At 54.1% G+C, this 56517-nt stretch carries 63 protein-coding genes (2 of these 63 only partly in view); 24 read left to right on the plus strand and 39 right to left on the minus strand.

Annotated features, from left to right (window positions below):
• The 5 genes from qoxB to FLT43_RS16190 form a co-directional block, all read left to right on the plus strand.
• Positions 1–1777, plus strand: the 3' portion of a protein-coding gene (gene qoxB / locus FLT43_RS16170; RefSeq protein ID WP_087440387.1) for a cytochrome aa3 quinol oxidase subunit I. The gene continues 167 nt to the left of window position 1, outside the view; only the last 1777 of its 1944 coding nucleotides appear in the window; its start codon lies beyond the left edge, outside the window; it ends in the stop codon at positions 1775–1777.
• Positions 1774–2370 (plus strand): cytochrome aa3 quinol oxidase subunit III, encoded by a 597-nt coding sequence (gene qoxC, locus FLT43_RS16175; protein ID WP_087440386.1) that lies wholly within the window; start codon positions 1774–1776, stop codon positions 2368–2370. Before qoxB ends, qoxC begins: the two co-directional genes overlap by 4 nt.
• A 1-nt stretch (position 2371) precedes the next feature.
• Positions 2372–2659, plus strand: coding sequence for a cytochrome aa3 quinol oxidase subunit IV (qoxD, locus tag FLT43_RS16180; protein WP_087440385.1), 288 nt, complete (start codon positions 2372–2374; stop codon positions 2657–2659).
• Positions 2660–3633: 974 nt separating this feature from the next.
• A complete protein-coding gene (locus FLT43_RS16185) occupies positions 3634–3972 on the plus strand; it encodes a hypothetical protein (RefSeq protein ID WP_127510964.1) in 339 nt (112 codons plus the stop codon).
• Between the two features lie 510 nt (positions 3973–4482).
• Positions 4483–5388 carry an SDR family oxidoreductase gene (locus tag FLT43_RS16190; protein WP_087440384.1) on the plus strand — a complete coding sequence of 302 codons (906 nt, stop codon included), beginning with the start codon at positions 4483–4485 and terminating at the stop codon, positions 5386–5388.
• 80 nt (positions 5389–5468) lie between these two features.
• Here FLT43_RS16190 and FLT43_RS16195 read toward each other — a convergent pair whose 3' ends face one another.
• The 8 genes from FLT43_RS16195 to FLT43_RS16230 all read right to left on the minus strand — a co-directional run bounded on the left by FLT43_RS16195 (position 5469) and on the right by FLT43_RS16230 (position 11025).
• Positions 5469–5900 (minus strand): threonine/serine exporter family protein, encoded by a 432-nt coding sequence (locus tag FLT43_RS16195; protein ID WP_087440383.1) that lies wholly within the window; start codon positions 5898–5900, stop codon positions 5469–5471.
• 16 nt (positions 5901–5916) lie between these two features.
• The gene (locus tag FLT43_RS16200; protein WP_087440469.1) at positions 5917–6675 is read right to left on the minus strand and encodes a threonine/serine exporter family protein; all 759 of its coding nucleotides are present in this window, start codon (positions 6673–6675) and stop codon (positions 5917–5919) included.
• 182 nt (positions 6676–6857) lie between these two features.
• A complete protein-coding gene (locus FLT43_RS16205) occupies positions 6858–7613 on the minus strand; it encodes an MBL fold metallo-hydrolase (protein WP_087440382.1) in 756 nt (251 codons plus the stop codon).
• 75 nt (positions 7614–7688) lie between these two features.
• Entirely contained in the window at positions 7689–8606 is a 918-nt protein-coding gene (locus FLT43_RS16210) for a helix-turn-helix transcriptional regulator (protein WP_087440381.1), read from the minus strand.
• Entirely contained in the window at positions 8603–9256 is a 654-nt protein-coding gene (locus FLT43_RS16215) for a TVP38/TMEM64 family protein (RefSeq protein WP_087440380.1), read from the minus strand. The genes FLT43_RS16210 and FLT43_RS16215 overlap by 4 nt, the downstream gene beginning before the upstream one ends.
• Before the next feature lie 132 nt (positions 9257–9388).
• On the minus strand, positions 9389–9598 hold the full coding sequence (locus FLT43_RS30875) for a DUF4309 domain-containing protein (RefSeq protein ID WP_115057794.1): 210 nt from the start codon (positions 9596–9598) through the stop codon (positions 9389–9391).
• Between the two features lie 126 nt (positions 9599–9724).
• The gene (locus FLT43_RS16225; RefSeq protein ID WP_087440378.1) at positions 9725–10582 is read right to left on the minus strand and encodes a VOC family protein; all 858 of its coding nucleotides are present in this window, start codon (positions 10580–10582) and stop codon (positions 9725–9727) included.
• A 32-nt stretch (positions 10583–10614) separates the two neighbouring features.
• On the minus strand, positions 10615–11025 hold the full coding sequence (locus FLT43_RS16230; RefSeq protein ID WP_087440377.1) for a DoxX family protein: 411 nt from the start codon (positions 11023–11025) through the stop codon (positions 10615–10617).
• Between the two features lie 180 nt (positions 11026–11205).
• Between FLT43_RS16230 and FLT43_RS16235 the strand changes: the two genes are divergently transcribed.
• On the plus strand, positions 11206–11523 hold the full coding sequence (locus tag FLT43_RS16235; protein ID WP_006678333.1) for a winged helix-turn-helix transcriptional regulator: 318 nt from the start codon (positions 11206–11208) through the stop codon (positions 11521–11523).
• A 93-nt stretch (positions 11524–11616) separates the two neighbouring features.
• Here FLT43_RS16235 and FLT43_RS16240 read toward each other — a convergent pair whose 3' ends face one another.
• Positions 11617–11904 carry an alpha/beta-type small acid-soluble spore protein gene (locus FLT43_RS16240; RefSeq protein WP_087440376.1) on the minus strand — a complete coding sequence of 96 codons (288 nt, stop codon included), beginning with the start codon at positions 11902–11904 and terminating at the stop codon, positions 11617–11619.
• Between the two features lie 136 nt (positions 11905–12040).
• Positions 12041–12583, minus strand: coding sequence for a hypothetical protein (locus FLT43_RS16245; RefSeq protein WP_115057795.1), 543 nt, complete (start codon positions 12581–12583; stop codon positions 12041–12043).
• Positions 12584–13017: 434 nt separating this feature from the next.
• On the opposite strand from FLT43_RS16245, the gene pepT reads away from it, so the two are divergent.
• Entirely contained in the window at positions 13018–14256 is a 1239-nt protein-coding gene (gene pepT, locus FLT43_RS16250) for a peptidase T (RefSeq protein WP_087440374.1), read from the plus strand.
• Positions 14257–14375: 119 nt separating this feature from the next.
• Here the strand turns inward: pepT and FLT43_RS16255 are convergent, their stop codons facing one another.
• The 3 genes from FLT43_RS16255 to FLT43_RS16265 form a co-directional block, all read right to left on the minus strand.
• Positions 14376–16325, minus strand: coding sequence for a GTP-binding protein (locus FLT43_RS16255; RefSeq protein ID WP_087440373.1), 1950 nt, complete (start codon positions 16323–16325; stop codon positions 14376–14378).
• Positions 16326–16547: 222 nt separating this feature from the next.
• A complete protein-coding gene (locus FLT43_RS16260; protein ID WP_087440372.1) occupies positions 16548–17102 on the minus strand; it encodes a DinB family protein in 555 nt (184 codons plus the stop codon).
• A gap of 63 nt (positions 17103–17165) precedes the next feature.
• Positions 17166–18113 carry a helix-turn-helix transcriptional regulator gene (locus FLT43_RS16265; protein ID WP_087440371.1) on the minus strand — a complete coding sequence of 316 codons (948 nt, stop codon included), beginning with the start codon at positions 18111–18113 and terminating at the stop codon, positions 17166–17168.
• 222 nt (positions 18114–18335) lie between these two features.
• Between FLT43_RS16265 and FLT43_RS16270 the strand changes: the two genes are divergently transcribed.
• On the plus strand, positions 18336–19475 hold the full coding sequence (locus tag FLT43_RS16270; RefSeq protein WP_087440370.1) for an ATP-binding protein: 1140 nt from the start codon (positions 18336–18338) through the stop codon (positions 19473–19475).
• Between the two features lie 146 nt (positions 19476–19621).
• Here FLT43_RS16270 and FLT43_RS16275 read toward each other — a convergent pair whose 3' ends face one another.
• The 7 genes from FLT43_RS16275 to FLT43_RS16295 form a co-directional block, all read right to left on the minus strand.
• Positions 19622–19885, minus strand: coding sequence for a hypothetical protein (locus FLT43_RS16275; protein ID WP_244194008.1), 264 nt, complete (start codon positions 19883–19885; stop codon positions 19622–19624).
• 17 nt (positions 19886–19902) lie between these two features.
• Positions 19903–20025, minus strand: coding sequence for a hypothetical protein (locus tag FLT43_RS30530; RefSeq protein WP_255321625.1), 123 nt, complete (start codon positions 20023–20025; stop codon positions 19903–19905).
• Between the two features lie 434 nt (positions 20026–20459).
• On the minus strand, positions 20460–21914 hold the full coding sequence (locus FLT43_RS16280) for an FAD-dependent oxidoreductase (RefSeq protein ID WP_087440368.1): 1455 nt from the start codon (positions 21912–21914) through the stop codon (positions 20460–20462).
• Between the two features lie 495 nt (positions 21915–22409).
• On the minus strand, positions 22410–23174 hold the full coding sequence (locus FLT43_RS30195) for a hypothetical protein (RefSeq protein ID WP_244194007.1): 765 nt from the start codon (positions 23172–23174) through the stop codon (positions 22410–22412).
• Positions 23159–23716: a sigma-70 family RNA polymerase sigma factor gene (locus FLT43_RS30200; RefSeq protein ID WP_244194006.1), complete on the minus strand. Its 558-nt coding sequence runs from the start codon at positions 23714–23716 to the stop codon at positions 23159–23161. The genes FLT43_RS30195 and FLT43_RS30200 overlap by 16 nt, the downstream gene beginning before the upstream one ends.
• 106 nt (positions 23717–23822) lie before the next feature.
• A complete protein-coding gene (locus tag FLT43_RS16290) occupies positions 23823–23981 on the minus strand; it encodes a hypothetical protein (protein WP_174818223.1) in 159 nt (52 codons plus the stop codon).
• Positions 23982–24917, minus strand: coding sequence for a phosphotransferase family protein (locus FLT43_RS16295; protein WP_087440367.1), 936 nt, complete (start codon positions 24915–24917; stop codon positions 23982–23984).
• 194 nt (positions 24918–25111) lie between these two features.
• On the opposite strand from FLT43_RS16295, the gene yedE reads away from it, so the two are divergent.
• The 3 genes from yedE to FLT43_RS16310 all read left to right on the plus strand — a co-directional run bounded on the left by yedE (position 25112) and on the right by FLT43_RS16310 (position 27209).
• Entirely contained in the window at positions 25112–26311 is a 1200-nt protein-coding gene (gene yedE / locus FLT43_RS16300; RefSeq protein ID WP_087440366.1) for a selenium metabolism membrane protein YedE/FdhT, read from the plus strand.
• 3 nt (positions 26312–26314) lie between these two features.
• Positions 26315–26542 (plus strand): sulfurtransferase-like selenium metabolism protein YedF, encoded by a 228-nt coding sequence (gene yedF / locus FLT43_RS16305; protein WP_087440365.1) that lies wholly within the window; start codon positions 26315–26317, stop codon positions 26540–26542.
• Between the two features lie 253 nt (positions 26543–26795).
• Complete coding sequence (locus FLT43_RS16310) at positions 26796–27209, plus strand: hypothetical protein (protein WP_127510965.1); 414 nt, start codon at positions 26796–26798, stop codon at positions 27207–27209.
• 242 nt (positions 27210–27451) lie between these two features.
• Here FLT43_RS16310 and FLT43_RS16315 read toward each other — a convergent pair whose 3' ends face one another.
• Positions 27452–28660: an MFS transporter gene (locus tag FLT43_RS16315; RefSeq protein WP_373994929.1), complete on the minus strand. Its 1209-nt coding sequence runs from the start codon at positions 28658–28660 to the stop codon at positions 27452–27454.
• A 274-nt stretch (positions 28661–28934) separates the two neighbouring features.
• On the opposite strand from FLT43_RS16315, the gene FLT43_RS16320 reads away from it, so the two are divergent.
• Positions 28935–29363, plus strand: a complete 429-nt coding sequence (locus tag FLT43_RS16320) for a MarR family winged helix-turn-helix transcriptional regulator (RefSeq protein WP_087440361.1) — start codon at positions 28935–28937, stop codon at positions 29361–29363.
• A gap of 887 nt (positions 29364–30250) precedes the next feature.
• Here FLT43_RS16320 and FLT43_RS16325 read toward each other — a convergent pair.
• Entirely contained in the window at positions 30251–31300 is a 1050-nt protein-coding gene (locus tag FLT43_RS16325; protein WP_087440360.1) for an NAD(P)/FAD-dependent oxidoreductase, read from the minus strand.
• 192 nt (positions 31301–31492) lie between these two features.
• Between FLT43_RS16325 and FLT43_RS16330 the strand changes: the two genes are divergently transcribed.
• The 4 genes from FLT43_RS16330 to FLT43_RS16345 all read left to right on the plus strand — a co-directional run bounded on the left by FLT43_RS16330 (position 31493) and on the right by FLT43_RS16345 (position 35318).
• Positions 31493–32281, plus strand: coding sequence for an ABC transporter ATP-binding protein (locus tag FLT43_RS16330; protein ID WP_006676952.1), 789 nt, complete (start codon positions 31493–31495; stop codon positions 32279–32281).
• Between the two features lie 18 nt (positions 32282–32299).
• Positions 32300–33235 (plus strand): iron-hydroxamate ABC transporter substrate-binding protein, encoded by a 936-nt coding sequence (locus FLT43_RS16335; RefSeq protein WP_087440359.1) that lies wholly within the window; start codon positions 32300–32302, stop codon positions 33233–33235.
• 68 nt (positions 33236–33303) lie between these two features.
• Complete coding sequence (locus tag FLT43_RS16340) at positions 33304–34314, plus strand: FecCD family ABC transporter permease (RefSeq protein ID WP_087440358.1); 1011 nt, start codon at positions 33304–33306, stop codon at positions 34312–34314.
• Positions 34311–35318, plus strand: coding sequence for a FecCD family ABC transporter permease (locus tag FLT43_RS16345; RefSeq protein WP_087440357.1), 1008 nt, complete (start codon positions 34311–34313; stop codon positions 35316–35318). Before FLT43_RS16340 ends, FLT43_RS16345 begins: the two co-directional genes overlap by 4 nt.
• 64 nt (positions 35319–35382) lie before the next feature.
• On the opposite strand, the gene FLT43_RS16350 is transcribed toward FLT43_RS16345, so the two are convergent.
• The 11 genes from FLT43_RS16350 to FLT43_RS16400 form a co-directional block, all read right to left on the minus strand.
• On the minus strand, positions 35383–36123 hold the full coding sequence (locus FLT43_RS16350; protein WP_087440356.1) for an SIR2 family NAD-dependent protein deacylase: 741 nt from the start codon (positions 36121–36123) through the stop codon (positions 35383–35385).
• Positions 36124–36166: 43 nt separating this feature from the next.
• Positions 36167–37903 carry an RCC1 domain-containing protein gene (locus FLT43_RS16355; RefSeq protein WP_087440355.1) on the minus strand — a complete coding sequence of 579 codons (1737 nt, stop codon included), beginning with the start codon at positions 37901–37903 and terminating at the stop codon, positions 36167–36169.
• Positions 37904–38174: 271 nt separating this feature from the next.
• A complete protein-coding gene (locus FLT43_RS16360) occupies positions 38175–39596 on the minus strand; it encodes an alanine/glycine:cation symporter family protein (RefSeq protein ID WP_087440354.1) in 1422 nt (473 codons plus the stop codon).
• Positions 39597–39787: 191 nt separating this feature from the next.
• Positions 39788–40306: a peptide deformylase gene (gene def, locus FLT43_RS16365; protein WP_087440353.1), complete on the minus strand. Its 519-nt coding sequence runs from the start codon at positions 40304–40306 to the stop codon at positions 39788–39790.
• On the minus strand, positions 40306–40551 hold the full coding sequence (locus FLT43_RS16370) for a helix-turn-helix domain-containing protein (RefSeq protein ID WP_087440352.1): 246 nt from the start codon (positions 40549–40551) through the stop codon (positions 40306–40308). The genes def and FLT43_RS16370 overlap by 1 nt, the downstream gene beginning before the upstream one ends.
• 522 nt (positions 40552–41073) lie before the next feature.
• Positions 41074–41910, minus strand: coding sequence for a YitT family protein (locus tag FLT43_RS16375; protein ID WP_087440351.1), 837 nt, complete (start codon positions 41908–41910; stop codon positions 41074–41076).
• Positions 41911–42110: 200 nt separating this feature from the next.
• Positions 42111–43286 carry a DUF4272 domain-containing protein gene (locus tag FLT43_RS16380; RefSeq protein WP_087440350.1) on the minus strand — a complete coding sequence of 392 codons (1176 nt, stop codon included), beginning with the start codon at positions 43284–43286 and terminating at the stop codon, positions 42111–42113.
• Positions 43287–43317: 31 nt separating this feature from the next.
• Positions 43318–44151: a TIGR02452 family protein gene (locus FLT43_RS16385; protein WP_087440349.1), complete on the minus strand. Its 834-nt coding sequence runs from the start codon at positions 44149–44151 to the stop codon at positions 43318–43320.
• 1 nt (position 44152) lies between these two features.
• A complete protein-coding gene (locus FLT43_RS16390) occupies positions 44153–44713 on the minus strand; it encodes a riboflavin biosynthesis intermediates N-glycosidase (RefSeq protein WP_087440348.1) in 561 nt (186 codons plus the stop codon).
• Complete coding sequence (locus FLT43_RS16395) at positions 44713–45603, minus strand: NUDIX hydrolase (RefSeq protein WP_087440347.1); 891 nt, start codon at positions 45601–45603, stop codon at positions 44713–44715. The genes FLT43_RS16390 and FLT43_RS16395 overlap by 1 nt, the downstream gene beginning before the upstream one ends.
• Positions 45604–45745: 142 nt before the next feature.
• The gene (locus tag FLT43_RS16400) at positions 45746–46099 is read right to left on the minus strand and encodes a helix-turn-helix domain-containing protein (RefSeq protein ID WP_244194005.1); all 354 of its coding nucleotides are present in this window, start codon (positions 46097–46099) and stop codon (positions 45746–45748) included.
• Between the two features lie 158 nt (positions 46100–46257).
• Between FLT43_RS16400 and FLT43_RS16405 the strand changes: the two genes are divergently transcribed.
• Positions 46258–46602, plus strand: coding sequence for a hypothetical protein (locus tag FLT43_RS16405; protein ID WP_087440346.1), 345 nt, complete (start codon positions 46258–46260; stop codon positions 46600–46602).
• A 110-nt stretch (positions 46603–46712) separates the two neighbouring features.
• Here FLT43_RS16405 and FLT43_RS16410 read toward each other — a convergent pair whose 3' ends face one another.
• Together FLT43_RS16410 and FLT43_RS16415 are read right to left on the minus strand one after the other, a co-directional pair.
• A complete protein-coding gene (locus FLT43_RS16410) occupies positions 46713–47054 on the minus strand; it encodes a zinc ribbon domain-containing protein YjdM (RefSeq protein WP_087440345.1) in 342 nt (113 codons plus the stop codon).
• A 70-nt stretch (positions 47055–47124) separates the two neighbouring features.
• On the minus strand, positions 47125–47316 hold the full coding sequence (locus tag FLT43_RS16415; RefSeq protein ID WP_087440344.1) for a hypothetical protein: 192 nt from the start codon (positions 47314–47316) through the stop codon (positions 47125–47127).
• Between the two features lie 156 nt (positions 47317–47472).
• Here FLT43_RS16415 and FLT43_RS16420 point away from each other — a divergent pair, with 156 nt between their 5' ends.
• On the plus strand, positions 47473–47784 hold the full coding sequence (locus FLT43_RS16420; protein WP_087440467.1) for an ArsR/SmtB family transcription factor: 312 nt from the start codon (positions 47473–47475) through the stop codon (positions 47782–47784).
• A 163-nt stretch (positions 47785–47947) separates the two neighbouring features.
• Complete coding sequence (locus tag FLT43_RS16425) at positions 47948–49117, plus strand: MFS transporter (RefSeq protein WP_087440343.1); 1170 nt, start codon at positions 47948–47950, stop codon at positions 49115–49117.
• Positions 49118–49135: 18 nt separating this feature from the next.
• On the opposite strand, the gene FLT43_RS16430 is transcribed toward FLT43_RS16425, so the two are convergent.
• Positions 49136–49810: a lysoplasmalogenase gene (locus FLT43_RS16430; RefSeq protein ID WP_244194004.1), complete on the minus strand. Its 675-nt coding sequence runs from the start codon at positions 49808–49810 to the stop codon at positions 49136–49138.
• 167 nt (positions 49811–49977) lie between these two features.
• On the minus strand, positions 49978–50718 hold the full coding sequence (locus FLT43_RS16435) for a Bax inhibitor-1/YccA family protein (RefSeq protein WP_087440341.1): 741 nt from the start codon (positions 50716–50718) through the stop codon (positions 49978–49980).
• A 223-nt stretch (positions 50719–50941) separates the two neighbouring features.
• Here FLT43_RS16435 and FLT43_RS16440 point away from each other — a divergent pair, with 223 nt between their 5' ends.
• The 5 genes from FLT43_RS16440 (at position 50942) to FLT43_RS16460 (ending at position 55191) form a co-directional block, all read left to right on the plus strand.
• Positions 50942–52075: a DUF418 domain-containing protein gene (locus FLT43_RS16440; protein WP_087440340.1), complete on the plus strand. Its 1134-nt coding sequence runs from the start codon at positions 50942–50944 to the stop codon at positions 52073–52075.
• A 26-nt stretch (positions 52076–52101) separates the two neighbouring features.
• Positions 52102–53217 (plus strand): sensor histidine kinase, encoded by a 1116-nt coding sequence (locus FLT43_RS16445; RefSeq protein WP_087440339.1) that lies wholly within the window; start codon positions 52102–52104, stop codon positions 53215–53217.
• Positions 53214–53819, plus strand: coding sequence for a response regulator transcription factor (locus FLT43_RS16450; RefSeq protein ID WP_087440338.1), 606 nt, complete (start codon positions 53214–53216; stop codon positions 53817–53819). The genes FLT43_RS16445 and FLT43_RS16450 overlap by 4 nt, the downstream gene beginning before the upstream one ends.
• A 257-nt stretch (positions 53820–54076) precedes the next feature.
• Entirely contained in the window at positions 54077–54340 is a 264-nt protein-coding gene (locus tag FLT43_RS16455; protein ID WP_174818182.1) for a hypothetical protein, read from the plus strand.
• 158 nt (positions 54341–54498) lie between these two features.
• The gene (locus FLT43_RS16460) at positions 54499–55191 is read left to right on the plus strand and encodes a Dph6-related ATP pyrophosphatase (protein WP_087440336.1); all 693 of its coding nucleotides are present in this window, start codon (positions 54499–54501) and stop codon (positions 55189–55191) included.
• A gap of 171 nt (positions 55192–55362) precedes the next feature.
• Here the strand turns inward: FLT43_RS16460 and FLT43_RS16465 are convergent, their stop codons facing one another.
• Entirely contained in the window at positions 55363–56094 is a 732-nt protein-coding gene (locus tag FLT43_RS16465; RefSeq protein WP_087440335.1) for an ABC transporter permease, read from the minus strand.
• Positions 56091–56517: the 3' portion of an ABC transporter ATP-binding protein gene (locus tag FLT43_RS16470; RefSeq protein WP_087440334.1), read on the minus strand. The gene runs 305 nt beyond the window's last position; the window shows 427 of its 732 coding nt (coding positions 306–732); its start codon lies off the right edge, out of view — the gene reads right to left on this strand; its stop codon occupies positions 56091–56093. The genes FLT43_RS16465 and FLT43_RS16470 overlap by 4 nt, the downstream gene beginning before the upstream one ends.

A 56517-nucleotide genomic window follows, 5' to 3' on the forward strand; every position in this document is an offset into this window, starting at 1 on the left:
CATGTACATTATCGCCGCGCTCCTCATGCTATTCCGCGGTGGCGTTGACGCCCTGCTGATGCGTACGCAGCTCGCGGCTCCGGACATGAAGTTCCTGGACGCGCAGCACTATAACGAAATCTTTACGACACACGGGGTCATCATGATCCTGTTCATGGCGATGCCATTCATTATCGGCTTAATGAACGTCGTTATCCCGCTTCAGATCGGGGCCCGCGACGTCGCATTTCCTCGCTTGAATGCGGTCAGCTTCTGGCTGTTCTTCTCCGGGGCAATGCTGTTCAACATTTCGTTCGTTATCGGGGGGTCGCCGGATGCCGGCTGGACCGCTTACTTCCCGCTCGCGAGCCTGGAGTTCAGCCCGACAGTGGGCAATAACTTCTACTCGATCGCGCTGCAGATTGCCGGTATCGGTACATTGATGACCGGGGTCAACTTCATCGTGACGATTCTCAAAATGCGCGCGCCTGGCATGACGCTGATGCGCATGCCGATGTTCACGTGGTCGGTTCTCATCACTTGCGTCATCATCCTGTTCGCGTTCCCGGTTCTGACGGTAGCGCTCGCCTTGATGATGTTCGACCGGATGTTCGGGGCGCAGTTCTTCACGATGGCCAATGGCGGCATGGATATGCTGTGGGCCAACCTATTCTGGGTGTGGGGCCATCCGGAGGTCTATATCGTCGTCCTGCCTGCGTTCGGGATCTACAGTGAAATTATATCGACATTCTCGCGCAAAAACTTGTACGGCTATAAATCGATGGTATTCAGTATGGTTGCCATCTCGCTCCTGTCCTTCGTCGTATGGGCGCACCACTTCTATACGATGGGTCACGGAGCCATGGTCAACGGCTTCTTCTCCGTCACGACGATGGCGATTGCCGTGCCGACCGGCGTCAAAATATTCAACTGGCTCTTCACGATGCAAAAAGGGAAGATACAGTTTACAACACCGATGATGTATGCCCTCGCCTTCATTCCGATCTTCACCATCGGGGGCGTAACGGGCGTCATGCTCGCGATGGCGAGCGCCGACTATCAATACCATAATACGATGTTCCTGGTCGCGCACTTCCACTATGTGCTGATTCCAGGCACGGTGTTCGCGGTTATTGCCGGCATGTACTACTGGTTCCCGAAAATTTTCGGCTTCCGTCTGAACGAGCGTCTGGGCAAAATCAGCTTCTGGTTCATCGCGATCTGCTTCAACATCACGTTCTTGCCGCTGTTCTTCCTCGGATTGAACGGCATGACGCGCCGGATGTACACGTACTCGGCCGAGACCGGCTTCGGTCCGCTGAACCTGATCGCCACGATCGGCTCCTTCGGTCTGGCTATCGGCTTCGCGATTCTCGTGTACAACATTTACTGGAGCGCCCGGTATGCGCCAAGAGACAAGACCGGCGACCCTTGGGATGCGCGCACGCTGGAGTGGAGCACGCACAGTCCGGTGCCGGAGTACAACTTCGCCGTCATCCCGAACGTGAAGAGCATGGACGCATTCTGGTTCTGGAAAAAAGACAAACAGCCGTTGTATGAAGAAAAAATCGAAGAGATTCATATGCCGAACAACAGCGGGCAACCGTTCGTTCTGGGCGTCATCTTCTTCTTCCTGGGCTTCTTCCTCATCTTCAGCTGGTGGATTCCGTCCATCATCGCCGGCCTGGGTGTGCTGATTATGCTTGCGGTCCGCTCCTTCGAGCGCGATCACGGCCACCACATTCCAGTGAAGACGATTCAGGAGACGGAACAACGATTGCGGGGTGAACAAGCATGAAATTAGACAACACGCTGCCGCTTGAATATCGCTCGGAGGAGAACAGCAACCGTATTTTCGGATTCTGGTTGTTCCTGGGGGCAGAGATTGTCCTCTTCTCCACCCTATTTGCTGTCTATCTGACATTGTGGAACCGTACGGGCAGCGGCCCGACGGGTACGGATATTTTTGAACTGAAGGGCGTCCTGATCGAGACGTTCCTGCTTCTGACCAGCAGCTTCACCTGCGGTCTCGCGATTCACAGCATGCGTCTCGGATTGAAGAAGCCGTCGCTCGTCTTCTTCGGCATCACTCTGCTGCTCGGCCTTGGCTTCCTCGGCGTCGAGATTGCCGAGTTCGTGACATATGTCCATGAAGGCGCAACCCTGCAGACGAGCGCCTTCCTGTCCAGCTTGTTCGTGCTGCTGGGCACGCACGGCGCGCACGTTACACTGGGGCTGCTGTGGGGAGCCGGGATTATGATTCAGATTTCACGCGAAGGCTTCACGATGGATACATCGAACAAATCGTTCATCTTCTCGCTGTACTGGCACTTCCTTGACGTGGTCTGGATCTTCATCTTCAGCTTTGTCTACTTGAAAGGATTGATGTGACATGAAACAACTGTTCCCGATTCGTCATGTGATGGGATATGTCTTCTCTCTCATCCTTTCTGTCGTCGCGCTGGCCGTCATCTTCTGGGATATGTCGTTCGCTATGGGAATGACCATCCTGCTCGTCTGTGCAGCGATCCAGGCATCTGTGCAGCTGTTCTTGTTCATGCACGCTACAGAAGACAAGACGACGAAGACATCCAACATGGCGAACCTCGTCTACGCGCTGTTCGTCGGTCTGGTGACCGTCTTCGGTACGCTGTTCACGATGATTTGGGGTTATCAATAAACGGAAATATTCACTTGCGAATAACACCTGTTCCTACCCTGGAACAGGTGTTACTTCAGACTGTCGACAAAGACTTGTCGACAGTCTTTTTCTTAGGCAGGGCGGGGCCGGGGAAGGCAGGACCGTTAGGTCAGGGCAAGCGGGTACGCGCATGAAGGAAGCTCGCCCGCGGTTGTAGCAAGCGGGTACGGCATGAAAATGCTGCACAGGCACAGCATTTTTAGCCTCAAGAGGTTAAATTCCGAGAAAATCCTGTCAAACTGCATCATTCCGCCATTTTGAACGCTATCTGCACCTTGCCGCAGGATTATTACTGTATTTTCGCAGTAATCCTATGTTCGCATACTCGTTCCAATGAAATTGCTGCATTCTTGCAGTATTGGCACAGCAGATTGCTCAGTTCAGAAGCTCAATCCATATCATGGTGTAAAAAGAAAATGGCATAAAAGAAGAGCCATAGCAAGGATCCTCGTATAGGAATAAGGTTGTCGAGACAACATGCCGAAGGAGGATCTAGCTATGACCAGAGATGAGGGGATAGCGCCTTATTAGAATCTATCATGAATCAGGTTTTGCAGGCGCAGGCAACGGAACAGTGGAAGACGAGACACTATGAGGCGCAGGTTTTCATCTTTTTTATTGGCTTTCCTGTCAATTGTCGTCCTGTCGCAACTTACTCCAGTGGTTTCCGCATACGAAGATAACACAGACCGTTAGCACTGCGAGAATCTGCGGATGCGTTAAATAATCAGCAGCTCGGTGTAATGTCCTCAAGTTCCTGGCTGCGCATGGACCTGACTGTTTCTCAACTTTCTACTAAGACCCCAAAAGAATTTCTTTTTAAAAATTCATTTCAATGGTAAACCGAACCTAATTTTACATTAAAAGATGTTGTTGGCATAACCCATCCTGAGCATTTTTCACATGTAAATAACAGCGAAATATTTAAATATACGTATGATACTTATACCAATATGCTTCCTCCTTCCTTTGTCGGTACCAAAGATGTCTACCAATGGGATGCCAACCGAAATAATACGTACGGCATGGCGTTCGTCTACGATTTGCTAGGTTCTGATAGAGATGGGCTTGGAAACAAGTTAATTGTGAGAAATAATAGAGGATATATGGCTTATCGGGTGACTCTAAATAATAACTCCTACTTCCAGGGCAGTGCGCATGCTCATTACGCACATACTCAATATGGCATTAGTGGTTTAAGCATTGATTTAAAGTCGGGAAGTCTGTCCTTATCTGGAGCAATTAGCGTTGATTATGCAGATGATGTGGGGAAAACGTTTGATATTGAATAATTCGATTTTCTTTGGGTTGCCACAATTTCCCCCATAACGGAGGTGTCACTTTGTTTGGCCTATACTTTTTCCTCGTCTTCGTAAGTGCCATCTGCTTTCTTATCAGTTTTGTCAGCACGATCAAAGGGATTGTCGACCGGTCCACCTACAAAGAGCGCCTGTTCTGGGCTTGTGTAAGCATGGTCGTCTTTCTCTACTGTATAATGGCAGTCTTGCTCAGATAATAATGCAAGTATACATTTCTGGACTGCAAGGAGTATTCTCACTTGATTGAATGCTTTGTTTTGTCCATATTAGCGCTGTTGAACACAATCCTGCAAGCTCACTGCCACTCTTTCAGCCCCTGCAAAATCCTATCCTGGTATTTACCGAGATAGGATTTTCTTATGTCTATAGCGACTCGTTGTAACCCCCCCACTTTTATCGATGCGACTCGCCGCATAGTGACCCATCGCCCCCTTCCAGAATAGGATGCTCTAGGCGAATAACTATAGGGAGGATTCGAACGTTATGTATGATTACCCCATGTATCCGTATTACAGCATAATGACGAAGTGCAAGGAGCAGCCGATTACGTTCCCGCCCCAGCATCAAGATCAACAGCCGGGATTGGAATATGTAATGTGTCCGCGGCCGATCGCAGAGAATCCGGCCTATACCGGCAGCGGCAAGCTTCGGGATCGTGTCGTGCTCATTACGGGTGGAGACAGCGGCATTGGCCGGGCCGTGGCCATTGCTTGCGCCAAGGAAGGCGGGGCAGTCGCATTCGCTTACCTGTATGAAGAGGTCGATGCACAGGAGACCAGTGCCCGGATCGAGGAGTTGGGAGGCCCCGTCCTGGCGATGAAAGCCGATCTGCGCAGCCGCGCCGCGTGCTGCGATATCGTGGAGCAGACGCTTCGCCGCTTCGGACGGCTCGATGTGCTGGTCAACAATATTGGTGTGCAGTATCCGCAGGACAGCCTGCTTGATATTACGGAGGAGCAGCTGGAGCAGACGTTCCGCACTAATATTTTCTCCTTCTTCTTCGTCACGCAGGCGGCGCTGCCCCATCTGAAGCCGGGCAGCTCGATTATCAATACCGCCTCAGTTACCGCTTACCGGGGCGAGAAGACGCTGATTGACTATTCATCGACGAAGGGAGCCATCGTATCCTTCACCCGCTCATTGTCTCTCTCGCTGGTCGATCAGGGCATTCGCGTCAACGCCGTCGCCCCGGGCCCGACCTGGACGCCGCTCACTCCGTCCAGCTTCTCCGCCGATCGGGTGGCGGTCTTCGGCTCGAATACGCCGATGAAGCGGGCCGCCCAGCCGTTCGAGCTCGCTCCCGCGTATATCTACCTGGCGAGCGATGACTCCCGCTACGTTACCGGCGAGACGATGCATGTAAACGGCGGCGCGTTCATTACCTCCTGACCCGGACCTCAGGGAGCAGGGCGGTTCACAGTACGGCAGCCGGCCAGTCTGCTGATTGCCGGTTGCCGGTACAAGCCAAGCTAGGCCGCCCTTCTCCGCATGACTTGATAGATAACCTCGGAGAACACCAGCCCCATCGCGATCGCTCCCGAGATCATCGCCGCCTTGACCCCAAGCTGAACCGCGATGTCGTATTGATTCCCGACCGCATGCCGCATCGCGTCATACGCCATGCCGCCGGGCACAAGCGGAATAATGCCGGAGACATTGAAAATAATGATTGGGGTCCGGTACTTCTTGGCGAAGACGTGGCTTATCATCGTCACGACGAAGGAGGCGATCAAGGTCGCCGGAATGGCATCGATCCCTGTCATCGTGAACGAGAGGTAGACGAGCCACCCGATTAACCCGACGAAGCCGCACTGCACTAGATTTTTCCGGGGAACATTGAAAAGTATGCCGAAGGCGGCCGTCGCGAAGAAGCTGACCGCCAGTTGTTCGATGAAGCTCATTCCCATCCTCCTTCCGCTAGCCGATGGACAAGACGCATGCGATGCCGGCTCCGATCGCGAAGGCGGTCAGGAAGGCTTCCGCGCCCTTCGAGATGCCGGAGACAAGATGTCCGGCCATCAGATCCCGTACGGCATTCGTAATCAGCAGTCCAGGCACGAGCGGCATGACCGAGCCAATGATGATTTTATCCAATTCGCGCCCCAGCCCATATGTGACGCATAGATAAGATACCGTCCCGATGGCGATCGATGCCAGGAACTCGGCGAAAAATTTGATGCGTACCAGCCCGTGCACGTACAGCAGCAGCGAGAAGCCGATGCCGCCCGCCAGCATCGCCGGCACGAATTCCGGCCAGCCGCCCCGGAACATAATGGCGAAGCAGCCGCTCGATATCGTCGCCGCGGCGATTTGCAGCCATAGCGGATAGGCCAGCCGGGCCTTATCGATTCGCTGCAGCAAGCGCAGCGCCTCTGCCGCAGGAAGCCCGTCGCCGCTAATCTTCCGCGATATATTGTTGACGAGCGTCACCTTCTTCAGATCGGTCGACCGCTCCTCAATGCGGAACAACCGCGTCGCCGTCGCGGAGCCGTCGATGGCGAAGATGATGCCGGTCGGCGTCACGAAGCTGTGACTATTCTCGTATCCGTAAGCAGCCGCAATCCGCCTCATCGTGTCTTCTACCCGGTACGTCTCACCGCCGCACTGAAGCATAATTTTCCCCGCGAGAAGACATACCTGGGTCACCTCGTAGCTTGCACTCGGCTGTGCGCTCATTCCTTCACTCCCCATACTGGCCATCTGCGCTTTCATTGATGAGTCGCTTGGGACATCCGCGATGTCCATTCGCAAAAAGGAGAGCCATCGCTCTCCTTCTCTGTCATTCTGCCTATAGTGTAACCGACGCCTCCCGGTTTAGTCCAGATGAGGAAAATGCAGCCTGACAGGCAACCCGTCTCCTAGCTGCGGTACACATTGCGATGCCATTCCTGATGGAGGAACGGGCCGTCACAATTCCGCACCGCTTCGTCATAGGACACAGGTTGTTCGCTAGCCAATATCGCCTCGAAGTAAGCGATCCGATTCGCAATATCGCGTTCGATAGCCTCCCGGCCGCTGATGACCGGGCCATGGCTTGGAATAAGCGCATAATCGCCGTATTCCTTCAGCTTATTCAGCGAGTCCCGATGCCTCCCCACATACTGGCCGCTGTCCACCGACGGCAGTATCGCTTCTCCGCCGTTCGTGAACATGAGCTCGTCGCCGATATGAGCGTACTGCCCGTTGATGAGGACAAGCGCACTGCAGTGCGCATGGCCGGGGAAGGACAACAGCGTCAATTCGAAGGAGCCGAACGGCAGTTGCAGATGCTGGTCGAATACAATATCCGGCGTAAAATAGGGATGATCCCCCGGATCGGTCCACATATCGAGCGTCACCTGGTAATGCGCGCTGCCGTAAATCGGGACTTGAGGAAGCGCCTTCAGTCCATATATATGGTCAGCGTGGAAATGCGTCAGTATCACCCCCTTAATCGCGATCCCCTGGGAGCTCAAATCTTCATATACTTGCTGTGCATGCTCCTCAAAGGCGGTGTCGATAAGCATCGCCTGGCCGTTCTCAATCAGGGCCGTAATATTGTAACCGTAATGCCTGTCCGGGCGCGGCTCGAACATGTAGAGAACGATGCCGTCCGCAATCTGGTGCTTCTCCATAGGAACCTCCTGTGTCGAGATAATGATCCTTGCTCAACACCCCTACTATAAAAGAAAATGACTGACAACTATATGTCAGCCATGATACGACAACCACATCTCATAAATATATTGTTGGACGGCATGTCTAACCTGAGGAGGATCGACGACCGTACAGTCCTTGCCGAAGCCAATGATGAACTTCAATAGACCTTCTTCATACGGAAAATAATCAGTGACAATAAAATGGCCCTCTTCGGTTCTCGTTATCGACTCCTTCGGGACATGCTCCGCCAGTTGGCCTCCGATGCGGGCTGAGAATTGCAGCGTCACCTTGATGCTGCTGCGATAGTATCCCGCGTCGAGCAATCGCTGGACCGCTTCCGCCGTCTCCCACCGCTTCTCATAATGGCCGCCCAGCCGAAGCTGCCGGATCCGCACCAGCTTGAAGCGGCGGTAATCGTCCCGGATGCGGCAGTAGCCATTCAGATGCCAGTGGCCCCCAGAGAACGCGATCTGAACCGGCTCTACTATCCGCTCCTCGACATCCATGCGCCGGTTCATATAATCGAAGACGAGCAGCCGCGATTGCTCCAGCGCTTGATTCATCAGCTGCAGGCTGCTCCTCAGCTCATCCTCCATGCTGAAATGAGACAGGTTGATGCTCCATGCATCCGCGGAAGGACGTCTGCGCTCATGCTCGAATTTCAACACCATATCGTTGAAATGCGGGTTCTTCCCGAACAGCACGTCCAAACTGTTCGCGACGGCCAGGAACGTCGCGGCCTCCCCTTCACTCAGGAACAGATTGGAGACTTGATAATTCTCCATCAGATAGTAGCCTCCGCCCGGGCCGCCGAGCGCTGCGATCGGCACCCCGGCCTCGCCCAGCTTGTCGATATCCCGATAGATGGTGCGAAGAGAGACTTCGAAGTGTTCGGCCAGCTCCTGGCCTGTCACCTTGCCCCGCTGCGCGATGATTAGCAGCATAGAGAGCAGCCGATCGACTCTCATGACCCGATCGATTCCTTCCGCCCAGGCATCGGCGGCTCCTGCTCTTCCTCAGGCGGGAGATCCTTGGTGAAGCGCGCTTCGATCTTCTTACTAACCCACAGCGAAGCGGCAAGGAACAAGACGACGTAAATAATCTGAACCGGATGATGAACGAACCGCATGATGTCATGTCCAATGTAAGAGACCGCGAACACCATAATCGCCTTGCCGAGCGTGACCGCAATGAAGAAGGAACGGATGCGCATCCGGGCGATCGCCGCCGCCATATTGATGATGACGAACGGGCCTACCGGAAAAATACTGAGCAAGAACACATAGCTGAACGCATTGCGCCGCACCCAGAGCAGGCTTTTCTTCACCTTGGGCTTCTGCGCGTAGCGCTGAAAATAACGATGTCCGGCTATGGAACGGACGATGAGGAACGTAACCATGCATCCGGCAATCATGCCGAGCCAGGAATAGAAGAACCCCAGCCACAGCCCATATACAGCGGCATTGACGCCGACGATGACGATCGTCGGCAGCGGGGGAATGAACGACTTCATGAAGGTCAGCAGAATACCGGGCAGCGGACCGAACGAGCGGAACTGCTCCAGCAGATTCCTGAGGTTCTCCTCCGTCACGTAAGACATGATATTCGATAACTCCATATTTTGTATGCACCAACTTCTATTCAGCTTGATGGGACAGAGCCAAGCTATCCGCTTCGCCACTTATCCTCCGCCTTAGCATAGCATAAATATCAGGCCAGGAGATTACCGATCCGCGCTGCCATCAATTGTTCAATTATGGAACAGGGGACAGGCTGCCGAACGGACGTCGAACAGCTGCATGCCCTTGTTATAGCCGAAGACGATATGCCGCTTCTCATAAGTGGCGTACATGCCCTGTCCCGCGAACTCATCCTTGTCCGGCTCTCCTGCATTGTTTTTCCCTTTTAAAACACAAAAAAGCGCTTCATCAATGGATAGGCCCCGATGGTCAAACTCTATTTCTCCCTCACAACCCCTATCCGGTCACCCGGAGGAAGATTCCGCCCTAAGACGGCAAAACAGCAGACAGCCCAAGCCATCTGCTGTACGCTTCCATGCCGCCCGACTTCGAGCGAATGGAATATATCAAGATTGAACTTGCAGAATGAGATGAATCCCGTTCGGATCCACGGTTCGAACCGTGCCCGCTTCCTCCTCAACCTGCGCATGAAGCTGACGCAGCCGTTCCACGGTCTGCTTCCGTGTCTCCTCGTCCGGCAGCATGAGCGTGAACCATTTCAAGCCTGCGCTATCCTTGCCAGGAGCGGACTCCCCCGCGCTATGCCATGTATTCAAGCCAATATGATGATGGTACTTGCCGGTCGAGATGAACAACGCTTGCCGGCCATAACGTGCGACAGTCTCGAAGCCCAGCCCCCGGCCGTAAAATTCCTCCGTCTTCTCCAGATCGGATACCTGCAAATGAATATGGCCGATGATCGTGCCGCTTGGCATCGCCGTCCACGGACGGCCGGTCGCTTCATGCAGCAGGCTGTCGGCCTGCAGTGCAACGGTCGCCATGCCGACCTGGCCCTCGTTCCAGCTCCATGTCTCCGGCGAGCGATCGGCATAAATCTCGATGCCGTTGCCTTCCGGATCCGCCAGATAGAGCGCTTCACTCACATAGTGATCCGATGCTCCCTGGAGAGGGTACCCAATCTGGATGAAGTATTGAAGAATATCGGCCAGATCAGATCGGCTCGGGAGCAAGAACGCAATATGGTAGAGCCCGGTCTTGCGCGGGTTCCTAGGCTCGATCGTATCCGGCTGCTCCAACGTGACGAGAGGCGTCACGCCATCCGCCGTCAAGACGGCGCTAGCGCCGGATTGTTCGAGCACCCTGAATCCGAGTACATCGCGGTAGAACAAAAGCGAGCGTTCCAGACTCTCGACGGCCAGTTGAACATGCCCGACATAAGTAGACGGGTAACGATGAAAATTCATAAGCTAGTTCCCCCTTCAGGCACTAGGCCTGTTCATGCGCTCGGCTTGCTGCCGAACAATAGACGATCGAGCGACCACGTATTCCCTGGCGACAGGACGAAATATACCGCCATAACAAAGTAGGCCAAATCCAGTTCATAGCCCGCCATTTCCGGACTGCCGGTAAAGCCTGCCGCGAACTTCACCTTCACCATCGCCCCAGCCATAATAAGAATGAACAGGGCAGAGAAAAGGCGGGTGCCCAGGCCAAGAATAAGAGCGACGCCCCCGATAATCTCAATCAGGGCAACGGCATAAGCCGCAAATCCAGGCAGCCCCAGACTCTCGAAGAATCCCATCGTATTGCCAATGCCGCCCTGGAACTTCTGAAAGCCGTGAATAAGAAAAGCTACCCCCAAAAAAATCCTTAACAGCAGAGCACCTATTTCGTGAAGTTTCGTCATTTCCGAATACACATCCTTTAATTTTAGAATAAATGCAACCTGGCGTTGCCATCACCTCGGTTACTAATTACAAGTAAATATAAATTAGTCAATCAATATTGTCAAGTAATTATATTTTTTTGGGAAAGATGCTTATTTCCGCTCACCAGTGCTATAATAGAGGGGTAGAGGTGATGGAACATGAACGGAACATCCAGTGAACGATGCCCCCGCTTCGACAAAGCGATGAGCATTTTGAGCCAACGGTGGACAGGGCTTATCATCCATCAATTGCTGGCAGGCCCGCAACGCTTCTGCACGATGGAATCGGCAATCGCGATTAGCGGACGGGTCTTATCCGAACGATTGAAGGATCTTGAGCGCGAAGGCATCGTGCGCCGCGAAGTTTATCCCGACACGCCGGTGCGCATTGAATATTCTTTGACGGAGAAGGGACACGCACTCGAACCAATCATTCGAGACATTGAAGCTTGGGCAGCGCAATGGATCGAGCTATAACCCGCCGCTGCGCTGCGCCTCGTTGCCGATAACATCAAAGCCGGATCTCCTGCTGGAGACTCCGGCTTTGTTCGCTTGCGCGCCTATGAATGGCTACGGCGTCGGCTTCTTTGTAAGCTGCTCTTGTGCAAGACGAATCATCTCCCGCACCATCGTGCCGCCAATCCGGCCCCCGACGCGCCCTGCCGACTCCGTCGACAACTCTCCGTTGTCTCCCGGCTGCAGCGGCACGCCCAACGTCTTGGCAACCTCGTACTTAACGTCGTCCGGCCGGTTCGGATCAACGGCGAAGCCTTCCTGCCGCATCACTTCCGCCTTGAACGCATTGACGCCCTGCTCTGCTCCGTTCACGAGCAGCCTTCTTCGGTTCCTGCGGGCCATCATCCTGCCTCCTTGCCAGTATAAAGTATGAATCCTTCATACAATGGCCCGGAAGCGGCCAAATTATGTGCCTCGCGCGCACTCTCCTTCCTGCCCGTCCATACCGTTCTCCACACGGCAGCGCGGCGCTCCGGCCTTAATACGCGTAATGCATCGTTATTTTCGTAATGAACATAACCGCGTGATCGTCTTTGTCGGTAAATGTGTCCAGATGGATATCATAATAAAAGCGATCGCTCAGCCGAATTCGATATGTCGCCCGATCCGGGCTCTCTTGGGACACTTTTTCGACCAGATGATCGTACAGGCCGTCAGCGCCCTTCTCTTCCGGAGGAACGAGATTATTTAATTTCGTGGCCACGATCGTCTCGGCATGATTGAGCCACGGATGATGTCCGCCCTCCAGCGCCTTCAACGTGTCCGTGCCAATGGTCGTGATCTCTCCGTCCGCATAGAATGGAATCTCGGGTATTGCGCTGTACTTGGCCAGATCCAATTCGTAAATGACAGACTCCGTCATTCGAGGCGGATTAGCCGGCTGTGACTCCAGCCGGGAAGGCGCGTTGGCTTCACCCTGTCCGGGAGACTGCTGGAGATTCCCGTCCTGACGGGCGCAGGCCGCAGCAATCAGGACCGCTCCGAAGAACAGCATTACAGTGAGACACCATGTTTTCTTCATTCTTATCTTCTCCGTTTCCTTACGCTTTTGGTTACCTAGGTCTGCCGAAAACCCAAGAAGGTCAAGCGTGGCAAGGGTTGTAGCGGACGAATATCGATGAAGGCATTATCGCAAATGCTGAGGGAACGAATATGAGGTATGCTCTCAAGAAATGATAAGTCCGACAGACTCTCGACCAATTCAACTTAAGCGATCCAAGCTCCTGGAGAGACGATAAATCGGGTATAAGCCGCGCCTTATCGAAGCCGTTCCTTCGTAAAGTGCCCTACTGGAATTTTACGGAAATTAACTAAGGAAATCAACCTAAGTTTGTCACCTAAACAATTTTTAAGCGATCGGTAGATGTATTTCAGCAGCGTGAGAATGTGTCCTTCGTTCATCGGTGTGATAGTATGGGAAAAGGGAGTACATACCATTGTTTGAGGTGAAGTATCGTGAAAAATGAAATTATTCAACGATTTACAACCTACGCCAAAGTCGATACCCAATCGAATGATGACAGCCAGACATGCCCGTCGACACCGGGGCAACTGGATCTGGCCCGCTTGCTGGTGGAAGAACTGCAAGCGATCGGCATGCAGGAGGTTACTCTGGATGAGAACGGTTATGTCATGGCCACGCTGCCGGCCAATACGGACAAGGACGTACCGACGATCGGGTTCCTCTCCCATCTGGATACGGCGACCGATTTCACCGGAGCCAACGTCAACCCGCAGATCGTCGACAATTACGACGGGAATGCAATCGTCTTGAACGAGGCGCTCCAGGTCGTGCTGTCGCCGGCTGATTTCCCGGAATTGGCCAATTACAAGGGCCATACGCTAATTACGACGGACGGGACGACCCTGCTCGGCGCGGATGACAAGGCAGGCATTGCCGAGATTATGACCGCGATGGCCTATCTTATCCAACATCCGGAGATCAAGCATGGCAAGGTGCGGGTCGCCTTCACCCCGGACGAGGAGATCGGGCGGGGGCCTCATCGCTTCGATGTCGCCGCCTTCGGCGCCAAGTACGCCTATACCGTGGACGGCGGCCCCCTCGGCGAACTCGAATACGAGAGCTTCAACGCGGCACAAACGAAGATTACGGTCAAGGGGACGAATGTCCACCCCGGATCAGCGAAGGGCAAGATGATCAATTCGGCCAAAATCGCCATGGAGCTGCATAACCGGCTTCCAGTCGAGGAAGCTCCTGAATTCACCGACGGCTATGACGGCTTCTATCATCTCATTTCCATCCAGGGAGATGTGGAGCAGACCGAACTGCGTTATATCATCCGCGACTTCGATAAGGCCAACTTCGAGGCCCGCAAAGCGAAGCTCGAAGCGATCGTGAAGGAGCTCCAGGGCAAATTCGGTGAAAAAAGCATCATTCTCGCCATGAAAGACCAATACTACAATATGAAAGATAAGATCGAGCCAGTCAAGCATATTGTCGATATCGCCTACCAGGCGATGAAGCTGGCCGGCGTCGAGCCGATCATTACCCCGATTCGGGGCGGCACAGACGGCTCGCAGCTCTCCTATATGGGGCTGCCGACACCGAATATTTTCACCGGCGGAGAGAACTACCACGGCAAGTTCGAGTACGTCTCTGCTGATAATATGGTGAAGGCGACAGAGGTCATTATCGAGATTATCAAGCTGTATGAGCAGCAGGCTGCGCAATAAAGCATGAACAAGGGGCTAACCCGTATCTGTCACCGTTCGTGACGATGGGATAGCCCCTTGCTATGCAGGCCAGCCTTGCGGCCCGGTCAGGCTGCTGTCATGCCGCGCCATGCCACGCCTCAACAATGCATATGACGCGCAGCTTCCTCCCAGGGCACGCTGTAACCCTGCCCTTTGGCGCAGAAGATAGAGGCTGAGGTGTAGAGAGGATCCGCGTCTTTATTGTACGCCATCGTCTCCATAATCTCCTCGGCATTATGGCAGCGCTCATATCCGCCGAAGCGCAGCTGCAGCATTCCCTTGCCCTGGGTAAAGGCGGCCAGCTCGGCGCTGTAATTCATAAAGGTGGCCACCGGCGCCTTGCCCGTTATCACCACCTGCCCTACGGCGAACTCGGGCGGATCGAACCGGCCAGACGCCTTCTGTATATCGGTCATGACACGTCCCATATGCTCGGACGCGACCTTCACCTTCACCTCATAGTACGGCTCGAGCAGCACATTGTCCGCCTGCTCCAGACCTTGCCGGAGCGCCCGGTAGGCCGCCTCGCGAAAATCGCCGCCGCTCGTGTGCTTATTATGGGCCCGGCCCTTCGTCAGCGTCATCATGACATCGGTGACGGGGGAGCCGGTCAGCAGACCATGGTGATCCCGTTCCAGCAAATACTGCTCAATGACATGCTGGTAGTTGACGGTGAGCACGTCAGGATGGCACTCGTTCCGGAATACGATCCCACTGCCTCTCGTACCGGGCTCCAGCCGAAGATGCACCTCCGCGTAATGCCCGAGCGGTTCGAAATGCCCGCATCCTGCCACCGCCGAAGCAATCGTCTCCTTGTACAAAATGTCCGGGGGCCCGAAGGAGATATCGATGCCGAACCGCTCCTTGACCAGACGCTCCAGCACCTCCAGCTGAATGACGCCCATAACATGAATATGAATCTCCTGCAGCGCCTCGTCCCACTGAACCTGAAGCGAAGGATCTTCGGCATCGAGCAAGCGGAAGCATTGAAGCACCTCCTTCACATGAAGCGAAGTCGGAAAGATGACCTTCGACGTCAGCATCGGCACCATCTCGTATGCCACCCGATCGTTCACCGCGCCCAAGCCTTCCCCCGCGGCCGCCGCCGACAGACCAGTAACAGCGCAGATCTGGCCGGTCTCCGCCCGCTCGGCATTGTCATATTTGCGGCCGTTCACTATTCTTATTGAGGTCACCTTCTCGGCGATCCGGTCCGGTCCGGGGCCATAGCGGATCTCGTCCCTGACCTGCAAGGATCCGGCCAGCACCTTAAGATGAGTAACGCGAGTGCCGTTCGCGTCATAGCGGATCTTGTATACCCGGGCCGCGAACGGCTGGTCGTTCAGGCCGCCCCCCGGCGTGAAGGCATCCACCAGCTGCAGCAGATCGGTTACGCCCACGTCCTGCAGGGCGGATCCTGCGGCGCAGGGGAACAGACGATGCGTCCGAATCAGGTCGGCCGCCGCGTTCCGCCATATATCCCGATCGTATTCATCCTCCATATAACGTGCGAGCAATTCCTCGTCGCGTTCGGCCAGAAAGATAACCAGCCCGTCATTCCATTCCGCTTCGCCGCAGGCGGAGCTCATATCCACCGCGTCCGGCGTCAGTTGGGCACGAATTTCGTCCAGCACCCGCCCAGCATCCGCTCCGGTCCGATCCGTCTTATTGATGAAAAAGAAGACCGGCACCCGATGGCTATCCAGCAGCTGCCAGACCGTCTCCGTATGGCCCTGCACCCCCTCCACCGCGCTGACGACGACAATCGCGGCATCCATCACCTGGATGGCCCGCTCCATTTCGGCGGAGAAGTCGACGTGCCCCGGGGTGTCGATCAACGTGTAGATGCTGCCATTGTATGTCATCACCGCCTGATCGGCGAAGATCGTAATGCCCCGTTCCTTCTCGATCTCATGACTGTCCATGTAGGCATCCCGGTTATCGACCCGCCCCCGGCTCCGAATGCTGCGGGTATGGTACAGCATCTGCTCGGCCAGCGTCGTCTTCCCTGCGTCTACATGGGCAAATATGCCGATTGTTCTATGCATCCTGACACCTCTCGTAGCGGATTCATTGATTTTTGTGCTTTCATGTCACGCATGTTCCATCGCTAAAGAGCTGTTCCCATCATAGCACAGAGATCGCGGAGGCATCACGGGTCGCACCAGATATGCTGGCATCCGTCCGTTCTTCTATATAGCCGGCTCAACAGGCAGGCCGCAGCTGGACTTCGGCAAACACCCCCTAACACAGGGTGCGCCGAGACTATGCTAGGATGCCGGATGGATGAAAGCGTCCAGCCGCTCCTTCTGAAGAAGATGGTGGCGGTAATGCATCTCCGGCATCGCGAACCATTCGGCCGCATTCAGCGCGCCGAATGCCGGATGAGCCGCAGTCTGCTGCAACCGCTGCGGAGCGGCATCCTGCAGCGATGCTCCGATCTCGTGCATGCGGCGTCTTGCTTCCTCCAGCTTGGCGGCAAGCTGCTCCTTGCTCTCCGGCTGCGGAGGCGTATACTGCGCACCGGCCGGCACCCGAATACGCACCGGCGGGAAGCTCCCCTGTTCGAACACGGACTGGCCGGCCTCCGTCTTCTCTCCATTCCCCTCGCTGGCGCCGGGTTCCATGCACTGCTCCGCATGGCGAAGCTGCATATCGAGAGCGGAATGGGCCAGATGCAGGTACATCTGGCCAAGCGACCACTCGTCCTCGGCCGGCTGGCGCCGCAGCTCCTCCATACTATACTTGTCCAGCTCCCGCGCATAATGCTCCGTAATCTCGTCGAACCGTACCAAAATATCCGTAATGCTCATGTTCTTGTTCATAAAATCATCTCCTCGACTACTGAAGTACTGTCAGTATACGGGAGGGCTCCTGACAGCAGTATGTCAGTAGCGATCTGAGATTCTTTTCGCTTCTTCGCGAACCTGGCGGCGCAATGAATCCGGCTCCAGCACGACGACATTCCCGCCCCAGCCGAGCACCCACGTCAGCAGATCTTCAGGCCTGCGGACGCGGCAGGTGACCAGCATCCCCTCCGGACAAGGCTCCGCCGCTTCCATGTAGTAGAGATTGGATTCCGCCACTCGATCCGCGATGCAGGCGTCTACCTGCAAGCGGACCCGGACCGTCCGATCATCCGGAGGCGTGTAGTCCGACAGGCGGAAATCCGGCGGGAACACGAACCGTTCTTCGCGCACAGCCAGGTCGCTCATGCGCGATAGCCGGAAGTGGCGAATCGCCTGGCGCAGATGACAATAGGCAATCAGCATCCAGACGTTGCGGACGAGCACAAGTCCGTAGGGGGCAGCATCACGGATACTGTCCCGGTTCCCGGCATCATCCGGTGCGGCCTTCGTATACCGGAACCGAATCATGCGCCTGTCCAGTATCGCTTGATGCAGCCGGTCGAGGCGCTCCTTCTCCGGCCCCCGGCTCGATGCCCGCTGCTCGGAGAGCAGCCGGATGGCGCGGCGTGCGCGATCCGCCTCTTCGCGGACAGGCTGCGGCAGAAGGACTTCGATCTTGCGCTGGGAAGCCCCGGCACATGCGGCGTAGCCGGCAGCGAACTCCTGTGTGATGAAGTCGGTGCCGATGAGGAGAGCGACGGCTTCCTCCACGGTGAAGCTGACCGGAGGCAGGAAGTACCCTTCCACCAGCGTATATCCCTGTCCGGGCGTGCCGGCGATCGGCACACCCGCTTCGCTCAGCGCCTGGATGTCCCGATAAATGGTCCGCACGCTCGTCTCGAATGTCGCCGCCAGATCCTCCGCGCGCCGGAGTCCGCAGCGCTGCAGCTCGAGCACTATCGCCAAGAGACGGTCCGTCTTGTTCATGCTCCCCTGTCCTCCCTCACGTCTCGAATCGAAATTGGTGTAATCTCCATTGTACCCACAGCAGAGCCGAAATGGCGAGAGGCCATTAGGGCTTTGTTCCGGCTAACGGACAAGCCCTCTGCTTTTTCTCTCCCTTCCTTCTGGATGATATTTACATCGAGGAGAATTCATGTTATTATTTAATTACGTAATTACGTAAAATAATAAAAAGGTTGTGAGAACATGGGGAACCGGAATTACGGAGCGGAGCTCGATGCACTGCAGTCCCAACTGAGTGAGATCCAACATCTCGTGAAGCAGCTTGCTGAGCTGCAATCGGAGGTGGAGATTCATATCGAGGAGGGAGACCTCGGTTCAGAAGACACGCCAAGTCACCCGAGCGAAGAAGAGGAAGCCGGGGGTATCCTGTACTCCGGCCGCTATCGGGGAGAGAAAGGAAGCTGCCGATGGACGCCGCAGGAGAGAACGGTCCGGCAATTGCTCGATCTGGACGGGGAGAAGGCGGCCAAGGTGTTGGCCGCCCTCGGGCATAAGCAGCGAATCGATATTCTCAAATCCGTGTTTGCCGCTCCACTTACCGGAGCCGAGCTGGTCGAACAGCTCCATATGGGCACAACCGGCCAGTTGTACCACCATCTGAAGGCGCTGCAGGGAGCCGATCTGCTTGTCCAAGAGGAACGGGGCGGCACGTATGTCATTCCTCCCCACCGCGCCCTTCCCCTTCTTCTGCTGTGGGCAGCCGCTTCCGAGCTGCTCGATGCGAGCGACTATATCGCCCTGACCGAAGCCCGGAACAATGCAGGCGACTATTTAGGAAGCAATCAGAATGGATACGACCCGCTCCATTTGGTAACGGCGCTCATCGAGAACTCGGTCCAGGAGCACCAAGCCGGGCACTGCAGCGAAGTGCATCTCTTCATGCACGATGAGGGCAGCGTAACCATCGCCGACAACGGCCGGGGCATCCCGGTTCAGGCCTTCGCCCACGCAGACAAGACGCCGCTGCAGGCAATTCTTACCGACATCGGCCGCACCAGCCCAAGCGCCTTCATTACGGCGCCCGGCGCCGGGCACAGAATCAATGCCGCCGTCGTCAACGCGCTCTCGCACAGGTTGACGGTCGAGATTCGCCGCGGCGGCAGCATATTCCGGCAGGACTTCAAGCATGGAATTCCCCAGACCGGATTATTGACGGTAGGGGAGACGCGGGAGACCGGCACAAGCATCACCTTCCTGCCGGATCGGGATCTCTTCCGCCTTCCTGTGTCACCGGAAGCTCTGAGCCGATATACCCGCTCCGTCTCCGAGGCGAACCCCGGGCTGAACATCCGGCTTCATCGGAACGAATTGCGGCAAGCCTGACTGCGGCCGGCCCCCTCTGGCAGGAGGGGGATTCCCCTGCACGTCTGGCTCATAGGGGCACGTCCACTTGAAGAATGCGCTGTGCCCGGAGCCGGACTCCACCGGACAAGCGTGTAACCCCGAACCAGTAAAAGGAGAGCTCAGTACTAACCCTGACGAAGGATGGCTTGGAGTAATTCCGCGACAGTAACTCCGCCCATCTGTTCAGCGACCTTATCGGCCTTGGTTTTCCTGCGGATCGATCCGACAAGGACAATTTCTACAGCCTGATTGCGATCGAGCAGGACAGAGTCGACTTGCAGGGCATTGGTCAACAAACCAACGATGACCGCAATTTGTTGCGGGGACAGCTTGGGACCGGCGTTCGTTTTTCTTTTGTTGTTGCGGTTGTTACTCCCACTCTTCGCCACGGATGTCACCATCCATCTTAAATTATTATCGTTTCCAGCCTACCTCCGCCTTCTTCAGCTCCAAGACCTATAAAAAATGAAGTGAACACAACAATAAGCACAATCGCGGTAATGGTTCTCACCGTCTCATCTTTATCCATGAAGAACCCTCCTCTCGCATGAAGGTGGTTACTTCATCATATGACAATATCGCTCCCGCGTACCGGATATCCGGCAATTTAGCGAGTTTGTCCGTCGGCGAATCGCCCCTCCTTGCAGGTGCTCCGTTCACCAGCAAGTCCCGCAACGCGAGCCTGCATGATCCCGCCTCCTGCCTGCCGAATCTGGCTATGCAGCCGCCCGCAAGGCTTCGTTGAGTTGGCAGGGCTGGTTATGTCCGAGGAATTGGCTGACCGGAGCGGATCGCCGCGGTCTGCAAAGCGAACGGGTAATGGCCGAGTACGTGGGCGTCCAAGCATCGCAATACGATCGTCATGCCAGCGAAGCCATTTATAGAAGAAAAGAGACCCGCGTTCCGCTGCGGGTCTCTCAGTCTGTCCGGCTCCACTCGGGATAACCGTCCCCTTCCTGCCGGTTACCGGTTCAGCACAATGCCGTAACTCCGTTCCAAGTATTTATGTATCCGTTGAAAATCGGCTTGCGTCAATTGCTTTAGACGCTTATGCTTCAGCTCTTTTCCCAAAATAATCCCGATCGTCTCGGCGGCCAGCGCGGTGTTCGGCATAATGCGGGCCGTGCCGTACGCTTTGATCGTCGCCCCGACATTTTTGCCGACGACGAGCACATTCTCATAGGACTTCAATTGGAAGGAGCGCAGCGGCATGCCGTACGGGTTCGGTTTGCCGAAGCCGATTCCTTTTGGAATCGCCCGCACCGCCTGCAGATCGACCGTATAGCCGCCGATGCTGACGTTGTCCCAGAACATTTTGCCTGACATCACGTCCGGATAGTCCAAAATATAATCCGTCTCGAAGCGGTTGTAATCCCGAATATATAAATAATCGGGGAACCCGTCCAATTCGGCGTTCTTATATCCGGGAATATGCTCTTGCAAAAACTTCAGAATATGCGGCGCCTCGGCCTTCCCCTTCTTGACCGCGGAGCGGACCGATTCCGGATTCGCCGGATCGACGTTGAAGATGAGCAGCGCATTCATAATCACTTGACCGTTCCGCTGATAGGTGGAATTGATCCCGCGAAAAGTCAGTTGATCATCCTTCGCCTTGTATTGGAAGGTCAGATTGCTGAAGCCCGTCGCCGTATTCCAATCGACATATGTATTCGGACCATACTTCTTCTGCACATTGGTCAGCGGATAATCGAGCAGCACGTGCTGGTGCAGTTCGTTCCAGTCTACATTTTTGAACCTTAGCATCAGGGTCGCGGCCATATGATCCGGTTTTTTGCCATTATAGATGCTCTCCATGCCGGGAATCCGCTTCACTTCCAGCTTGCTCGTCAAGGCGTTGAAATCGGTATTTTCCACGAAATAATCCGCTTCCGCCTTATACTGCTTGCCCTCCTTCGTCCGGTACGTCAGCGATCGGATTGCCTTCTCCTTCCCCCGGGGAACGACATCTACCGCCTCGATGCGGATGCTGTTTTGAATCGGAATATTTTTGCTGACCGATTGGAAATAGCGGTTGAATTCTTCTTCCTTGCGAATGGTGCCTGCGTTATAGCCATTGAATAATCTCCGAATCTCGCCCTGCACGAGGCTGCGCCTCTGATTGTCATTCGGCTGGTCGAGCACGAGCATCTGGCCTTGAATCAGCTCGCCTCCCGGCTTGCTGCGCGGATCGAGGATGATCACCTTCAGCCCGAGATCGCGGGCGGCCTTCGCCAAGAGCACCCCCTGAATCTCGCTGCCGATGACGACAACGTCGTAACGGGTGCAGCCCGTTCCGCAGGAAGACTTCGCCGGGGCGGCAGCCGATCCCGCAGGAAGGACGGATGCGGCAACGAGGACGGCAGCGAACAACAACATCATGCACCGGATGAAGATGGTGCGGTTCTGTGATGGTTTCATTCTCGTGTACGTTACTCCTCCTGCTACAATTTTCATAATTCTATAACAACATATCTTTCCTTGGTAAAGGTTACAAAGAAACAGGTTCGAGTCCGCGTACGATATCGAGCACCGGGTTATCTATGCGGCATCCGCTGATGGCCTGGAGCGGCGGGCGCCCGGCGGAGCTACCGCGCTCGGTGTGGAATTCAACTCACTTCGATGCGCTTGTCCGCCCCACGCTGGAGTTCCCCAATTATGCGTATGATGACGAGGATATGGTGTCCTTCGATGACGATTCATATGATCGGTATCTTGATTTCGTCCTGGAGATGTTCTCGGCGGGAGAAGCTTCGGAGAATTGGGGATCGATGTTCGGATTCGCGGAAGGGCCGCTTCGACCGTACCTATTGCTCGCTGTATCCGAGCTGACGGCAACCTGCCCGAACCGCTCAGGAAGCCAGCCGTGCGCAGGCCGGCGGCATCAGCCGCTGACCTGCCCTGCGGCATGCCGCTCTACTGTTCGCTCGTCAGGCGCCCCGCTATTGACCACACCCATTCCCTGGCCGCGTGGAACGTTCTCAGGTCGTATTGAATGCGGCTGCCTTCGGCTCCTTCCACGACCCAGAGCAACTGCTGATGGGCGGCATCGGCCAAGTAGACACCTTCTCCGCCGCCGACCGATACCCGCTCAACATGATGGCTGTCGATGTCCGGGACATGTATCCTGTTTTTCGTCGTCGTCAAAATATGAAGCTCGAAAGAATGCCCCTCCTTGCTATACTCCAACTTGGCTCCCACAAGCCGTTGACTCTTCTTCAAATCCCTGACAATCACAGGCTTGCCGGTTCGGTCCGCTTCATCATACATCGCCTGCTTCTCCTGTTCCGTCAAGGAATCAAAGCCATACATGACATAGATCCGTTCCAGCCGCGCATCGTCAGGCGTTGAGAATCGGTATGGCTGAAGCCGCTCTCGAATCGCATCTATCCCTTCATGCCAAGGCTCCTGCGCGTAATTGGTCTGGTTGCTGATGATTCGGTCCGGGTTGCCGTCCGCAACATAGATCGCTTTCCCCGTACCCGGTGTCAATTGCTGAATGATCTGATCTATCGGGTCCTCTTCGCCCAATGTATCGACCGTTACTTTCCCCAGCAGATCGCCGTTGTTGTTCAGCAGCTCCAGTTCCTTCATCACCTTCCGCTGCAACGACGCAGGCGGACGGATATGTTCTGCCGTCTCCTTCAACGCCTGTCTAATGGCCTCTATCCCTTCATGCATGCCGAATCCCTCCCTGTTCTGCTCCGCAGCTTCGTTAAGGCCAAGTGAAGTCTGGACTTGACCGTTCCTAGCGGGATGCCGAGAATCTCCGCAATCTCTTCCTGCGTCAGCTCGTTCAAATAATGGAGAATAATGACCTGCTTCAACTTCGATGACAGAGAGGCGATGTCGTCCATGATTTGTTGATTCGCTACCTTGTCGATTACCATCAGGGAGAAATCGGGCTCCGCTCGTTCAGCGCTTGCCTGCCGCCCCGTCGCATCATTGCGCCGCTGCTTCCATCTTTTCCGGCGGTAGGCCTGATGCTGTCTTATCGTGATGCCGTACAACCAGGCAGGGAAAGAGCGTGAAGGATCGAAGGCAGCCAGACTTCGGAACAGCTCTACATAGATCTCCTGCACAAGATCATCCAGCTCGCGTGTATTATCCGTCAAAAAGTAAAGTGTCCGGTACACCTGGTCTATCGTCTGCTTATAAATCTCTTCAAAGGCATGAAGATCGCCCGCCATCACATCCGCAATCCGGCCATTGATGTCATCCATATCCTCACCTCGCTTCGTGTATATCTTATATTGGAGAAATACCCGAAAATCGTTCGGTAGACTATGCCGGACGGATAACTCGATTCCATCCGGGGCCATAATCCGCTTACGGCCGCGCTGAGTGAGGCGCTTCCTTCATCCGCTCATACTCGCTCTTCAACATGCCGGAGATGAGCTCATCATGGTGCCGGCCTCGGGCGAATATCATATCCCGCACCATATCGATCCGTCCCTTCCCGTTGCCGTCATGGGCGATTCTGGACAATTACACACGCTCCAGCAGGCTGGCTGCATATTGATCGAGACGCTCCCGCATCAGCCGATCAGACAGCCCCTTCACCCCCAGATCGGTCCAGCCCCGGTAGACCGATGGCGGTTCGAAGAGGATATCCATCAACGAGACGAGATCCCAATACGGGTCATATCGGAATTCGGGTCCGGCGTGCCTGATGTAAGCGGACAAAAAGGCATCGGCCGCCTGCGCGCCATGCAGCATCGCGAGATTGAGGCGGCAATGGCCAACATCGATGCCGGCCGGCCCCAGACAGCCGTTCACCCAGTCGACGACGCCGCTGACCTGACCGCCCAGCCACAGCACATTGGCCGGATGGTAATCGCGGTGGATGAAGCGCGTCGCAGCATCTGGGCGCGGACCGCCCGCGATGCGGACCGCCTCGTCCCACCGTTCGGGAATGGCCGACCACTCTTGCCGCGTGATTGCACCAATATCGATGTATGTATAGTAATTCCAAGGGAAGCCATCCGGCTCCGTCGCATGAATCTGCGCCAGCGCTTCCGCCAGGCCGTTAACCCAGCCGGCTGTATCGCGCGGCTCAAGCACAACCGACCCCTCCAGGCGGGTCATCAGCACGGCTGGCATGCCGCATTCCCGGCCCGTCTCGTCGCAAGCCACAATCCGCGGCGTCGGGAGGCTGCCGATCCGTGCGGCCTGACGGAGGCATTCCGCTTCGTGGCGAGCCAGATCCGGCTCATCCTCCAGCCATTCCGCATTGTCGAACAGGCGCACGACGACATCGATTTCTCCGTCGTGAGCAGGGGAACGAAGCGTAACTTGATGAAGCAGCGACGAGATGCCGCCCTGCAAGCGTCGGATCGACCGTACGGCCGCGTGCGGATGGACGGCTTGCGCTACCCAGGCCAGCACGCGGTCCGGCAGGTCATGTTCGGCGGTTCGGTTCATCGTTTCCATTCCTTTCCTGATAGGTTACGACTCATTTTACCATGTCTATCGAATCATTGGGATCGGTTACACGTTTTCACTCGGTCGCAGACCCTCCGTGGATTGACAATGGTAGTACAATAAAGAGTGGCATCATGATCAATCTATTATAGACCGTAGATAGAAGATTTTATAAGATTGAAGGGGTAGTACAGATGAAATCCATGCTAGACAAAGTGTTCAACCAATATTGGAGCCCTTATGCCGCCATGGGCATTGCCGGCGTTCTCAGCGCGGTGTACTTCGGGATCACCGGAACCGTATGGGCGGTCACCGGCGAATTCACCCGGCTGGGCGGCCATATCCTGCAGATGCTTGGCGTCGATATTTCCGATTGGGCTTACTTTAATCTGATTCATATGGACGGAACGACATGGAGCCGGACGGACGGCTGGATTGTATGGGGCATGTTCATCGGCGCGCTGATGATGATTCTGTTCAGCAACAATTTCAAAATACGCGCTCCGCGGCAGAAGCGACGCTTCGTTCAGGGGCTGATCGGCGGCATCATTGCAGGCGCGGGAGCACGGCTGGCGCTGGGCTGCAACCTGGCGGCCTTCTTCACCGGCGTTCCCCAGTTCTCGCTCCATTCCTGGATCTTCATCGTGGCGACGGGAGCGGGGACGTATCTGGGCACGAAGGTCGTCAACACCTCCTGGTGGAAGGGCAAGCCCGCCCTGCAGCGCGGCGGCGCAGCAGCGCGTCCCGCAAAGACCCGGAAGATTCAGCCGTATGTCGGCGGCCTGATTGCGCTGCTGTATGCAGGACTGATCGTCTATTTCTTCCTTTCCGGCCGCACAATGCTGGGCGCGGCTGCGATATTCGGCGCCGCCTTCGGCATTCTGATCGAGAGAGGGCAGATCTGCTTCACGTCGGCCTTCCGCGATCTGTGGATTAGCGGCCGCGCAACGATGACGAAGGCGATCACGGCCGGGATGGCGGTCAGCTCCGTGGCGACCCTCATCATCATTCTCGTGTACGGCATGGAGCCGATCACGAAGATTGCCGCGCCGAGCACCTTCATCGGCGGCATCCTGTTCGGCCTTGGCATCGTCATGGCCGGCGGCTGCGAGACCGGCATGATGTACCGCCTTATGGAAGGGCAGGTCGTCTTCCTGCCGGTATTTATCGGCAACATTATCGGGGCAACCGGACTGGCCTATGCGTGGGATCATCTCGGCGTATACAGCCTGCTCGTGAAGAGCGGTTCGCCGATTAATCTGATTGACGTCATGGGTCCTGCCGGCGCGCTTATCGCGACGCTGCTTCTGCTGGGCATCGGCTTCATTATCGCCGTGTATTGGCAGAAAAACTACCGCTTCGGCGTCGGATTCAATTACAAGAAAGGAGCTTGACTTATGACTGTCGATTTCACATTGGATCTGCGAGGAGAACCATGCCCGTATCCGGTGATTTACACGCTGGAGACGCTGCAAGGGATGAAGAAAGGCCAACTGCTGCAAGTCATCGCCGACTGTCCGGCCGCCTTCCGCAACGTGCCGGAGGAAGTCGTCAAGCACGGCTACACGATGGCGCAGGAGCCTGTACGGAACGGTCAAGAGTTCACGTTCTATATTACCGCTTAATTGACATCGGGAGAGCCCGGCCTGCAGCGAGTGCAGCCGGGTTCTTTTTCTTATTATGGCGGCAAGATAGAGATAGAGGAAGAAGGAGGAAACTCCGCTGCGGGGCAGAATGTATTCGTCCATAAATCATTGGCGGATAGGGGCTGCAGCCCATGTCTGTGCGTATATAAGTCTCCTGTCTTGCTATATGGCATAATCGAATCGCGATGATCCGCAAATCAGTCATCAGCAAAATGAAAGGGTATGGTTCGTGTTGGCGCTTGTCGTGGGCAGCCTAATGGGCTCGACAAGCGCTGCTCCGGCCTGCGCGGCGGGAACCGTATTATGTGTCCCCGGCCGGGAGCAACAGCAATGCCGGGACGAGTGTGAGCACGCCATGGAAGACGCTGCAGCATGCGGCATGCGGCGGATACCGCATCCCACAGGCGAATACTGTGCATGTGATGGCGGGTTCTATCATCAAAAGCTGCAAATAAACCGATCCGGCTCGGCAGTGGCGGGTCCGATTACCTTCCAGAGCGATGCTTCGGATACGGCCGTCATCGATGGGAACGGGACCGGATTGTCTGCGACGAATGTGGAGGTGGGGGAGACGGCGGCGGGACGAGCGGCGGAAGAGGGGGAGACAGTGAATCCTGCATATGTGCAGGAATTTACGCGATTTTAGCGGCGATCTGATGCCATTCCTGCAATAGTGCATCAATTTCGTCGAGTTTTGCTTTCAATCCATTGGCATAGCTGAAATTCCTGCGGTTTTGCAGGAATTCTTTTAACCGAGGAAACTTCACAAGGGGAAACTGTAATTTCGCAGTTTTTTGGGCAAGTCGAGCTGTGAGAAGCAAGCGGGGTTGTCTCCGTGTAGCTAAAAACTACTTATGGGACAGCCCCTTATCGTCTCCTATGAGGCCATCAATGCGAGATGGCGGAATCGATGCCGGCCAGATGCTTCCGTCTGGCGGCCAGGAACAGCACGCCGAGCAGCACCATGGAGGCGCCGAACACGAACGGCACCATCGGATTGAACCATTCGGCCAGCTTCCCGGCGAGCCAAGGGGAGACGGCGCCCCCCATGAACCGGACGAAACTGTAGGCAGCGGAGGCGACCGACCGTTCGACCGGCGCCGATTCCATGACGGCCGTCGTAATAAGTGTATTGTTAATGCCGAGGAAAATACCCGACACGACGACACAGGCAATGACGACGGACGGCGTCTTCACCCCGATCCCCATAATGAACAGGATGACGGCGAACAGCGTCAGTACGATGATAATCGAAGCGACCGAGCCGAACCGCCCATGCAGCCGGGGCGCGACAAATACCGAAGTGAATGCCAGCAGCAAGCCCCATCCGAAGAAGACCCAGCCGAGGCCGCGCTCATTCAGCTCCATCACATACGGCGAGTAGGCCATCAGTGTAAAAAATCCAAAATTGTACAGAAAGGCCACGACGCCCAGCGTCAGCAATCCGGGATAGCCCAACGCCTTGAACGGAGCCGACAGCTTGCTCGGCACCTTCGGTCTGGCCACATTGGGCATAATAAAGAGCAGAAATAAAAAGGCGACGCCCATCAGCACGCTGACGCCGAAGAAGGGCCCGCGCCACGATATCGATCCGAGCTCGCCGCCCAGCAGCGGCCCGACGGCAATCCCGAGACCAAGCGCGGCTTCGTAGAATATAATCGCTCGGGCCGTCCCGGACGTCGATAAGCCGACGATAGCGGACAAGGCGGTCGCCAGGAAGAGCGAGTTCCCCAAGCCCCAGCCTCCGCGCAGCCAGACGATCGCGTTAATCGTATGGGACATGCCCGCAAGCGCGGAGAAAATAATAATAAGAAACACACCGGTAATCAAGGTCCACTTCGTTCCCAAGCGGCTGGACACGAACCCGGTAATCAGCATCGCAATCCCGGTCACCAGATTATAGCTGGTGAACAGGAGCGACACCTGGCTGGGCGTCGCCTCCATCTTGGCCGCAATGGCGGGCAGAATCGGATCGACGAGCCCGATCCCCATAAATGAAATCACACAGGCAAAAGCAACGACCCATACGGACAGCGGCTGGCTGAACGTACCGGATCGGTTCTTCAACTCCTCATATTGAGTCCCAGAAGACATCAACTCTCCAACCTCCATCCTCGTGTTGAGCGGACCAGATGGTCCATCATGCGCACCCTGCCTGAGCGGCAGGCACAAAAAAACCCGTCCTTCTGCCGAGCGTTTGGTGACGGACAATCTAGTTGTATGATGCAACTATAAACTACTTGTATTATACAACTTCTTGACATCCTGTCAATATCCCTTTCCGGGAACCGTGATGGATGATGTTGAAATTGGTTGTATGAATCAAGTAAAGTAGCAGGTAGAAGCTTGCATGCGAAAGGGTGAGAAACCGATGGAAGAGAAGCAACTGGCCGAGATCTACTTTCAGCTCTCCACACTCGTTCGCCACGCCACTTCCTCAGGTATTGATAAAAAACTAAAAATATTGGAACGCTCCGCCTATCTGCTCCTGCATGAGCTGTCTACCCGCGGCCCGCTCGGCGTCAAAGCGCTGGCCGATCATTTCCGGCTCGATATCTCCACGATTAGCCGTCAGACCGCGGGACTGGAATCCAAAGGATACATCCGGCGCCTGCCTGATCCGACGGATGGCCGTTCCAGTTTTTTCGAGATTACGGAATCGGGCATGCATGAATTTGAACGAACGAAGCGGATCCGGGTAGAACGGCTGACCCATTTTTTGCAGGAATGGTCTTCCGAGGAGTGCCATACCTTGCACCAATTGCTCGTAAAGCTGAACCATTCCCTGCAAGATGGGTGACGATTCCGGCATTGACACTTGAGCGATCACTCTGCCTCATTGCCTGCAGAAGGAGGTGCCTGCACTCATGACAACGGTCAATCATAAGCAGCCGGTATCATTATTTCGCTGGTGGATGCGGGGAGAACGGCGGTGAGCAAACTGGTGGAAGATGGATGAAGCAGTGAAATGCTGCGTGGATTCAGCACTTTCTGCTCTTTAAGCCGCTATTTGATGAAATTCCTGCAAAAGTCAGGCTGTTGGAAAACCCCTGTTTTTTACGAAGGAGTGGAGATGTCCATTTACACAATCAAAACTTGGCACTCAGAGCGTTTTAAATCGATTTTTTCTACTGAAAGGCGAGATCCACCCTATAAAAAATGAGGCAGCAAAAATTCCCATGGACTTCTCAACGGCCTGATTTTACGGGATCCAAGAGACCGCGTCGGATCCTGGAGGCATTTTCGCCTTTAGGAGGCATCATCGCCTTCAGGAGGCATCGTTGCCTCCTGGGGCTTGAACGTGTGGAGGGGATTGCTGCCATTTTACAGGAATTTCGGCTCAATGAGTCCACATCCCGAGGAATTGCTGCAAATCCACATCATTTTAGGCCCTTTTGCTTCAAGTCAAAGCGAAACGGGTGAAATTCCTGCCGTTTTGCAGGATTCCCTTTCTGGTCAAGTCGTCCATATCGAATTGCTGTATTTGCGCAGGATTTCGCTTACCGAATAGGCGTGTCTGGAGAAATCGTGCCGTTTTGCAGGATTCCCTGGAACGGAGTACACGTCATAAAGGAAAAGTGTGTTTTTGCAGTTTTTCGGCGAGGCGAGCTTTGAGAATCAGGGGGGCTGTCTCACTGTAGTCAAACTACTTTTGAGACACCCCCTTTTCACATTCCCGAATGGGGATTAGTTAATCATCTGCTTCACCAGCTCGCGATTGCGCTGCTTGAACAAGTCGTTGTGCGAAGAGACCATCCCGTAGCTGTTCGCCTCCGGCTGAATAAATTGCTTCGCCTTGTTCACCGCGTTGGCCGCATCCTGGAAGGCCCCCGCGATCAGATGCAGCTTGCCTTCATGATGCAAAATATCGCCTGCCGCATACAAGCCGGGGATGGAGGACTCGCTGTTCGCATTGCCTTTGACATAGAAATTGTCCACCATCTCAATGTTCAGCTCGCTATTGCCGAGCAAGGCACTATCCCGCTCATAGCCATGATTGATGATCACTTCATCGATGGCCAAGCCCGTCACCTCTCCAGTCGCATGGTTAGTCAGCTCTACGCGCTCGATCACTTCATGATTGGCGCTGGCGATCAGCTTCGTAATCGTCGTGTGGAAATAGCATTCCACGGAGCTGTTCTTCAATTGGGTCACCTGCGCCTCATGACCTGACAGCTCTTCCTTGCGGTAGGTCAGGTACACCTTCTTCGCGATAGGCTCCAACTCATTGGCCCAATCGATCGCCGCGTTCCCGCCGCCCGAGATGATGACCGTCTTATCCTTGAAATGCCGCAGCGACTTGACCGTATAATTCAGATTCGATACCTCGAACCGTTCGGCCCCTTCGATCTCCAGCTTCTGCGGAGTGAGGATCCCGCCGCCGATCGCAGCGATGACCGTCTTCGAATAATGCTGTCTGCCAGAAGCCGCATGAAGCACGAACAGGCCATCTTCATTTTTGGAAATGGATACGATCTTCTCATTCAGCACCACTTCCGGATCGAAGGTTAACCCTTGCTTCACCATCTGCTCAATTAATTGAGCCCCAGGAACCGGCGTCACCCCGCCGACATCCCAGATCATTTTCTCCGGGTAGACATGGACCTTGCCGCCCAGACGGGGCTGGTACTCTATCAGCTTCGTCTTCATCTCTCGCAATCCGCTATAGAAGGCCGAGAACAGTCCTGCCGGGCCTCCGCCAATTATCGTTACATCAAAGCATTCGTGCTGCGTCAATCCGCTCACTCCCGCATCGTATTCTAATTGCAATTGATTATCATTATCAACAAGTAGTATACAGATCTTGCCTGCCCAATACAAGCGAAAAACTATTGACAGTTGAAAAGGTGGCAAACTATAGTAATATCATACTCGACACTGATAATCATTATCAATAATTATTCTATTTTACTCTATGGAGGTTGCATCATGGCTCGCCTATATACCGAAGCCTTAAATATTGGCTATGGTGAACGTCTCATTGTGAAAAATCTGAGCGTCACGATTCCCGACAAAAAAATTACCACCATTATCGGCTCGAACGGCTGCGGCAAATCAACCTTGCTGAAAGCGATCACCCGCATCATTTCCCATCAATCGGGCTCCGTCATTCTGGACGGCAAAAATATCGCAAGCGAGAATACGAAGCTGCTGGCGAAGAAGATGGCGATACTCCCCCAATCCCCGGAAAGCGCGAGCGGACTGACGGTCGGAGAGTTGGTCTCCTATGGCCGCTTCCCGTATCAGAAAGGGTTCGGGCGCCTGACCAAAAAAGACCTCGACGTCATCGACTGGGCGCTGGAGGTCACCGGCACGAAGGAGTTCAAGCACCGCACGGTCGACGCGCTCTCCGGCGGCCAGCGCCAGCGCGTCTGGATTGCGATGGCTTTGGCGCAGGAGACGGATATCATTTTCCTCGATGAGCCGACCACCTATCTCGATATGGCGCACCAGTTGGAAGTGCTGGAGCTGCTGCAGAAATTGAACCACGAGCAAGAGCGCACGATTGTCATGGTGCTTCATGACTTGAATCAAGCGGCCCGCTTCGCCGACTACATGATTGCGATGAAGGACGGGCACATCATCAAAGCCGGCGACTGCGAAGAGGTCATGCACCACGACGTGCTGAAGCAAGTGTTCCATATCGATGCCGAGATCGGCCGCGATCCGCGGACCGACAAGCCGATGTGCGTCACCTATAACCTGGCTACCGTGTAGAAGAAGGAGAACGTTACGATGAAAAAAGCAATTATCCCGTTTATTCTGCTCTGCCTGCTGCTGGCGACCGCCTGCGGCAACGGATCAAATAACAACGGCAGCCCCGGCGCCACGGACGCTCAACCGGAGACAAGCGGCTCAAACACGATCACGTATCAATCGGAGAATGGATCCGTCGAGGTGCCGGCTCATCCGGAGCGCGTGATCGTCTTGTCCACCTTCACGGGCAATGTGATGGCCCTGGACGTCAATCTCGTCGGCGTCGACTCCTGGTCGAAAATGAATCCGCGCTTCGAGGAGCAATTGAAGGACGTTCAGGAAGTGTCCGATGAAAACTTGGAGAAAATCATCGAACTGCAGCCCGATCTTATCATCGGTCTGTCCAACATCAAAAATATCGATAAATTGAAGCAAATTGCCCCTACTGTTACTTTCACGTATGGCAAAGTGGATTATTTGACCCAGCATATCGAGATCGGCAAGCTGCTGAACAAAGAGAAAGAAGCGCAGGACTGGGTGGACGATTTCAAGAAGCGGACGCAGCAAGCCGGCGAAGAGATTCAGGCGAAGATCGGCAAGGATGCCACCGTCTCCGTCCTGGAGACGTTCGACAAGCAAATGTACGTCTTCGGCGATAACTGGGGACGCGGCACCGAGATCCTGTACCAGGCGATGCATCTGAATATGCCGGAGAAGGTCAAGGAAAAGGCGCTTAAAGACGGTTATTATGCGGTATCGCTGGAAGTGATGCCCGAATTTGCAGGCGATTATGTCATCCTGAGCAAGAACAGCGATGCCGACAATTCATTTCAGAACACGGACACGTATAAAAATATTCCCGCGGTGAAGAACAATCGGCTGTTCGAGGTCAATGCGAAGGAATTCTACTTCAACGACCCGTTGACGCTTGATTACCAATTGGACTTCTTCCGCAAGAGCTTCCTCGGACAATAATGCAGAGAAAAGGGCATTGCTCCGTGAATCTATTGCCATGAATCTATTACAGAAAAGATGAGATATCGATGATGAAGGAAACGAAACGCTCCCTCCCCTTTACGTACAAATGGCTGGTTGGATTGCTGTGCTTCGCCGCAACGTTCCTCGTCGCGATGCGGTTCGGCGCAGCCGACACAACACTGAAGGATGTCTGGCTGGCCCTGACGTCCCGCGCCACGAATGAGCATATTGCGCTGATCCAGGAGATCCGGCTGCCGCGGGAGATTGCGGCGGCGGCCGTCGGAGCGGCCCTGGCCGTAGCCGGCACCATTATGCAGGGCATGACGAGGAATCCGCTGGCCGATCCCGGCCTGCTCGGGCTTACGGCGGGCGCCAATGCCGCCCTGGCCATCGCCATCGCGCTCCTCCCGGGAGCCGGATACTTGGCGATGGCGGCGGCTTGCTTCCTCGGAGCGGCGGCAGGCGCCGGGATGGTGTTCGGGATCGGCGCCCTGCGCAGGGGCGGCTTCTCCCCGCTGCGGATGGTGCTGGCCGGCGCGGCCGTCTCCGCGCTGCTGTATGCGATCGCCGAAGGAGTGGCCCTTTATTTTAAAATATCGAAGGATGTCTCGATGTGGACCGCTGGCGGCTTGATCGGCATGTCTTGGGTACAGCTGCAAGCGGTGGGGCCGTTCATTGCCCTCGGCATTGTCATTGCCCTGTTGCTGGCCAGACAGCTTACCATTCTTAGCTTGAATGAGGAGGTGGCGGTCGGACTGGGGCAGAAGACGAACCGCATCAAGGCGCTCTTGTTCGTCGTCATCGTATTGCTCGCCGGAGCCTCCGTCGCTCTGGTCGGCAATCTGACCTTCATCGGCCTGATGATCCCTCATATCGTCCGTGCCGTCGTTGGGACCGATTACCGCTATGTGCTGCCGATGTCGGCCATGATGGGCGCATCCTTCATGCTGTTGGCCGACACATTGGGACGAACCATCCATGCGCCGTATGAGACGCCGGTCGCGGCGATTGTCGCCATCGTCGGCCTGCCCTTCTTCCTGTTCATCGTGCATAAGGGAGGGAAGGCATTCTCATGATCGAACCCGCTCTGCGCGCGAGACAGCGCCTCATCGTATCCAGCCTGCTGGCCCTTATCGTGATCACGATCGTACTCGGCATGGGAATGGGCTACGCCTCCCTGTCCTACGACAGATTGATCCCGACGCTTCTCGGGCAAGGCAGCTTCAAGGAAGAGTTTGTCTTATTTTCCGTGCGTCTGCCGCGCATTGTCATCACGCTGCTGGCCGGGATGGGTCTGGCGCTGTCCGGTGCGATATTGCAAGGCATCACCCGCAATGATCTGGCTGATCCCGGCATTATCGGCATCAACTCGGGTGCCGGTGTTGGTGTGGCCGTGTTCTTTTTATTCTTTCCGGTGAATGCCGGCTCGTTCGTATACATGCTCCCGCTGGTCGCGTTCACGGGCGCGCTGCTTACCGCTTGCTGCATCTATCTCTTCTCTTACAAGAGACAGCAAGGCATGCAGCCGATTCGGCTCGTCCTGACCGGCGTCGGCTTCTCCATGGCGCTGTCCGGGGTTATGATCGTCCTGATCTCGTCGGCGGAACGCGCCAAGGTCGACTTTATCGCCAAATGGCTCGCGGGGAACATATGGGGAACGGACTGGCCGTTCATCGGGGCGCTTCTCCCCTGGCTGATCGTCCTGATCCCGTTCACGCTGTACAAGGCCAACCGCCTGAATGTGCTCGCCCTTAGCGAGCCTGTCGCCATCGGGCTCGGCATGCCGCTGAACAAGGAGCGGCTCATCCTGCTGTTCACTGCGGTCGCGCTGGCCGCTTCGGCGGTCTCCGTCACCGGCGGCATCGCCTTCATCGGCCTGATGGCGCCCCATATCGCCAAAGCGATGGTCGGCCCGCGGCATCAGCTCTTCCTCCCCGTCGCCATTCTGATGGGCGGCTGGCTGCTGCTGCTTGCCGATACGATCGGCCGCCAGCTGGCGGATCCCGACGGCATCGCGGCAGGCATCATGGTCGCCTTCATCGGCGCGCCATACTTCATCTATTTGTTGCTGAAGAAATAGCTGCTCAACCCAAAAATCCCTTGAGTTCGGATGCTCAAGGGATTCTTTGCGTGCGATCGCACGCTTACTGATGCGGAAGCCGCTCAAGTTGCGCATCCGTCCACCGCAGCACCTCGCCAATCGAATGGCGGATAATCAGATCGGCTGCTCCATCCGCAGGGGTCGGCTCCTGGTTCACAATGACCAGCCGAGCGCCGCGCTCCTTGGCCAGCCGCGGGAATTGATTGGCCGGACTGACCTGCAGCGAGGAGCCGAGTACGAGAAGCAACTCCACGCCGTCCAGCATGGCGTCGGCCCGGGCAAGCTCCCGCTCAGGCAGCCATTCCCCGAACAGCACCACATTCGGGCGCACCTGCCCGCCGCAGCCGTTCCTGACGCAGCGGGTCAACCGCTTCGGCTCCATATAATCGGTGCAAGGGTACTGCGCATGGCATGTCATGCACCGAAGGGTGCCCAAGTCGCCATGCAGCTTCGCGATGGCCCCCGTTCCGGCCTGCTCGTGATAATGCTCCACGTTCTGCGTGATGACGCCATGGATCATGCCTCTCCGCTCCCAATCGGCCAATATCCGATGCCCGGGATTCGACCCGTGCTTCCGCATCTCCCCGATGCGCCACCGGTAGAACCGGACGAATTCGTCATGGTTCTCCTTCATCGCGTCCAGGCTGGCCAATGCCGCCGGGTCCCGATCATTCCACATCCCTCTGTCCGCAGACCGGAAATCCTGCAGTCCGCTCTCGGTCGACATGCCAGCTCCCGAAAATACGACCGTCGACGCCGATTCCTTTAGCCATTTTGCAAGCATGAGAAGCCTCCTTCCGCATACGAAAGTACAGAGTCATCGTTAGTCATCGTCGATTCAAATAAGGTTCGAGCGGAATCAGTTCCCCGTTGCTCCGAATTCCGATATCGCCGGACACCTGAACCAGATGGATATCCTTGCCGATGCGCTGCAATTCAGCCCCGGTAGAACAATCGAACGCAATGGCCGAACCATCCTTCAGCAGCGTCCACAGTTCACCTTCTCCCCCCAGATGGATCGATGTTGCCGCCTGCTCCCGATCCCGGAAGTCATTGATTGTTACGATATTTCGGGAATCATCCCACACCGTTATCGAACCGTCCTCATGCAATGCGGCCGAGAACGAACCGCCTGCATTCGCCATCGCAACAGATGCGGGGATCCCCTCTGGGAACCTGTGTGCGCCATACCCCCAGGCAACAATGGTCCCGTCTCGCTTCAGGGCCAGATTCGGCGTTCCGGCGGCAATGGCGGCGACATCGGTCAGGCCTGCCGCTCCGGCCACATCATTGAACTTGTCGCTCCCCCACGCGGCGACCGTGCCGTCCTTCCGCAAGGCAAGAGAGTATTCATAGCCGGCAGAGACCGCCATGACATCGCTCAGGCCGACGGGCACAGTCGCTTCTCCCTGCTCATTACTGCCCCAGGCGACCACCGTCCCGTCCCGCTTCAGTGCCAAGGCATGCTTGTTCGAGGAGAGCGACACCGCCGCCATATCGGTCGCTGCGGCCGGAATCTTGCCCGATTCCGACGCCCGATACCGTGACCACGTCGACACCGTGCCGTCCTGATGAACCGCGGCATACTCCGCGTAATTGGAGGAGAGGGAGACAATCCCGGTGGCGGAACGCTCCGGAAGCTGTATCTGCCGCGGGACATCCAACTGCATGACAGAGCCGTCCAGGTTCATGCCAAGCAGCCCATCATCGCCCTGAACCGAGATCGCCATTAGCTTCGGCAGGCCTGCGATGGGGGAGATGGTTTGTTCTCTCCATACCGCCAATGAACCGTCTGCACGCAGCAAATAAATCTCGCTGAAGCCCGCGGAGAGGCCCACGATATCCCGATAGGGCGCTTCATGGATTTTCCCCTTCGGAAATCCATTGCCCCACGCTACCGCCGTGCCGTCCTTCCGAAGCGCGGCGGACACGCTGCTGCCTGCCGCGACCGCCGCTACATTGTTCAGTCCTGGCGGCACCTTGGCCATTCCTTCATAATTCTTCCCCCATGCCGCAACCGTTCCGTCCTTTTTCAAGGCAAGCACATGATACGGTCCCGAAGACACATCCGCCACATTCTTCAAGCCGGCTGGAATGGAGAGCTTCCCGTTACCTCCGTCATTGATATGGTGGTAGTAGCTTATCTTCCCGTTCCGGTGGACGATGAACAAGGTCCCCAGATTGGCCGATATCGACACCGCGTCCTTTATTTTGGACAAAGCTGTGCCGCTTTGCGAGGAATGGAGACTCGCTCCCGCCCCCCATTGCGCAATCGTGCCGTCTTTTTTCAGCGCAAACGCCGCGTTACGCGACGAAGCAACGGCCACGACATCGCGCAGATTCTTCGGAACCGACGGCTCGCCCTTGAGCCGTGTGCCCCATGTCTTCACCGAACCGTCGCTATTCACCGCCATATAATGTTCATTGGCTGCAGCCAGCCTTTTTTGGTTGTGCAGCACTTGCTGAATCGACATTGTCTTCGCTTCCGCCTGCACTGGCGACGGATAGCCGTAAGGCAATGCCGCCAGCATGACGACCGCCGCAATGAGAATGGCCTTCACCATGAACTTGATTCGCTTCTCCGCATTTCTTGCCGGCGGGTGTCCGGCTTCCTTCCGATGTATGCCTATTTCGCTTCCCCTTCCTTGTGAAATTATATGTATGATGTAGTGCCCCAGCCCCCCGCGACCCGTACTTTTTTACTATACAATACCCTTCAACTCATTGGAATCCAAGCCATACGATGGAAATCAAAAAAACGATCCTGGGAACGAAGGCAGCACAAAAGACGGAGCCGCATCTACGGCTCCGCCTCTTCAAATTGAAATATGAACCTTATTTGAGATCAGGTTGCTCGGCCGGATCTCCCCAGCATTCGACGTTGGGAAGCGATTGGAAATTCGAGAGATGGAAGACCGGGTTGCGGCCCTGACGCTTCTGCTCCCGATAATCCTTCAGCGCGTCGAAGGCGATTCGGCCCAGCATTACAATGGCAATCAGGTTCGTAATGGCCATGAACGCCATGAACAGGTCGGCCAAATCCCATACGATAGCGACCTTGGCAACAGACCCGAACAGAACCATGCCCACCACGGCGAGACGATAAAGGAACAGCCACTTTTTACTGTTTTTGATAAACTCGATATTCGTCTCCCCATAAAAATAGTTGCCGACGACCGAGGTGAAGGCGAGAAGGAACACGGCAATCGCGACGAAGCCAACGGCCCAGCTGCCAATATGATTGGCCAACGCGGCCTGAACAAGCTCAATACCCGTCAGATCCTCGGCGCCGTACGCGCTGGAGAACAGAACGATAAAAGCGGTCGCGCTGCACACCAACAGCGTGTCCACAAATACGCCCAAGGCTTGAACCAAGCCCTGCTTCGCCGGATGGGTGACGTCGGCCGCGGCCGCGGCATTCGGGGCGCTGCCCATTCCCGCTTCATTGGAGAACAGACCCCGCTTAATCCCCATCATGATCGCAGCGCCCAATCCGCCGCCGGCCACTTGCTCGAAGCCAAATGCGCTCCGGAAAATGAGTCCGATCACCGCCGGGAGCTCCGATATATTGGTAACGACGATGTAAAGGGCAAGGAGTACGTAACCGCCCGCCATAACGGGAACCAAGTATTCGGAAGCCTTCACGATTCGCTGTACGCCGCCAAAAATGACATATGCGGTGAGGCCAGCGACAACGATGCCTACCCAGAAGCGATCCATGCCGTAGGCGCTCTCCAAGGCAAGCGAAAGCGTGTTCGCTTGCACCGAGTTAAATACAAGGCCGTAGCATATGGTGATGAGAACGGCGAACAGCACGCCCATCCAGCGTTTGTTCAGCCCTTTCTCCATATAATAGGCAGGCCCGCCGCGGAAGCCGCCTTTATCCTTTACCTTATAGATTTGCGCCAGTGTCGATTCAATGAAAGCAGTGGCCGATCCGAGCAAGGCGATAAGCCACATCCAGAAGACGGCTCCCGGTCCCCCCGCAGCAATCGCGAGCGCTACCCCCGCCAGGTTCCCCGTGCCTACCCGGGAAGCCGTGCTGATGCAAAAAGCGCCAAACGAGGATACCCCGCCTTGACCGCCTTTGGAGCTGCCTGCGCCTTCTCCCAATAAGCGAACCATCTCGCCCGCCATTCTAAATTGGACGAACTTCGTTCTGAACGTGAAGTACAAGCCTGCCGCAACCAGAATAACAATCAGTACATAAGACCATATCGTATTGTTGAAAGAAATAAAATCGTAAATAAACTCCAAAATTCTATCCACCTTCCTTGTGTTCGTCAATTGTCATCAACCGCATGCAGCTACTGGAAACGTGATATGAGGGGCCAGCCAAGAAATAGAGCTGTTCGGGTGGTAGAATCCTAGGGATTACCGTATGAAAATGTTTTACTTATTATACATTCACGAGAATTATATGTAAATAAAATCTATTAATTGGTACTCTATGACCCTTGATTGGTTAACCGAATCACATCCAGCAATGCTATTTTTTGCTTCGTCTTCTCGTGATACAGCCATCTGTCCTTCACATGGTCCACGAACAGCACGCCATTCAGATGATCGATCTCATGCTGAATGCAGCGCGCAAGATACCCTTCCCCCTTCAGCGTGAAGGACTTCCCTTCCCGGTCCAGACTTGTCACGGTGACCGCATTCGCTCTCTTCACATGTCCGTAATAACCGGGAAACGACAAACAGGCTTCCGGTCCATCCTGTTCCCCGCTTAATTCCACGATCTCAGGATTGATTAGCTCGATTAAGCCTTCGCCGCAATCCATTACGATCACTCTCCGCAGGACCCCCACCTGCGGGGCGGCGAGACCGGCGCGTCCGTCGCTGGCATACAGCGTATCCGCCATATCATCCAGCAGCTTGATGATTCGCGGCGTCAGTTCATCCACGGGCTTGGCAACCTTGCGCAGAATCGGGTCCCCAAAAGGCAATATCGCGCGTTCTGCCATCACTTTACTCCTTTCTCCTTCATTGGTGGCGTATGCACCCACAAATCATTCGGCGTGCATTCCAGCGCCGTGCACAAGGCGTCTAGCGTCTCGGCCTTCATTTGCCGCGGTTGTCCGTTCATCAATGCGCTAATCGATGGGGCGGACAAAATATAATTCGCTCGCGCGCGCAGCAAGCGGGACAATGCCGCCCCCGACCATATTCCCCTCTCCGCCATCACCTTGCGCAGCATCCATACGAGCATATGAATGATCCTCCTGTTTCCGGAAATTTAGCTGTGGGCTAAATTTATTAGGTATTACCTAATATATGCGATAGAACGCAAAATGTCACCTGAAAATATCCTGAAAAGACAAAAAAATCATTTTCCGGCAGAGGCGCAAACGTCTATCTCCCGGCCCATGTACCTATCGCCCCCGCATATTATAATGGGGAATAACCTGACAATCCGGGGCTCCGGATTGTACATGGGAGGGCGATGACCGAATATGAAGCCGCTGTATTGCGATTATTTCTTCTGGAACAACCGGATCGATCACAGCTGCCTCGACGCCATTGTCCCGGCTCCGTATGTTCAGCACCAATGAGGTGTTCGGGTTCACAGGCGAGCCGGGGTTCAGATCGATACCGCCAAGCTGTTCGCTGTGTTCGGCCAAATACGAGACTTTTGATCATAAAATTGGATCCGGCCTCAAGCGGGCTGCTGCCATCCCCCTCCTCCTCCCTACGGGGGCAGAGGGTGGGGATATTCTCGTGCCCGAACGGGTTATTTCGAGATATCGACGAACCCTTCGCCGAACACATCGCGCACATCATGAATCGTAATAAAGGCGTCTTTATCGATCGCTTTTACGATCTTTTTAAGCGTGCTCACTTCTTGCTTGCTGATGACAATATACAGAATCTCCTTCGGCATTTTCGTATAATGCCCATGACCGTATAAGACGGTAACCCCCCGATCCATGACGACATTGACCTGCTCGGCGATCTTGTCATGCTCCTTGGACACGATCGTAACGGCCTTCTTCGGGTTGACGCCTTCAATGATGAAGTCCATCACCTTCGTCCCGATATAGAGCATCACAATGGTGAACATCAGACTCTCCGCGCCAATAATGAAGTAGGAGGAGAAGGCGACGATCAGATCGAAGAACAACAACGCATAGCTCACGTTCCAGTCCAAATACTTATTCATGATGCGGGCTAAAATGGTCGTTCCCGCGGTCGTTCCGCCGACCCGGATAATCAAGCCGATCCCGACGCCCGTAAAGATTCCCCCGAATATCGTGTTAATGATCAACTCATTCGATTCAATGCGCCAGTCCTGGGTCAGATGCAGGAACAGCGAGTTGAAGACGACGGCGATGATCGTATACACGGTCGTATTTTTGTCCAAAAATTTATAACCGACGATTAACAAAATGGAGTTCAAAATGAAGCTAACGAGCCCCGGAGACCATTGGAACAGGTAGTACAGTATGATGGTGACCCCCGTCACCCCGCCTTCGCCGAGCTCGTTCGGAATGACGAACACATTGATGGCCAGAGCAAAAATCAATGCCCCCGCCATAATGACAAAAATGTCGATGCAACGTTTTTTCATAATATGATCCTTTCCCGTAACACTTATAGTGATTGTGACAGCTATTCTGATGTACGCGCGCTAGCCCGTATCCCCGTATATTTTATCAAAAAAAGGGAGTCTGGTATGCGATCCGCAGCAAAAAAGCACCTGACATAGCGCCGGTGCTCTTGTTGTATCTCTATGCGATAATTCTATTCATCATGATAGGATTCCGCGGTCTATGTATCCATCGGGATGTGATCCCAATCTTCCTCGTCGCAGCCGGCCATCCAGAACAATCCCCTGCGTCTCTCCATGACGATGCTTTCGTTCATGCCGGCCGGGGCTTCCTTCCCATGGATCCGGCTATCGACACATGCCCAATGCAGCCGGTAGATTTTGTCGGCTTCATCCAAGATCTCCTCCCGGCTTCGCAATACGGTCTTCTCATAGAACTCCTCGAATGATTCGCATCTGGACACCGCCTCAATCGCATACTCGCAGTCGCAAATCTGATCGGGGAAGTCGAGCGATTCCACCAGACCGAGTGCCCAGATAAGCGTCCAGTACGCTTCGTACTGCCACACAATATTGACCGCCTCTTGCTCCACCGGTTCGGCATCCTGCAGCAGCTTGCGCTCCTTCTCCGTCAGTTGGTCCTCCACCTCGAATTTGCGCAGCATGCGCATCACGAAGTCCGTCGATTCTTCCAGATCTCCGCCTTGGGCCACATCGCAAGCGTATTGGATCACGATTAATAGAGCGACCGCTCTTCTCGCGATGTCTTCTTGCGGCTTCCACAGACACGCCGCTGCGGGCGGGAGCAGGGGCAAGGTCTCCAGATGCGGAATGCCGCGCTCCTGGATATAGGCGATGGACGCGTGCTTTCTTCGCTCGCCTTCCTCGGAAGTCTTCTCCTGCCCCATCACTTTATTGGTGCAGGCCCGGGGGGTGAAGTCGGCCGGTCCCGACGTTCCGTCGGGGTAGACAATCACTTGTCCGTCGCTATCGAGCAGCGTCCCGTCCTGCAGGAATCCGATGCCTTCGATGGCGGACATCAGCGCCGTGCACATTTGCAGCTGCTCTTCGTTCAGCTCCTTCTCCGCTTCGATCGCAAGCAGCGTATTGAAGACTGAGATTTGCGTTAGGACCCGTTCCTTCCGATTCTCGTCGGCGAAAGGAACGCGATGATAAAAGCCCATCATCCCGGGTATATTGGCTTCGAAATAATCGGGATTTGTTTCCTCGGTCGAGACTCGAATCGTCAGATTGTGCTTTTGGAACAGCGAATTGGATTGGATGACATAGTCATTGCCGGCTTGTTCGATCTTATAGCCTGCCGCGAACACATCCGCTATCTTGTCCCCGATATCATCGATATCGTTCTTGGAAGCAAATATGGTGAAATACTTCAAACCCCATGACCTCCCCGGAATACATATATTGCTAGCCTACTTGACTCCCGAAGCGGCTGTCAAATGCACGAATGCATGTCCCGTCCTTGGATCGGTCGAGCACGGCGTACACAATTCGCTCGAAGAACCTGCCGTAGCCTTCCTTCAGGAGCAGATCATGCCACCAACCGGCGACCAGCTCCGGATCATTGCGGAACACCCCGCACCCATATGCGCCCAAGACAAGATTGCGATCCCCCCGGTTGGCGAAGATGGCCAGCGCCAGACGCATGCGGTCTTGCATGACCCGCTTCGCCTGTTCCGGGTCCTCGCCCTTCAGCAGCACCTGCCCGTAATTGACTGCCGGCAGCGTCAACACCGAGGCGGTCACCGGCTGCTCCAGCAGCTCGAACCGCTTGTCGCGGAAAAACACCACATCCGGCGAATAGATGGCATGGTCGGTATACATCATCGATTGGCAAGCGCGGTTGGCCCGATAGTAGCCCTCATGGCGCAGCTGGGTGGCGTACAGGCCGCTTGATGCGGCGAGGCTCTCCTCCTGCGCCATCGCCCCGTTCAGGAAGCCGCCGCCCGGATTTTTGGCGCTGGCGAAGTTGAGCACGCCGACCCGCTCGGTGCCGGCCCGGGCCCAATCCAGAATCGCCTGTACCGTCGCCTCGTTGGCCACCGTCTGCTCAGCCAGCTTCCCTGTGGAAGGCGGCATACAGTTCCGCACCAGTTCGGCCCCCTGTTCCGGGGTAATAAGCACGCTGTTGTCCTCCGAATCGTGCTGTGCCGCGGCGAAATCGACCAGCCGCCCGTTCAATTCATAATATCCTTGCTGCATATAGCGCAGCGTATCTTGTGCAATTCCCTTTCGTTTCATATTACTCCCCTTCTTGTGCTAGAAGCTGATCCCGGACCTCGGTCAATGCGAAGCCCAATAGATTTCGGCCCCGCCATTTCATCGGATTCTGTGCGTCCGGATTGGCCTTGCCCATCCCGATGCCCCAGATGCGGTCGCGCGGGCTTGCCTCCACGAGGATCCGGTTTTTCGTCGTTTTCAGAAAATTCCACAGCTCCGGATTTTGTGAAAACTTGGCATGGTTGCCCCGCTTCACGATTTCATAGCAGTTGTGCTCCCATATGTCCTTATCGAAGTTCTTGACGGCGCGGCCATAAGCTTTCATCTCTTTCGGATGCTTCGCGTTCATAATCGCCGCCTTCATCTCGTCGTCGCCGAACAGGCATGCCTTCTCCGCCATCATATATTGTTCTGCGCAGGAATAGCGCTCCCCGTCGACTGTGAATTCGCACATCCACCATTGACTGAAGCAGCTCTGGTTGACGCTGCCGTCTGCCGGCGGCGTATGCCCCCAGAAGAACACATATTTGAATGTCTGACCCGTGTTATAAGCCTTCCGCAGCTCTTCTATGTTGTACATCATCATATCCTCTCCCAGCTTCTCCGGTACAGCCGCGACGGACGGTGACCGGCGTTCTCCGTATAGTGATCCGTCTCCTCGACGAGATGGGCCACCTTCCGCCGGAATGCGGCCTTCAGCAGCTCACGGTCGAGAATGACCTCGTATACTTGCTGCAATTCCGTCAAGGTGAACAGCTTCGGCATCAGATGCAGCGCAATGTCCGTATACTCGACCTTGCCCCGCAGCCGCTCGATGGCGCAGGCGATGATCTTCGCGTGATCGAAGGCCAGCCCTTCGTTGGAGACGATGGCATAGTCCGTCGCATAAGCCGTATCCGTCGACGTGATCTTCCGCTCCACTACGGCAGTCAGCTTGTCGTCTCCGTTGACCAGCGTCAGCTCGTACTGCCGCGTCTTGAGGTATCCATCCTCCAGCAGCTCCTTCGACTCCCGCAGCAGCCGGTACGAGACCTGGAACCAGGCGGCATTGTCAGCGTCGTCCCCCGCCTCAACCTGCACCTGGCTGCTGTCAATGAGCGCCATATACGAGCAGCTCATTACCCACGTCCGCGGGTCGCGGCCGGGCTCGCTGAACGTATACAATTGCTCCAGGTAGACGTTATCCACGCCCGTCTCCTCCCGCAGCTCCCGCTGCGCCGCTTGCTCCGTCGTCTCCACGGGACGGACGAATCCGCCCGGCAGCGCCCATTGCCCCAGATAAGGATGCCCGCCGCGCTGAATGAGCAGGATGCGCAGCTCCTTCTCCGGCAGCTTGCGGTAATTATCCTCCGCGGTATCCGTCACCGTGAAGATGACCATGTCCGTCGCGACTGACGGACGCTCATAATCCCCTGCGCGGTATTGCTCCAGGAACTCCCGTTCCGTCAGCCCATTGCGATCCCGCAACTCCATTGTTCATCACCCGTTCGTAACTATTTGATATTATCTATACGATACTAACAACATACCCAACGGGGCGCGCTTTGTCAAGGTTGTCGTGGTCAGGTTGGCAAATAACAGACCGTTTCCATAACAACGCAGACAAGGCGGGTATTCATTGAGCTTTCGAATCCAACGTTTCCAGCACATCTTTAATAATTCGATAAATTAGTTTCTTTTCTTCCAAGGTTCGGCTATAAAGCAGCGAATTAACAACTTCCAGCAGCTGCGCATCTTCCAGATTGGAAGATAACACATCCATCTCGTGCAACTGAAACATCTCAGTAGGAGTAACATTGAGACCATGGATAAGCTTATCCAGTGTTTCTATGGAAATATTGCGTTCTCCCCGCTCAACAGAACCTATATAGGATGGATTAAGACCTGCTTTTTCCGCCAATTCTTCTTGTGTTAGGTTATTTTTCTTTCTCAAATACCTTAATCTCTCACCAATCAACTGCAGCAACAACGGTTTACCACCTCTCTTTCAGGTTAGAGAAGCATCATACCTGAAAACAGAGTATTAAAGAAGTGATTTGTTTGAAATCTGTTCATATATGCACTAATATTAAGGATCAGTACGGTTAATGAATCTGGCCGCATTATGACCAAGAAGGGTGAAAAGGAATGCATTACTTTAATGTAGCTTTATGCCCCGAAAAAAATAGGCTGCCTTATTTGCAAGGCAGCTTTGTTCGACCGCATGTCTATTTATTTGAAGATTGCCCGACAGGGGATGAGGATGACGCTTACACTCTCTCCTATCATAAAATGCAGAACATGATTGCCGCTACACCTTATCAGGCTCATATTAATCTGTATGCTGCCCGGATGGATTCGTTACTGAGAGGAGCGGTTGACGGCTTTATTCATTATCAATCCCGTTCCTGCAGGAGATTGCTCGTATGGAGGATAGATTCCCTGCACAAGGACAGCAAGGCTTGGGGGTATTATCAGCATGCCATCGAATAGAAAGTGTCCTCTGCCTATCGCCTAGGAAATCCTGCCCCGAAACTCCTCCACAAAGCCGTTCAGCCCGTCTTCTGTGAAATCGGGCGCGCACTTGCGCCAAGGTTATCCTTCTAAATCTTTTTCACAAACTCAGATTTTAACTTCATCGCTCCAAAGCCATCGATTTTGCAATCAATGTCATGATCCCCATCGACCAAGCGTATATTTTTAACTTTTGTACCGATTTTCACAACGGATGAGCTTCCTTTGACTTTCAAGTCTTTGATCACGGTTACGGAATCCCCATCGTTCAGGACATTTCCATTGGCATCTCGGATGATTCGTCCATCCTCGTTAGCTTCCGCTTCGGCCCCTGGCGTCCACTCATGTGCACATTCCGGGCATATCAACAGGTGTCCATCCTCATACGTATATTCAGAATTGCATTGCGGGCAGTTTGGCAAATTAGACATAATTACATTAGCTCCAATCGTTATTAATATGTTTATATACTGGCATAGATTTCTCATATTGGCAAATTCACTAGGCCCGGCGGTTACTGCATAAGCGAACTTGATCGATGCTATATGTCCTTGCGATATATTGAGGCCGGCCGCTCTGCCCATACACAATATACTTGCTGTCGCTGGAGTATCCCTTGTGGATCTGCTCGATTTTGGCGCTGTCCCGCAAGCAGGGAATCGCGCTGCGGAACAGGTCTGGTTTGTTCATCATACCATTTCCCTTCCTCTATTTTAATCGAATCCGTGCCTTTTCAACCTTCAGTTCAGGTATATATCCTATTCGCGCCCGTGCATGAAGACCCTTTTTTGTGGGGGATGCATCATCATCTCTGTTTACAAATCTATAAAAATAGATATAATAACTTTTATGGAACCTTTATTGATCTTTAAAGCGTTGTCGAACGAAACTCGCCGTCAAATCATGCTGTGGCTTAAGCATCCCGAACAATACTTTGATGAAAAGCCTTATTTGCAGCAAGGTCTCAATTTTCAGACCGGTGTCTGTGTGGGAGATATTCAGGCCAAAGCGGGACTTGCGCAATCGGTCATTTCCAGTTATTTATTAGCGATGCAAAAAGCCCAGCTATTGGAGTCCGAGCGAATCGGAAAATGGACGTACTACCGCCGGAACGAGAAGACCATTCAGCAATTTTCCGAGTACGTCCAAAAGGAATTATAAAAAAGAAAAGGGAGATCTTTTCATCCATATATCTACTTATATAGATATTTAGCTGCTAAATAACTTTCTAGGAAGCTTTCATTGTTGTTTATATTTTTTTCTCATCATATCTATATTTCCATATATCTAGATAAAATTTCATCGAAATGGGGAATTAGTTCAAGTGAAAAAGGTTAACCCTCTTCTCATTATTGTACTGGCAATTGGGGTATTCAGTATCATCACAACGGAAATGGGCATTGTGGGGGTTCTGCCTCAAGTCGCTCACAAATTTCATATTTCCGCTTCGCAGGCTGGCTGGCTTGTGAGTATATTCGCGTTTGTCGTTGCCCTTTCGGGTCCATTTCTGACGTTGCTTGCTTCCGGCATGAATCGAAAAACCATTCTGCTGATCGCCGTGCTCATGTTTGCCATTTCCAATGTGGTCTATGCATTCACAACTCATTTCAGTGTCATGCTCGCTTTTCGAATCATTCCTGCCCTGTTCCATCCTGTCTTTTTCTCGGTAGCGCTTGTGACTGCGGCGAAGCTTGTTCCTCCGGAGAAAAGCGGCAACGCGGTTACGAAAGTATTTTCAGGAATCACGGTCGGGTTTGCTTTTGGCGTGCCTCTGACTTCCTATTTAGCGGCAAAGATTTCAATGGAGGCCGCATTTCTGCTTGGAGCTGCGGTAAGCGCCATTGCCTTTGTAGGTATATTCGCGTGGCTCCCTTCCCTGCCTGCTCAACGCAAAATGTCATATGGAAAACAGCTTGGCATCCTTCGAAAACCTCAATTATGGTTGAACATCGCTGCCGTTATTTTTATCTTTGCGGCTATGTTCTCGACGTACAGCTATTTTGCCGAGTATCTGGGGCAAATCACCCGCATGAACGGCGACTGGATAAGTATCATGTTGATGGCTTTTGGCATCATCATGATTTGGGGAAATTTTTTATTTGGCGGATGGCTGCAAAAGAGCGTAACAAAGACCGTTATCCTGTTCCCCCTGCTATTTACGGCAATTTACTTGTTGATGTATTTTTTCGGCCCCTATTTCGTCCCGATGGCCGTGATCGTATTGATGTGGGGGACGATTCACTCGGGCGGGCTTATTGTCAGTCAAACCTGGCTTGCGAGGGAGTCCAAGGAAGCGCCAGAATTCGGGAACAGTTTATTTGTCTCCTTTTCCAATCTTGGGATCACCATAGGTGCCGCAATCGGTGGCTGGATCATTTCCGAAATGGGAATACATCAGCTTATGTGGAGCGGAATTGCATTTGCACTGCTAGCGTTTATCCTCATTTTGATAAAATTAAAAATATACGGTCCGCTGGAGTCGGAAAAAGCGTAACAACACAGGCCCTTAGTTTCATATACGGCCGACTGAATGGGTGGCGGCAGTGCGTGTATCTTGTGCGATCGTTCTCAGGCTAGAAGCAATAAGGAACTGGGCCGTGTAATACGTAAGCATAATCAACGGCCCTGCGAAGACAACCTCGGATACAAACCTATCCCACGCTAAAATGGAGTCCGATACCGCAAACAGAACGCTGCCGGCCATCGCCAGCTTGTTCCCCGTCATGATTGCGGACCAGATCATGAAGGAAATGACGATAATATAGACAAGTACAGCGGCAGCCATGACGTAATTATCAGCTTGAATCAGCGCTTGAAGCAGATGCCAGCTCATGAACGAGGCATACGCCAGGATCGGAATGAGCATGAAGAAGCGAATAGCGGAGAAGCGCCATCTGCTTATAAATGCAGCCACATAGAACAAATGCCCGATGAGAAAGGCCGCTAGGCCAATGATGAACCACCCCATCAACAGTCCGTCGCCGAGCATACAGAAAAACAGTCCGGTTCCTATCATCCAATGGCATCTCTTGCGGCTGGATGTCATGTGCAGATACCCGTAAGCGATAATCAGCCACATCGGAATTAATTTGAACAGCAGCTTGACCGCCTGCGGCTCATCAGGAATCACGAAAATATAAAGGACACCCATGACAACGATAAGTGAGGGCAGCCCATACTTCACCACAGAAACCTCTCCCTTCATGCATAGTCGATGGATAAGCGGCTCCGTATATCCTATTCTGCATGCCCTCAGCAAATGTCTTAATCGCAAGTTGTATCCCCTTCATAGACAACAAAAAACGGAGTGCCTCAACAAAGACACTCCGCAATCGCTAACCTGTTCCGATTCGATTAATCCCGATTCGCCAGCTTGGCCAGCAGGCGGACAATCTCGATGTACAGCCATACGAGGGTCACCAGCAAGCCGAATGCCCCGTACCACTCCATATATTTCGGTGCGCCCTGCTGCGCCCCCTCTTCGATGAAGTTGAAGTCCAGCACGAAGTTCAGAGCCGCGATAATGATGATGACGACCGAGATCCCGATGCCGATCGGGGTGCTGTCATGCAAGTAAGGCACCGTTACGCCAAACATTCGAAGCACAAAGCTGAGCAGATAGACAATCGCAACTCCTGCCGTAGCGGCGAATACGCCTCGCTTGAAGCCTGCCGAAGCCTTGATCATGCCCGTCTTGTAGGCAAGCAGCATGCCCATGAATACGCACATCGTCAACAAAGCCGCCTGGAGGGTAATGCCGTAGTACAATGATTCGTAATTGGCTGAGAGAGCTCCAAGGAACAACCCTTCCGCAATTGCATAGACAGGCGTCAAAATCGGCGCCGTCGAAGGCTTGAAGCTGATGATCAGGGCCAGAATCAGGCCGCCAATCGCTCCGCCTATCATATAAGGAAACATTTCGTACCCATTGAAGAACATAGTCCAAGAGATAACGGCTGCCCCCACGAGCAGCGCCAGCGTCATGAACGATTTGTTCACCGTGCCGCCAATCGTCATCGTCTCTTGCCCATTGTAATGTCCGCTATTCTCAAACGTATTCTCGTTGAGCGTCGGATTTCCACTGCGACCAATCAAATGAAAAAACCTCCCACTATATATTTAAACCAATATTATCATATGTTAATATGTTCCTCCACCTGATTGTGAAATATGATGCAATGATTCCAACGAGATTAGCCCCTAATCACACAGAGATGACACCTGTCATCAAGATCTCTTTACAGGTGTGAATGTTTTGTCACCCTCTATACAACTACACTAAAACTACGGTAAGCAACGTGAGAAGAGGGGGAGTAATGTGGAGCAACGCAAAGGGCGAATTCGGCTGCTTGATATTCTGCGGGGGTTCGCCATCCTAGGAACACTTGGGACGAACATCTGGATATTCGCGCAATTGGGAGACCTGTCTTATCTGTTGACGTACAGTTATACCGGCTGGTGGGGGCTTGATGATCTGCTCAGAATGATCGTGTTATTCCTCGTGAACGGGAAGATGCTTGGCTTGTTGACGATTATGTTCGGAGTCGGACTGGAATTAAAGTACCAACAAGCGATGCGCACGGGGAAAGCTTGGCCAGGCGTTTATATGTGGGTCCTCCTCATCCTGTTCATGGAAGGCCTGCTTCATTTCACCCTGGTCATGGAGTATGACATCCTCATGAGCTACGGCATCACTGGCATGATTGCGGCCTTCATCGTCCGAGGCGGTGACCGCCTCATATCGATTACGATGAAAGGAATTGGCAGCGTCCAGGCGGTCATCATCTTGGCGATCCTGCTTCTTTCTTTGATGGCTCCCAATATTTCACTTGGCAGCTTCGATCCGATAGTTGCTCTCTATCAGGACGGTTCTTGGCTGCAGCAACTCCAATATCGGCTGTCTCATTTCCTGCAGCTTCGCTTGGAAGCCATTTTCGTTATACCCATGAATGTCTTTTTGTTTTTGCTTGGCGTCCGTCTCATGCGCTCAGGGGTCTTTGCCCAAGATGAGAACGGCCACAGGCAGCGTCAAAAACTGTTGAAACTGGGGCTCTTTCTCGGTCTGCCGCTGAACCTGTTGATTTTTATTCCTGGGGGCGCCTTTGATCTGCCTGTGCGTTACTTATTTGCCCCATTCCTTTCCCTTGGGTATATAGCACTCATTGGAAAAATGCTACAATATACGAAATGGAACTGGCTGTGGCGCTTGCTTGAACATGCCGGGAAGATGTCTTTAAGCTGTTATGTTATGCAAAATATTATCGCTTCCGTCCTTTTTTATAGCTGGGGATTTGCTCTAGGCGGAAAGCTGAATTCCCTGGCCGTTATAGCGGTCTGGATCGGCATTTCCTTTTTCCAGCTATGGTTTGCCTCAACATGGCTTCGCGTCTTTAAGCTGGGGCCGATGGAATCGGTCCGCAGACGCGCAGTGGGAATCTTCGAATCCAGATAACCCGATAACCGAACGGGAGGCCATCCATGATATTCAAGATCTACCCCAGAGATCAAATCAAGAATTATTTGCTCATAGATGTTATCGCGATCGTGTATTTATTTTACATGGTTCTCAGCTCCCGTTCGAATCCGGGTCTCTTGGGAAGTCTCCTTCTTCTGCTTTCCTTTCTTGTTTCCTTTTATATCGGACTGTGGCATCGCAATGGGTATCTTCTAGCGGCAGTTCTAGCCGGTCTTGCTACAACTGCTCTGATCGGTATGTACATTGACCCGAACCTCTTAATTTTTGGTTTTATATTTGCCGACCTGATCGGAAGGTCGAAGTCCAAGTGGCATATTGGAATCGCGATTGCCGCCATTGCCCTCATGTTTATCCTCGTGTGTGGCGTATATGGGAAGAGGACGGACAATTTTCTATTCCTGCCTCTCATGATTGTTCAATTGCTCTTCCCTATCGTCATTTATATTATAGAAAAGACCAAGCGCTTGCAGAGCAAGCTGGATGCAGCCAATCAACAGCTTGAAAAGTACATTCAGCAGGAGGAAAGACAGCGTATTGCAAGGGATCTTCATGATACGCTGGGGCAAACCCTTATGATGATTAAGCTGAAATGCGAGCTGGCCAATAAGTGGGTAGATAAAGACCCGATGCAGGCCAAGGAAGAACTGAAGGATATCCTGTACACATCGAGAATCGCCTTGAAGCAGGTAAGGGAGCTGGTCTCGGATATGAAGTTCATCTCGCTGGCGCATGAAATCGAGCATTGCCGCAAGCTGCTGCATACGGCAGGGATTGAACTGGACATCGTGGAAAATGGAAGGCCTCCCCTGTTAGCCAGCGTAGAAGAAACGATGATTGCGCTCGCGGTTCGGGAAGCGGCGACCAACATTGTCAAGCACAGTCAAGCAAAGCAATGCACAATCAGGCTGGAAACGGCGGACAATCTATATTGTGTATCGATAACGGATGACGGAGTTGGCCTGTTGCCTACAGCAACCGGAAATGGAATTCAGTCAATGAAGGAGCGGATGCAAGCCCTTCATGGAACCTTCACGGTGGGCAGCTCACCGGGCGGGGGAACGGCTCTTTCTATGCAGCTTCCGCTTCGTCAACTCGGAAAGGAGAACTCTGCCACATGATTCGAGTCGTCATCGCCGAAGATCAGCAGATGCTGCGCGGCGCCTTCGCCTCGCTGTTGAAATTCGAACCCGATATGGAGGTGCTGGCTGAAGTGCCGGACGGGAAACAAGCCTGGGAGGCGATACAGCGGCATCAGCCTGATGTGTGTGTGCTGGACATTGAGATGCCTCTGATCAACGGCCTTGCGTTGGCGGAGCAAATCCGACATGCCGGCTTGCCCTGCAAAATCATGATCGTGACTACGTTTGCCCGTCCGGGCTATTTACAAAAAGCGATCGAGGCTCAAGTGAATGGCTACCTGTTAAAAGATGAACCGATTGACTATCTGATTGAGTCGATCCGCCGGGTCATGGCTGGGGAACGGGTGATCAGCACCGATTTGGCGGCAGCACTATTTATGAATGAAGTTAACCCGTTAAGTGAAAGGGAAGCAGAGATGCTGCGCCTTACCAAAACAGGCATGACGACAAGTGAGATCAGCAAGGCCCTCTTCTTAACGAAGGGTACCGTGCGGAACTATTTGTCTTCAGCGATTCAGAAGCTGGAAGCCGAATCGAGGCAGCAGGCCGTGAATATCGCCGATGACAAAGGATGGCTGTAATTGTAGGCGACAAGCGAAATCCTGCGCAGAAGCAGGAATGGCCCCCCAAGGCCGAACACTTCTTGCATGAACGATGAAGCTTTCAGCGCCTACCCGGCGGCTTCCTCGATTACGCCAACCATGTATGGCATGATAACCATTTATTTGGATTCAGCATGCATGGCAATGCTCCAAGTAACTGTTACTCGAACGCATATAATGGAAAGGAAAGGATCATCGCAACTCCGTAATACAAATAACGGAAGGAGAGAATCGCCTTGAGCCGTTCGAGAGCAGGAAGGGTGGAAAATCAAGTTTATTCGAACCGGGTCGTACGATCCGAGTTCGATAAAAACTGGAGGACGGTCATTTCCAGAAGCGGTTACGTCATCTACATTGCAAAATCAAATAACGCCAAGATCGACGTGCTGCTATCCGATGGTTCCAGCAAGCTCCTGATATTTAACAGAGGCGGAAGAGTGCTGGTTGGCGGTGGCGGAGTCAGCCATTACAGCAAGCCGCACCGGGCCATCTCGAAATAACCAACCTTATAGAAAGCCCTCTTGCCAGAGGGCTTTCGCCGCGATCCTGCTGTTGACTACAAGCGCCATCGATTATAATGAAAGAGGAGCAGTCCATCTTCTGCCCGGAACTGGGAATCAGAGAATCCAAGCCATAGACAACAGAGGAGAAGACAGATATGACAGAAACACCAGATTGGAAAAACGGAGCTCGCGGGCATCAATTTGTCGCTTCCTTCAGCGGCGGCAAGGACAGTACGTTAGCACTATATAAATCGATGCAGGTTGGTGAAGCCGTCGGCCTTATCGTCATGCTGGAGGAAGAAGGGCAGCGCTCCCGCTCCCATGGCATGCCGCCCGAGCTGGTCCAAGCCCAAGCGGAATCGATCGGCTTGCCTGTATATACAGCCGCCACGAGTTGGGCGGATTATGAGAAGAACTTTATGATCCTGCTGGCCAAGGCGAAAAGCGAAGGCGCAGAAGTGTTGGTCACCGGCGACCTGGATGTGCCCGCGCATGGCTGCTGGCATGACAGAGTGACGCGAATTGCCGGGTTACAGTTGGGAATGCCCCTCTGGGAAATGGATCATCTGGAAGCGGTCCGGCAGTTCATCGATCTCGGCTTCGTCACGATGCTGGTGACCGTGAATTTGTCGTTAGGCATGCGGGAGGACGACCTGGGCCGAGTGCTGACCCACGAGTATGTAGGGGAGCTTCTCGCCCGCGGCATCGATCCTTGCGGAGAAGGCGGCGAGTTCCATACGACCGTCATCGACGGGCCAATATTCAGACAGCCCATCCCCGTTCGTAAAGGCGAGATGGCAAGAAGCGGAGAATATGCGTTTTTGCCTTTGGAGCTGGACAAGCCTTGAGACAGAGGTGCAGGCAAGGCAAGCGGTCGCCCCTTAGAACCTGCCGCGAGACAGCCGCTTATTCATGGTTGGGTTTAATGCGTGATGCGTAAGCTGGTATTATTTGAGGCGATGGAAGCCGCCATACCATTCATCGGCCCTTTAGTGAACTCATGAGTAATACTCGTTAATTCAGCCTTTCATTTTTCTCTTGAAAAGAACCACCGCAACGATAAAAATAACGGCAGCATACCCCATGACCCACAGAATGTGAGGAATCATGGCCGTATAACCCCCGCTCAACGCTAACTTCGCCACGTCGACGGCATGAGCAAACGGAAGGGCATAACATACCGCTTTAAATGTGCCGCCTATCATATCCAGAGGAAATAAGGTCCCGCTGAGCCAGAGCGCTCCATTGGTGAGTATGGCGCCTGCGCCATTCATCTGGTTGCTCGACAGAACGCTTCCCAGCAGCAAGCCAATGCTGATAAAGAGCAAGGCCACGGGAATAAGCGCCAGGATAGCGACTAGAATATTGATGTTGAAGGATAAGCCTACAATCATGGCGGTAGCGAAGCAGACGGCGCATTGGAACATGGCAAACGGTAACAGCGGATATGAATATCCCATAATATAGTCGAATCCGGTTAAAGGGGAAGCGAACAATCGAATCAAATAAGAGCTGCTTCTGTCGCCTGCAATGAGCATTCCGGAAAACAAAGCAATAAACGTTAAACCAAAAACCGCCATACCCGGCGCGATATTTTCAATGGCAAAGATGTCGGGCATTTCCGGAATACTTTGCTTCATGAAGGACAGAAGCAGAATCAGCACGACAGGAAATCCGATGCCGAAAACCAGGCTTAACGGGTCTCTTGCAATCTCCTTGCGATTACGGGCTGCAAACGGTATAAAACTCATCTCATGGCCTCCTCATCCGCAAACTTGAGAAAAGCATCTTCAAATGTTGCTGTTCCCGTTACGCTCATAATTTCCCTGGCCGTACCGACAATCCGCATTTTTCCTTGCGTCATGATCCCGATTCTGTCGGCTAGGGCTTCCGCCTCTTCCAGGTAATGGGTGGTCAAAATAATGGTGATTTTGCCTTTCAATTCACGGATGGTGTTCCACAAATCTCTCCTGGCATGAACATCCAGTCCAAGTGTAGGCTCGTCAAGGAACAAAATCTGCGGATTCGTAATGAGCGCCATCGCAATGCTCAACTTGCGCTGCATTCCGCCTGATAAGGACTTCGCCTTGTCCTTGGCCCGATCGGTTAAGCGAAAAGCCGCAAGCATTGCATCCGTTTTTTTCGCTGCTTCCCGCGCGTTATCCCCATAAATT

Source organism: Paenibacillus thiaminolyticus (assembly GCF_007066085.1).
GTDB lineage: Bacteria > Bacillota > Bacilli > Paenibacillales > Paenibacillaceae > Paenibacillus_B > Paenibacillus_B thiaminolyticus.

Coding starts and splice junctions, on each gene's coding strand:
- qoxC (WP_087440386.1), top strand. CDS start 1,774: ATGAAATTAGACAACACGCTGCCGCTTGAATATCGCTCGGAGGAGAAC.
- qoxD (WP_087440385.1), top strand. CDS start 2,372: ATGAAACAACTGTTCCCGATTCGTCATGTGATGGGATATGTCTTCTCT.
- FLT43_RS16185 (WP_127510964.1), top strand. CDS start 3,634: ATGCTTCCTCCTTCCTTTGTCGGTACCAAAGATGTCTACCAATGGGAT.
- FLT43_RS16190 (WP_087440384.1), top strand. CDS start 4,483: ATGTATGATTACCCCATGTATCCGTATTACAGCATAATGACGAAGTGC.
- FLT43_RS16195 (WP_087440383.1), bottom strand. CDS start 5,900: ATGAGCTTCATCGAACAACTGGCGGTCAGCTTCTTCGCGACGGCCGCC.
- FLT43_RS16200 (WP_087440469.1), bottom strand. CDS start 6,675: ATGAGCGCACAGCCGAGTGCAAGCTACGAGGTGACCCAGGTATGTCTT.
- FLT43_RS16205 (WP_087440382.1), bottom strand. CDS start 7,613: ATGGAGAAGCACCAGATTGCGGACGGCATCGTTCTCTACATGTTCGAG.
- FLT43_RS16210 (WP_087440381.1), bottom strand. CDS start 8,606: ATGAGAGTCGATCGGCTGCTCTCTATGCTGCTAATCATCGCGCAGCGG.
- FLT43_RS16215 (WP_087440380.1), bottom strand. CDS start 9,256: ATGGAGTTATCGAATATCATGTCTTACGTGACGGAGGAGAACCTCAGG.
- FLT43_RS16225 (WP_087440378.1), bottom strand. CDS start 10,582: ATGAATTTTCATCGTTACCCGTCTACTTATGTCGGGCATGTTCAACTG.
- FLT43_RS16230 (WP_087440377.1), bottom strand. CDS start 11,025: ATGACGAAACTTCACGAAATAGGTGCTCTGCTGTTAAGGATTTTTTTG.
- FLT43_RS16235 (WP_006678333.1), top strand. CDS start 11,206: ATGAACGGAACATCCAGTGAACGATGCCCCCGCTTCGACAAAGCGATG.
- FLT43_RS16240 (WP_087440376.1), bottom strand. CDS start 11,904: ATGGCCCGCAGGAACCGAAGAAGGCTGCTCGTGAACGGAGCAGAGCAG.
- FLT43_RS16245 (WP_115057795.1), bottom strand. CDS start 12,583: ATGAAGAAAACATGGTGTCTCACTGTAATGCTGTTCTTCGGAGCGGTC.
- FLT43_RS16255 (WP_087440373.1), bottom strand. CDS start 16,325: ATGCATAGAACAATCGGCATATTTGCCCATGTAGACGCAGGGAAGACG.
- FLT43_RS16260 (WP_087440372.1), bottom strand. CDS start 17,102: ATGAACAAGAACATGAGCATTACGGATATTTTGGTACGGTTCGACGAG.
- FLT43_RS16265 (WP_087440371.1), bottom strand. CDS start 18,113: ATGAACAAGACGGACCGTCTCTTGGCGATAGTGCTCGAGCTGCAGCGC.
- FLT43_RS16270 (WP_087440370.1), top strand. CDS start 18,336: ATGGGGAACCGGAATTACGGAGCGGAGCTCGATGCACTGCAGTCCCAA.
- FLT43_RS30530 (WP_255321625.1), bottom strand. CDS start 20,025: ATGGATAAAGATGAGACGGTGAGAACCATTACCGCGATTGTGCTTATT.
- FLT43_RS16280 (WP_087440368.1), bottom strand. CDS start 21,914: ATGAAACCATCACAGAACCGCACCATCTTCATCCGGTGCATGATGTTG.
- FLT43_RS30195 (WP_244194007.1), bottom strand. CDS start 23,174: ATGCATGAAGGGATAGAGGCCATTAGACAGGCGTTGAAGGAGACGGCA.
- FLT43_RS30200 (WP_244194006.1), bottom strand. CDS start 23,716: ATGGATGACATCAATGGCCGGATTGCGGATGTGATGGCGGGCGATCTT.
- FLT43_RS16295 (WP_087440367.1), bottom strand. CDS start 24,917: ATGAACCGAACCGCCGAACATGACCTGCCGGACCGCGTGCTGGCCTGG.
- yedE (WP_087440366.1), top strand. CDS start 25,112: ATGAAATCCATGCTAGACAAAGTGTTCAACCAATATTGGAGCCCTTAT.
- yedF (WP_087440365.1), top strand. CDS start 26,315: ATGACTGTCGATTTCACATTGGATCTGCGAGGAGAACCATGCCCGTAT.
- FLT43_RS16320 (WP_087440361.1), top strand. CDS start 28,935: ATGGAAGAGAAGCAACTGGCCGAGATCTACTTTCAGCTCTCCACACTC.
- FLT43_RS16330 (WP_006676952.1), top strand. CDS start 31,493: ATGGCTCGCCTATATACCGAAGCCTTAAATATTGGCTATGGTGAACGT.
- FLT43_RS16335 (WP_087440359.1), top strand. CDS start 32,300: ATGAAAAAAGCAATTATCCCGTTTATTCTGCTCTGCCTGCTGCTGGCG.
- FLT43_RS16340 (WP_087440358.1), top strand. CDS start 33,304: ATGATGAAGGAAACGAAACGCTCCCTCCCCTTTACGTACAAATGGCTG.
- FLT43_RS16345 (WP_087440357.1), top strand. CDS start 34,311: ATGATCGAACCCGCTCTGCGCGCGAGACAGCGCCTCATCGTATCCAGC.
- FLT43_RS16350 (WP_087440356.1), bottom strand. CDS start 36,123: ATGCTTGCAAAATGGCTAAAGGAATCGGCGTCGACGGTCGTATTTTCG.
- FLT43_RS16355 (WP_087440355.1), bottom strand. CDS start 37,903: ATGGTGAAGGCCATTCTCATTGCGGCGGTCGTCATGCTGGCGGCATTG.
- def (WP_087440353.1), bottom strand. CDS start 40,306: ATGGCAGAACGCGCGATATTGCCTTTTGGGGACCCGATTCTGCGCAAG.
- FLT43_RS16370 (WP_087440352.1), bottom strand. CDS start 40,551: ATGCTCGTATGGATGCTGCGCAAGGTGATGGCGGAGAGGGGAATATGG.
- FLT43_RS16375 (WP_087440351.1), bottom strand. CDS start 41,910: ATGAAAAAACGTTGCATCGACATTTTTGTCATTATGGCGGGGGCATTG.
- FLT43_RS16385 (WP_087440349.1), bottom strand. CDS start 44,151: ATGAAACGAAAGGGAATTGCACAAGATACGCTGCGCTATATGCAGCAA.
- FLT43_RS16390 (WP_087440348.1), bottom strand. CDS start 44,713: ATGATGTACAACATAGAAGAGCTGCGGAAGGCTTATAACACGGGTCAG.
- FLT43_RS16395 (WP_087440347.1), bottom strand. CDS start 45,603: ATGGAGTTGCGGGATCGCAATGGGCTGACGGAACGGGAGTTCCTGGAG.
- FLT43_RS16405 (WP_087440346.1), top strand. CDS start 46,258: ATGCATTACTTTAATGTAGCTTTATGCCCCGAAAAAAATAGGCTGCCT.
- FLT43_RS16410 (WP_087440345.1), bottom strand. CDS start 47,054: ATGTCTAATTTGCCAAACTGCCCGCAATGCAATTCTGAATATACGTAT.
- FLT43_RS16415 (WP_087440344.1), bottom strand. CDS start 47,316: ATGATGAACAAACCAGACCTGTTCCGCAGCGCGATTCCCTGCTTGCGG.
- FLT43_RS16420 (WP_087440467.1), top strand. CDS start 47,473: ATGGAACCTTTATTGATCTTTAAAGCGTTGTCGAACGAAACTCGCCGT.
- FLT43_RS16445 (WP_087440339.1), top strand. CDS start 52,102: ATGATATTCAAGATCTACCCCAGAGATCAAATCAAGAATTATTTGCTC.
- FLT43_RS16450 (WP_087440338.1), top strand. CDS start 53,214: ATGATTCGAGTCGTCATCGCCGAAGATCAGCAGATGCTGCGCGGCGCC.
- FLT43_RS16460 (WP_087440336.1), top strand. CDS start 54,499: ATGACAGAAACACCAGATTGGAAAAACGGAGCTCGCGGGCATCAATTT.
- FLT43_RS16465 (WP_087440335.1), bottom strand. CDS start 56,094: ATGAGTTTTATACCGTTTGCAGCCCGTAATCGCAAGGAGATTGCAAGA.